The organism is Kitasatospora saccharophila, from assembly GCF_039529925.1.
Taxonomy (GTDB): Bacteria; Actinomycetota; Actinomycetes; order Streptomycetales; family Streptomycetaceae; genus Kitasatospora; species Kitasatospora saccharophila.
Map to the genome: position 1 here is coordinate 1 of NZ_BAAANS010000038.1, position 54,881 is coordinate 54,881.

Consider the following 54,881-nt stretch of genomic DNA (forward strand, 5'->3'; position numbering starts at 1 on the left):
CAGCGCGCGGTTGGCAACCTCCACGGCCACACTCTCCCCCCAGTCGACGGAGCAGTCTCCCATGGCGAGGCAAACGTTGTCTGATGCAGCACTAGGCCCCGTTCGGATCCGCACTGGGCCCCGTTCGGATCCGGGCGGCCCGACCGTCCGCTGGGCGAGACGCGCTGTCCAGCCGTGCCGCCGGAACGTCCGGAAACGCCCGCTCGCCCGCTCCCCGCACGGGGACCGGGCCGGACGGCGCGGAAGCGAAAACCGGTAAATCCCACCATGCGGATGATCCGGTCTCAGCATTCGACACGATGATGACAGCGCCCCCACCGGTTCCCTAGCATCGTGGTCATGAAGCGACAGGCGGACCTCACGAAGCGGCGGGCGGTAGACCACTGCCGCGTGTCGAGCTGCCTGTGTCGAATGCGCTGACCGGCGGTCGCGCCCCGCAGTCCCGGCACGTCCGCCCTCGTTCCGACGCCGCTTGACCGGTAGCCACGGGCACCGGTGCGTCCGGAGCGACGAACACACCCCTTGAACCACCCCGGCCGAAGCCGCGCCCAGCGCCGTCCCAGCATGCGGACAGGTGTGCGGACGCGTGCGGTCCGGAGCACTCCCAGCAGCCCTTCCGCCAACCGCCCCCGGATGGAGAACCCGCATGAGCCGCAGTGACGTCCTGGTCGACGCCGACTGGGTCCAGGCCCACCTGGACGACCCGAAGGTCGTCATCGTCGAGGTCGACGAAGACACCGCCGCCTACGACAAGAACCACATCCGCAACGCGGTCCGGATCGACTGGAAGAAGGACCTCCAGGACCCGGTCCGCCGCGACTTCATCGACCAGGCCGGCTTCGAGGCGCTGCTGTCCGCCAAGGGCATCGCCAACGACGACACCGTGGTGCTCTACGGCGGCAACAACAACTGGTTCGCGTCCTACGCCTACTGGTACTTCAAGCTGTACGGCCACGGCGACGTCCGCCTGCTGGACGGCGGCCGCAAGAAGTGGGAGCTCGACTCCCGCGAGCTGGTCGTCGAGCAGCCCGAGCGGGCCGCCACCCAGTACACCGCGCAGCCGGCCGACTCCTCGATCCGCGCCTTCCGCGACGACGTGGTCAACGCGATCGGCACCCTGAACCTGGTCGACGTCCGCTCGCCCGACGAGTTCTCCGGCAAGCTGCTCGCCCCGGCCCACCTCCCGCAGGAGCAGTCGCAGCGTCCGGGCCACGTCCCGTCCGCCAAGAACGTCCCGTGGGCGAAGAACGCCAACGACGACGGCACCTTCAAGAGCGACGACGAGCTCAAGGCCCTCTACGAGGCCGAGGGCGTCGACCTGGCGACCGACACCATCGCGTACTGCCGGATCGGCGAGCGCTCCGCGCTCACCTGGTTCGTGCTGCACGAGCTGCTCGGCCAGGAGAACGTCAAGAACTACGACGGTTCGTGGACCGAGTACGGCAGCCTGGTCGGCGTGCCGATCGAGCTCGGCAACTGAGCTCCGGCTCGCGCGACAGCAAGGAAGAGGGAGACAGATCATGTGCGGTGCGAAGGCCGGCGGTCCGGACCTGGCAGGAGTTGACGTGGCCAACGAGACGATCATCCAGGGTTCGGTGACCCGCAACGACGAGCCGGTCAACGGCTACGTGCGGCTCCTCGACGAGAACGGCGAGTTCACGGCCGAGGTCCCGACCTCGGCGACCGGGCAGTTCCGGTTCTTCGCCCGCCCGGGCAAGTGGACGCTGCGGGCCCTGGTGCCCGGCGCCACCGTGGACCGCCAGGTGGTCGCCACCCAGGGCGAGTTCACCGAGGTCGCGATCGCGGTCTGAGGACCGCGCGACGGCGTGACAGCGTGACGAGGGGCCCGGACGCCTGACGGCGGCCGGGCCCCTCGGCCTACCCTGGAGGGGTGCAGGCACACCGACGGCACGTGCGCTACTTCGTGATGATGGGCGTCTGCCTGGCGCTGTTCGTCCTCGCCTGGGGCGTGGTGCGCTTCTGGTCGGTCGGCGCCGCCATCGGCATGTGCGTGGTCGCGATGGTGATCCCGCCGGTGGCCGCCGTCCTGGCCAACAAGCGCGACCGGGACGACGACTGGTGGAACGACCCGCGCTGGGACGACCCGCACTGGGAGCGGCGCGGCCACGACCGGGACGCGCCGGACCGCGAGCCGCCGGACGACGGCCCCCGGCGTCAGTAGACGAGCGCCCTGGCGCCGTCCGCCATCACCTCGGACAGGAACACCTGCGCCCCGGCGATCCGCACGCCCTCGATCACGTCGGCCTGCGCGATGTCCCGGCGGGCCGCGCACTGGGTGCACAGCGTGACGCTCCCGCCCGCCAGGACCGCCTCCAGCAGGTCCGGCAGCGGCGCGGAGTGCGGCAGCTCGAACTCGGCGGCCTTCCCCGGTAGGGCGAACCAGGCGGACTCCCCGGTCAGCCAGAGCGAGACCGGCACGCCGCTGGCGACGGCGACCGAGGCGACCGTGAAGGCCTGCGAGCAGCGTTCCGGCGCGTCCGCACCGGCGGTGACCTTGATGACCAGCTTCTTCGACATGCCCCAGAGACTACGGGCGCGGGAGCCGCCGGATAGACTCGCGCCGTACCACAGCCCGTCGACCCGCCCCTGGAGCGCACCGTGTCCGGTCTTGAGATCTTCTTCGACAGCCTGCTGGCTCTGATGGCCGTGCTGATCACCTGGTTCGCCATCTTCTCCGTCATGAAGCTCTACCAGGGCCAGCGCTGACGACTGCCGTACGGTTGACCCGGTAACCGTCCGACGACACCAGCCAGGACCATGATCGAGATTCCTTCCGACCTCCACCGCGACGTCGTCCCGCTCGCCTTCCTCCTCGGCACCTGGGAGGGCGCGGGCGTCCACGCCCCCCTTCCCGGACAAGAGGGCCCGGGCAGCGAGAAGTGCAACTTCGGCCAGGAGCTCGTCTTCCGGCACGACGGCCGCCCCTTCCTGGAGTTCCGCTCCCGCACCTGGGTGCTGGACGAGCAGGGGGAGAAGGTCCGCCCGCTGGAGACCGAGCACTCCTTCTGGCGGGTCACCAGCAACCAGCACGGCACCAGCGGCGAGCGCGAGATCGAGGTCTCCTCGGTCCGCGACGACGGCACCGTGGAGATCTGGTACGGCAAGCTGCACGACGGCAAGCCGCAGATCGACCTGGCCACCGACGCGGTCGCCCGGATCGAGGGCGCGGCCCCCTACAGCGGCGGCAAGCGGCTGTACGGCCTGGTCAAGGACGAGCTGCTGTGGGTCGGCGAGAAGGCCGCCCCCGAGGTGCCGCTGCGGCCGTACATGTCGGCGCAGCTGAAGAAGGTGCTCAACCCGGCGCAGCTGATCCACGACATCAACGACCTGCCGGACGACGGGATCGCGTTCTTCCGCTGACCCGATCGCACGCGCACGGGTAGGGGCCGGCCGGTCGGCCGGTCCCTACACTTGTCGCACGACCTCTCACCGGGCAGGGACACACGTGGCGAACAGCGAGACCACCGACTGGAAGGCCGACCTGCGCGAGCGCGGCTACCGGCTCACCCCGCAGCGCCAGCTGGTGCTGGAGGCCGTCGACGTCCTCGACCACGCGACCCCGGACGAGATCCTGGTCCAGGTCCGCAGGACCGCCAGCGGCGTCAACATCTCCACCGTCTACCGGACGCTGGAGCTGCTGGAGGAGCTCGGCCTGGTCTCGCACGCGCACCTCGGCCACGGCGCCCCCACCTACCACCTGGCGGGCCGGCACACCCACCTGCACCTGGTCTGCCGGGACTGCGACAAGGTCACCGAGACCGACACCGAGATCGCCGCCCCGCTGATCGACAGCCTGCGCGCCGAGCACGGCTTCGACACCGACCTCAAGCACTTCGCCATCTTCGGCCGCTGCGCCGACTGCACCGCCAAGCTGGAGAACGGGCAGCCGTAAGCTGAGGGGTATGAAGAGCCCGCTGCTTGCCCTGCCCGGCGCCGTCCCGGCCGAAGGTCCCGACGAGGGGGTCGCCGCCCACTACGGCGACCTGTTCCGCGAGCAGCGCGCGCTGGCCGCCGGCCGCGGCTTCGTCGACCTGTCGCACCGCGGCGTGATCACCGTGACCGGCCCGGACCGGCTGAGCTGGCTGCACCTGCTGCTCACCCAGCACGTCAGCGAACTGCCGCCGCAGCGGGCCACCGAGGCGCTGGTGCTGTCCCCGAACGGGCACGTGGAGCACGCGCTCTACCTGGTCGACGACGGGGAGACCACCTGGATCCACGTCGAGCCGGGCGGCGTCCCCGCGCTGCTGAAGTACCTGGAGTCGATGAAGTTCTGGAACCGGGTCGAGGTCGCCGACGCCACCGAGCAGTACGCCGTGGTGTTCCTGCCCGCCGGCTCCACCGCCCCGGTCGGGAGGGCCGCCGCGGTGCGCGAACTCCCCTGGGGCCGCGACCTGTTCCTGCCGCGCGCCGAACTCGCCGCGGCCGCCGAGGAGTTCGGCCCGGCGGCGGGCGTCTGGGCGTACGAGGCGCTGCGGGTCGAGGGGCACCGGCCGCGGCTCGGCTTCGAGACCGACCACCGCACCATCCCGCACGAGGTGGACTGGCTGGGCAGTGCCGTGCACCTGCAGAAGGGCTGCTACCGCGGCCAGGAGACGGTCGCCCGGGTGCACAACCTGGGCCGCCCGCCGCGCCGGCTGGTCTTCCTGCACCTGGACGGCACCGAGGAGAAGCTGCCCGCGCACGGCACCGAGGTCCGGGTCGAGGGCCAGGAGCGCCCGGTCGGCTTCGTCACCTCCTCGGCCCGGCACCACGAGCTGGGCCCGATCGCGCTGGCCCTGGTCAAGCGCAACACCCCGGTGGACGCGGTGCTGCTGGCCGACGGCGTCCCCGGCACCCAGGACGTCATCGTCTGATTGTCCTCGCTCGCCTCCGGGCGCTCTGACCCGGCGCCGACACTCCTCGCTCCAGCACTCCCTCCTCCGTCGGTCACTTGTCGCTCGTCGCTTTCGGCACCGGCGCGCCCTTCGGCTCGCAGGGGGGCGAGGCCGGACCTACACCTCCAGCAGCACGGTGAACGGCCCGTCGTTCACCAGCGAGACCCGCATGTCGGCGCCGAACCGCCCGGTCTCCACCTTCGCGCCCAGCGCCCGCAGTTCGGCCACCACCGCGTCCACCAGTGGCTCGGCGACCGGGCCGGGCGCGGCGGCGTTCCAGGTGGGGCGGCGGCCCTTGCGGGCGTCGCCGTAGAGGGTGAACTGGCTGATCACCAGCAGCGGGGCGCCGAGCTCCGAGCAGGAGAGCTCGGGGCTGCCCGGGAACAGCCGCAGCGTCCAGAGCTTGCGGGCCAGTTGGGCGGCCTGCGCCGGGGTGTCCTCGTGGGTGGCGCCGACCAGGACGCACAGGCCCGGCCCCTCGATCGCGCCGACCGTCTCGCCGTCCACCGTCACGGCCGCCCCGGCGACCCGCTGCACCACTGCTCGCATGCCGCCCATTGTGCCGGGGCGGGTCCACCGGGGGCGCACGGCACCCGGTTGCGCGCCGGGGTCGCACGTGGTGCGCCCCGATTCGTGCAGGTGAACCCGTGGCGCGGATTCTTCGTACTAGCCAGGGGTGTTCGCCAGGGGGCCGTTCGGGTACTCGGGCGTGCGGCGCCGGGGCCCGGGGTGGCACGCTGTCCGACGCCCGGGGCCACCCGGGCCCCGCGGGGGCGTCCGCCGTCCCGGCGAACCGCGTCACCCGCACGAGTGGCACCGCCCGCCGGGGGGAACCCTGGGAGGCGGGCGGCCCGTGCTACCGGCGGGCACTGGTACTACGGCAGGTGGTCGGATTGATGGACGTGAGCGCGGTCGACGGGCTGGCCGGCCTGGCCCTGGAGGAACTGCGGGTGCTCCGCAGGGACGCCCTGGAGCAGGAGGCCGACCTGTCCTACCTGCGCCGCCTGCTGCACGGCCGGATGGACATCCTGCGGGCCGAGCTCCAGCGCCGGGAGATCATCCCGCAGCAGGCCGCCGGCGAGGCCCCCTGCGCCCTGCTGGACCGGCTCCCGGCCATCCTGGCCGACGCCCCGTCCGCGACCCGCCGCCCGGCCCGGCACGTCACCCTCGGCCCGCCGCGCGGCGAGCGCTACCGGCTGGAGGCCGACGCCCTGATGGGCGACGTCCAGCTGGCCGACCTGGCCGCGCACCCCACCGCCGACCTGCTGGCCGCCGTCGAACGGCTGGACGAGCACCAGCGCGAGGTCTCCGGCCGCCGCCAGGCGCTCCAGCGCACCGCGGACGACTGCGGGGCGGAGATCACCCGCAGGTACCGTGAAGGGGAGGCCCGGGTCGACGACCTGCTCAGCGAGCGCTGAGCGGGGCGGACGCGGCCGGGCCCACCCCACCCTCGCCCGCACCGCCCCTGGAGACCCACCCGTGTCGCAGTCCGCCCTGCCCGCCCTCGCCGAGGTCATACGCTCCGGCTTCACCGAGGGCCGCCACCGCGGTTCGCTGGTCCTGCTCGACGCCGACGGCGCCGTCGAGTTCTCGCTCGGCACCCCCGAACTGCCGGTCTACCCGCGCTCCACCGCCAAGCCCTTCCAGGCCGTGGCCACCCTGCGGGCCGGCCTCGACCTGGGCGGCGAACAGCTCGCGCTGGCCGCCTCCAGCCACTCCGCCGAGCCCTTCCACCGCGCCGCCGTGCGCAAGCTCCTCGCCGACGCCGGGCTCACCGAGGCCGCCCTGCGGCTGCCCGCCGACCTGCCGCTGGACGGGGTCGAGGCCGAGGAACTGCTGCGCTCCGGCGGGGAGCGGGCCCCGATCCTGATGGACTGCTCCGGCAAGCACGCCGCCTGGCTGGCCGCCTCCGCCGCCAACGGCTGGGACCTGGAGACCTACCTCGACCCGGCCCACCCGATCCAGCGGCTGGCCCGCACCGCCCTGGAGGAGGCCGCCGGCGAGCGCGCCGCCCACCTGGGCACCGACGGCTGCGGCGCCCCGCTGCTGGCCGTCTCGCTCACCGGCCTGGCCCGCGGCTACCGGGCCCTGCTGCTCGCCGACCCGGGCACCGAGCAGCGCCGGGTCGCCGACGCGATGCGCGCCCACCCCGAGTACGTGGCCGGCACCCGCCGGGCCGACACCTGGCTGATGCGGGCGGTGCCCGGCGCGCTGTCCAAGATGGGCGCCGAGGCCGTCCAGGTGGTGGCGCTGCCCGACGGCCGGGCCCTCGCCTTCAAGGTCGAGGACGGCGCGGAGCGGGCCCGCGGCCCGGTGCTGGCCGCCGCGCTGCGCCGGCTGGGCGTCCAGGACCCGGTGCTGGAGCGGATCGCCGCCGCCCCGCTGCACGGCGGCGGCAACGTGGTGGGCGAGGTCCGCGCCGCCTTCTGAGCCCGGACCACCGTCGGCGGACGCCGGGATGCCCGCGGCGGCACTTCGGTGCACGGTGGACGGCGGGGGAGCCACCCGCCGCCGCACAGGGAGAGACGCCATGACCGACCACACCTACCGGGTCACCGAGATCGTCGGAACCTCGCACGAAGGGGTGGACGCCGCGATCCGCAACGGCATCGCCCGGGCGAACCGGACGCTGCGCAACCTGGACTGGTTCGAGGTGGTGCAGGTCCGCGGCCACATCGAGGACGGCGCGATCGAGCACTACCAGGTCGGCCTCAAGGTCGGCTTCCGGCTCGACGACAACGACGGCGCCGACGCCTGACGACCGGCCGGGGCAGCCCGGCGACGCGCGAGGGGCGGGAGTCCGGACCGGACTCCCGCCCCTCGCACGGGTGCTGCGGGGTGCCCCTGGGGGCGGTACGGCTCAGTGGCCGCCCTGCTCCTGCAGGCGCTTGATCGAAGCCTCGATCTCGGCCTCGGCCTCGGCCCGGCCGACCCAGTCGGCACCCTGGACCGACTTGCCCGGCTCCAGGTCCTTGTAGACCTCGAAGAAGTGCTGGATCTCCAGGCGGTCGAACTCCGACACGTCCTGCAGGTCCTGCAGGTGCGACCAGCGCGGGTCGGTCGCCGGGACGCAGAGCAGCTTGTCGTCGCCGCCGGCCTCGTCCGTCATGTGGAACATGCCGATGGCGCGGCACTTGATCAGGCAGCCGGGGAAGGTCGGCTCCTCCAGGATGACCAGTGCGTCCAGCGGGTCGCCGTCGTCCGCGAGGGTGCCCTCGACGTAGCCGTAGTCGGCCGGGTAACGGGTCGAGGTGAAGAGCATGCGGTCCAGACGGAGCCGGCCCGTTTCATGGTCGACCTCGTACTTGTTGCGCGAGCCCTTCGGGATCTCGATCAGGACGTCGAACTCCAACGGTTCCTCCAAGGGTTGGGACTGACAGAATCCAAGTGTCTCCTACGGCGGGGTGTGCTCAGGAAAGGGGCCGGTCGGTGAGATCAGGGACAGGGGCGGGACGGGGTCGCAGGGCGGCGCTGGCGGCCGCGCTGGGAGTGGTGCTGGCGACCGGCACGACGCTCGCGGACCCGGCCGCGGCCCAGCCCTCGCCGGACCCGGCGCACAGCCGGCACGCCGACGACGGCCGGCACCAGGGACCGGACCAGGACCGGGACCAGGACCGGGACCGCCGGGACGGTGGCGACGACGACGGCGGGAAGGACGGGAAGGCCGGCGGCCGCGGCGACGGCGGGCAGCAGCGCCGGGACGACCGGCACCGGTCGGTGCCGGTCAGGGGCCCGGTGCTGGCCGCCGGGGACGCCGCCGACAGCAAGGCGCCGACCGGCGGCGGGCTGCGCACCGCGCTCGGCGACACCGTCCAGGACCGGGCGCTGGGCACGCTGAACTTCGCCGTCGCCGACGCCGCCACCGGCGAGTTCCTGTTCGGCTCCCAGGAGAACGTCCCGGCCACGCCCGCCTCCACCACCAAGCTCGCCACCGCCGTCGCCGCGCTCGCCCTGCTGCCCGCCGAGCACCGGATCGCCACCACCGTCGTCCGGGGCGCCGCCCCCGGCGAGATCACCCTGGTCGGCGGCGGCGACCCCACCCTGACCGCGCTGCCCGCCGACCAGGTCCGGATCGGCGGCGCCCCCGTCGACCGGGACAGCGCCCCCGCCTCGATGGCCGAACTGGCCCGCCGCACCGCCGCCGCGCTGAAGGCCGCCGGCGGCACCGAGGTGAAGCTCTCCTACGACACCTCGCTGTACAGCGGCCCGCTGCTGCACCACGACCACGACGCGATGAACATCGCCGCGGTCACCCCGCTGATGGTCGACGAGGGCCGGATCGACCCGCGCTCGCCCGACGAGGCCCCGGCCCGGGTGTTCGACCCCGCCGGGCAGGCCGCCGACTCCTTCGCGGCCCTGCTGGCGGCCGAGGGGATCACCGTCCGGGGCAAGCCCGCCCAGGCCACCGCGGCCGCCGGCGCCACCGAACTGGCCCGGGTCGAGTCGCCGACGATCGGACGGCTGGTGGAGCGGATGCTGACCACCTCCGACAACACGCTGGCCGAGGCGGTCGCCCGGCAGGCCGCGATCGCCGCGAAGCAGCCCGCCAGCTTCGAGGGCGCGGCGAAGGCCGTGACCGGTGAACTGGCCGCGCTCGGCGTGCCGTTGGACGGCGTGCTGCTCACCGACGGCAGCGGCCTGGCCAAGGCCAACCTGATCCCGCCGGTCACCCTGGTGAAGCTCCTCGCCGCGGCCGCCGCCCCGGACCACCCCGAGCTGCGCCCGGTGATCACCGGTCTCCCGGTCGCGGGCTTCTCCGGCACCCTGGTGAACCGTTTCAGCGCCAAGTCTGGGGCGGGCGAGGCCGCGGGCATCGTCCGCGCCAAGACCGGCACCCTCCAGGGCGTCAACACCCTGGCCGGCACCGTGGTGGACGCCGACGGCCGGGTCCTGGCCTTCGCCCTGATGACCCGCACCGACGCCGACCCGGCCACCGCCCGCGCCGCCGTCGACCGCATCGTCGCCAAGATCGCCGCCTGCGGCTGCTGAAGCCCTGCGGGCGGCTCGGTGCTGCCCGAGGGGGACGGCCCTGCGGGTGGCGCGGGGGCGGGTGGGAGACGTCCCGCGGCTGCTGAAGCCCGTCGGGGGCCGGTCGGGTGCCCGTTCTCCGTCCCTCCGGCTTCTCCTGCTCGTCCCGCTCGCGTGCCGGCCGCGGGCCCGCGCTCCGCCCGTCCGGCGGCTCCCGCCGTTCGCGGGTCCCTCCCCCGGGAGGGGGCGAGCACGTACGGTGAGGGCATGACGAGCGCGAGCGGCGGTGCGGAGATGGTCGACTGGGATCTCGCGGTGGCGACCGCGACGCGGCTCGCCCGGCCGGGGCCGCGGATCGGCCGGGAGGAGGCCCGGGCCGCCGTCGCCGAGCTGCGGCGGCACGCGGCGCAGGCCGAGCGGCACGTGCGCGAGTACACCGGGATGGGGTCGACCGCGGTGGCGGGGACGCCGGTGCTGGTGGTGGACCGGCCGGGCTGGGTGCGGGCGAACGTGGCGGGCTTCCGGACGGTGGTGCGCCCGTTGACGGAGAAGCTGGCGGCCCGCCGGCAGGGCGGCGGCCGGGGCGCGGCGGTGGCCGGTTCGGCGGGGGCGAAGGCGACCGGGGTGGAGGTCGGCGTGGTGCTGGCCTTCCTGTCGGCGAAGGTGCTGGGCCAGTACGAGACCTTCGCCCCGGCGGAGCTGCCGAGCGCCCCGGACAGCCCGGAGGGCCTGTTCGACCAGCCCCGGCGCGGGCTGGCGGTGCCGCCCGGGCGGCTGCTGCTGGTGGCGCCGAACATCGTCCAGGTGGAGCGCGAACTCGACGTCGACCCGCACGACTTCCGGCTCTGGGTGTGCCTGCACGAGGAGACCCACCGGACCCAGTTCACCGCGGTGCCGTGGCTGCGCGACCACATCCAGTCCGAGGTGCAGGACTTCCTGGCGCAGACCGACGTCGACCCGGCGGCCTTCCTGGAGCGGCTGCGCGAGGCGCTGGGCGGCCTGCCGCTGCCGGGCCTGGGCGGCCGCCGGGAGGGCCGGGAGGGTGCGGCCAGCGTGACGGACCTGGTGCAGACGCCCGCGCAGCGGGAGATCCTGGCCCGGTTGACGGCGGTGATGTCGCTGCTGGAGGGCCACGCGGACGTGGTGATGGACGGGGTGGGGCCCGCGGTGGTGCCCTCGGTGGCGGAGATCCGGGAGAAGTTCCAGCGCCGCCGCGACCGGGGCAGCGGCCGGCTCGACCTGGCGCTGCGCCGGCTGCTCGGGATGGACGCCAAGCTGCGGCAGTACCAGGACGGCGCGGTGTTCGTCCGGGGCGTGGTGGAGCGGGTCGGGATGGAGGGCTTCAACCGGGTGTGGACCTCGCCGAACACGCTGCCGACCAAGGAGGAGGTCCACGACCCGGCGTCCTGGGTGTCCCGGGTGATCGGTTGAGCGCGCTTCCCGGGCCGTTCCCGGACCGCTCCGGGTCCGGTCGCGACCGGTCCGTCAACCTGGCGAGTCGTACACCTGGCGGCAGCCGTAACGTTTCTCCATTCACCCGTACGTGGGACGGTGGATCCGCCGTTGGCGCGGGTGGCGTGGGCGGTGGCCGGATTCTGCGACCATCTGTGAGCGCCTGGTGACCGAGAGCTGACAGGCGGCCGACGTACCCCCCTCCGCCAAGGAGTGCCAACCATGGGCCCACACCCCGCTGTCGCGGCGATACGCCTCGCCGTCCGCCGTACCCTCGCCGAGCTCGCCGCCGAGGCGGGCGTCGTCCCCGGCGGCCAGGTCCGCCCGCGCACGCCCGCGCCGGTGCCGGTGCCCGTGCTGGCCGGCACCGCGACGGTGCCCGGCACGCTGATCGGCAACGCCCGCCGGCACCCCTCCGGTCTGCCCCGCACGCCCGCCGCGCCCGGCTCCCCGCTGGTGCTGGTGGCGGTCTCCGGGGGCGCCGACTCGATGGCGCTGGCCACCGCCACCGCCTTCGAGGCCCCCAAGCTCGGCCTGCGGGTCGGCGCGGTGACCGTCGACCACGGCCTGCAGGACGGTTCGGACGAGCGGGCCGAGCAGGTCGCCGTCCGGCTGCGCGAGCTCGGCCTCGACCCGGTGGAGGCGGTCGCCGTCCGGGTGGGCCGCGGGGGCGGTCCGGAGAACGCCGCCCGGGACGCCCGCTACGCGGCCCTCGACCTGGCCGCCGAGCGGCACGGCGCGCTGGCGGTGCTGCTCGGGCACACCCGCGACGACCAGGCGGAGACGGTGCTGCTGGGCCTGGCCCGCGGCTCCGGGTCCCGCTCGCTGGCCGGGATGCCCGCCCAGAAGGGCCGCTACCGCCGTCCGCTGCTGGAGCTGGACCGGGCCGCCACCCGGCAGGCGTGCAGCGCGCAGTCCATCCCGGTCTGGGACGACCCGCACAACACCGACCCGGCCTACACCCGCTCCCGGGTCCGGCACGAGGTGCTGCCGGTGCTGGAGAAGCACCTGGGCGGCGGCGTGGTCGAGGCGCTGGCCCGCACCGCCCGCCTGTTCCGCGACGACGCCGACGCCCTCGACCAGTGGGCCGCCCTGGCCGAGCGCGACCTGCGCACCCCCGACGGCGCCCTGGACGTCGGCAAGCTCGCCGAACTGCCCCCCGCGGTGCGCCGCCGGGTGCTGCGCCGGGCGGCGCTGCGCGCGGGCTGCCCGGCCGGCGACCTGTTCGCCCGGCACCTGGAGACCGTGGACCTGCTGGTCACCGGCTGGCGCGGCCAGGGCCCGCTGCACCTACCCGGGGGCGTCGAAGCCGTGCGGCGGTGTGGCACGCTGGTGTTTCGGCGACAGGGCGACTGAGCACGAACCAGTCGGACCGGCGCCGCCGAACCCAGACCCCGAACGTTTGAGGACGTATCCCCGGTGGACCAGAACGACATGGGCGCAGACCTCGCGAAGGTGCTCATCAGCAAGGACGAGATCGACGCCAAGCTGGTGGAGCTGGCCGCGCGGATCGACCAGGACTACGCGGGGAAGGACCTCCTGCTGGTCGGCGTCCTCAAGGGCGCCGTCATGGTGATGGCGGACCTGGCCCGGGCCCTGCACAGCCAGGTGACCATGGACTGGATGGCGGTCTCCTCGTACGGGATGGGCACCAAGTCCTCCGGCGTGGTCCGGATCCTCAAGGACCTGGACACCGACATCGCGGGCAAGGACGTGCTGATCGTCGAGGACATCATCGACTCCGGCCTGACGCTGTCCTGGCTGCTGGGCAACCTGGGCTCGCGCGGCCCGGCCTCGCTGAAGGTGTGCACCCTGCTGCGCAAGCCGGACGCCGCCAAGGTGGAGATCGACGTCGAGTACGTCGGCTTCGACATCCCGAACGAGTTCGTGGTCGGCTACGGCCTGGACTACGCGGAGAAGCTGCGCAACCTGCCGTTCATCGGCACGCTCGCGCCGCACGTGTACGGCGGCTGAACCGTTCGGGCGACGGGCGGGAACAGGGCACCGTTCCCGCCCGTTGAGCGGGGGTAGGAAAATAGGCCGCACCGTGGTGCGATCCCGCCGGGACCGGGGGTCGCTGCGGTACGGTCCAATCAAACGCTCGTCTTACGAGCACATATCGGATGCGCCGAGGCCCCACAGCCGAGCAGCGCCCGTTGAACTGGCAGGAGGGACGGGGCGGTGACGCCCCGCATGGATGGACGTCAAGCGATACTTCCGTGCGCCGATCATGTGGGTCGTGCTGGCCGCCCTCGCCGTGTTCGCGTTGATGGAGCTCGTCTCGGATTCGAGCGGCTACAAGACTGCGGACACCGGGCAGGTCGTCAGTGCCATCGACAACAACCAGGTGAAGTCGGCGCAGCTCACCACCGGTGACTCGAACCTCATCAAGATCCAGCTGCAGGACGGCCAGAAGCTGAAGGCGGGCTCGAACAACAAGTCGCCGTCCGGCACCCGCTTCCAGGCGTCCTACACCGGCGACCAGCAGGCCGCCGACCTGGCCAAGAAGCTCCAGGACAAGTACGCCGACGGCCAGATCGCCGACGGCTACACGGTCAGCCCCGAGAAGCAGTCGACCTTCGTCAGCCTGCTCTTCTCGATGCTGCCGATCGTGATCATCGTGCTGGTCTTCCTGTTCCTGATGAACCAGATGCAGGGCGGCGGCTCCCGGGTCATGCAGTTCGGCAAGTCCAAGGCCAAGCTGCTCACCAAGGACACCCCCAAGACGACCTTCGCGGACGTCGCGGGCGCCGACGAGGCGGTCGAGGAGCTCCACGAGATCAAGGAGTTCCTGCAGGAACCGGCCAAGTTCCAGGCGGTCGGCGCCAAGATCCCCAAGGGCGTGCTGCTGTACGGCCCGCCCGGCACCGGCAAGACCCTGCTGGCCCGCGCCGTCGCGGGCGAGGCGGGGGTGCCGTTCTACTCGATCTCCGGCTCCGACTTCGTCGAGATGTTCGTGGGCGTCGGCGCCAGCCGCGTCCGCGACCTGTTCGAGCAGGCCAAGGCGAACGCCCCGGCGATCATCTTCGTCGACGAGATCGACGCCGTCGGCCGGCACCGCGGCGCGGGCCTCGGCGGCGGCCACGACGAGCGCGAGCAGACCCTCAACCAGCTGCTGGTCGAGATGGACGGCTTCGACGTCAAGGGCGGCGTCATCCTGATCGCCGCCACCAACCGCCCCGACATCCTGGACCCGGCGCTGCTGCGCCCCGGCCGCTTCGACCGGCAGATCGCCGTCGACCGCCCGGACCTCCAGGGCCGGCTGGACATCCTCAAGGTGCACCAGAAGGGCAAGCCGATCGCGCCGGACGTCGACCTGTCGGCCGTCGCCAAGCGCACCCCCGGCTTCACCGGCGCCGACCTGTCGAACGTGCTGAACGAGGCGGCGCTGCTCACCGCGCGCTCCGAGAAGAAGCTGATCGACAACCAGACGCTGGACGAGGCGATCGACCGCGTCGTGGCCGGTCCGCAGAAGCGCTCGCGGATCATGTCCGACAAGGAGAAGAAGATCACCGCGTACCACGAGGGCGGCCACGCCCTGGTCGCGGCGGCCTGCAACTACTCCGACCCGGTGCACAAGATCACCATCCTGTCCCGGGGCCGCGCCCTGGGCTACACGATGGTGCTGCCGGACGAGGACAAGTACTCGACCACCCGCAACGAGATGCTCGACCAGCTGTCGTACATGCTGGGCGGCCGGGCGGCGGAGGAACTGGTCTTCCACGACCCGACCACCGGCGCCTCGAACGACATCGAGAAGGCCACCGCCACCGCGCGGGCCATGGTCACCCAGTACGGCATGAGCGAGCGCCTGGGCGCGATCAAGTTCGGCTCCTCCGACTCCGAGCCGTTCCTCGGCCGCGAGATGGGCCACCAGCGCGACTACTCGGAAGAGGTCGCCGGGCTGGTGGACGAGGAGGTCAAGAAGCTGATCGAGACCGCGCACAACGACGCCTGGGAGATCCTGGTCGAGAACCGGGACGTGCTCGACAACCTGGTCCTCGAACTGCTGGAGAAGGAGACGCTGAACAAGGAGCAGATCGCCGAGATCTTCACTCCGGTGATCAAGCGTCCCCCGCGTCCGGCGTGGACCGGGTCGGCCCGCCGCACCCCGTCCACCCGGCCGCCGGTGCAGTCGCCGAAGGAGCTGGCGCTGACCAACGGCGCCGCGGCCGCCCCGGTCGACCCGGTGGACGTCGTGAAGCTCCCGCCGGTCGACGGCGGCCAGGTCGAGAGCTGACCCGATCGAATACCCGTTCGGAATGGATGCCGCGTTTCCGGGGTTTGTACCCTGGAGGCGCGGCATTCGTGCTGCACCGACCTTCTTTGCCGAGATTTTCCCGACTGACGAGCAGCGAGGCACGCATGATCGATCCGGTGACGCTCGACGGTGAGTCCCCCGTCCGCGAGTTCGACCAGAAGCGGGCCGAGAACGCCGTCCGCGAACTGCTGCTCGCCGTCGGTGAGGACCCGGACCGCGAGGGCCTGCTGGAGACCCCGGCCCGGGTCGCCCGCGCCTACCGGGAGATATTCGCGGGCCTGTGGCAGCAGCCGGAGGACGTGCTGACCACCACCTTCGACCTCGGCCACGACGAGATGGTGCTGGTCAAGGACATCGAGGTGTTCTCCACCTGCGAGCACCACCTGGTGCCGTTCCGCGGCGTCGCGCACGTCGGGTACATCCCGTCCGCGAGCGGCAAGATCACCGGCCTGTCCAAGCTGGCCCGGCTGGTCGACGTGTACGCCCGCCGCCCGCAGGTGCAGGAGCGCCTGACCAGCCAGGTCGCGGACTCGCTGATGCGGATCCTGGAGCCGCGCGGCGCCATCGTGGTGATCGAGTGCGAGCACATGTGCATGTCGATGCGCGGCATCCGCAAGCCCGGTGCCAAGACCATCACCTCCGCCGTCCGCGGCCAGCTGCGCGACCCGGCGACCCGGAACGAGGCGATGAGCCTCATCATCGGCCGCTGAGCCGCCTCCGGCCGGGGCGCCACCCCTCACCAGGGGTGGCGCCCCGGTCCGCGTTCAGGACCTCGGCTCGCGGTCCGGCGGGGGGTCGAGGTGGTCGCTGAGCCACTCCAGGGTGGCGGGCAGTTCGCGCCGCCAGGTCTCGAAGGAGTGGCCGCCGTCGGGCAGGAAGATCGAGTCCACCTGGAACCCGGGGTGGGCGGCCGCCACCTGCTGGGCCTCGGCCAGGAACTTCTGGGTGGCCGGGAAGTCGTCCTCGGCCCGGGTGGAGACCAGCAGCAGGTCGGCCCGCGGCGCGGGCAGGTTCTTCAGCCGCCAGTCCAGGTCGGACTGCCGAGCGGCGTCCTGGTCGCCGCGGAACAGGTCGCCGTCCGTCCAGTGGTCGTTCGGCACCGTGTAGTCGGCGTGCATCCCGGCCGCGTTCCGGTACGTGTCGGGGTGCCGCATCGCCAGCCGCAGCGCGCAGGAGCCGCCGGTGGAGTAGCCGAACACGCCCCAGGAGCCCGCCGAACGGCTGACCCGGTACGCGGAGCGCAGCGCCGCCGGGACGTCCTCGGCGAACCAGGTCTCCGCCTGCGGCCCGCCGGGGACGTTCACGCACTCGGTGTTGCGCGGCGGGGCGACGGTCGGGCGGGCCATCACGATCACGGTCGGCGCCATCCGCCCGTCGTGCTGCAGCCCGGCGGCGGTCTGCGGCAGCCGCAGCCCCTCGACCAGGTGCAGCGAGGACCCGGGGTAGCCGGCCAGGGCGAGCAGCACCGGGAAGCGCTCGCGGGCGTAGCGCGGGTTGAAGTACTCGGGCGGCAGGTAGACGAAGACCTGGTCGGACAGGCCGGAGGCGGTGCCGGTGACCCGCACCGAGTCGACCCGGCCGACCTCCTCCGCAGTGCCCTCGGGCAGCACGTCCTTGACGGTCTCCAGCCCGCCCTCGTCGGTGGGCCGCACCAGCTCGTCCCCCTTCGGGGCGGCGGCGGGGCCCTTCGCGGCGGTCAGCACGAGCGGGGTGCCGCCGGGGCGCAGCAGGTCGTTCCAGGAGCTGTAGAAGCCGTACGCGTTGTTCACCGACAGCAGCAGCACGGCCAGCACCGACACCTGGGTGACGGCCAGCAGCCCGAGCCGGCCGAGCACCGGCAGCAGCCGCTGCCGGGACAGCCGCGGCCACAGCCACAGGGTGGCGAGCAGGGTGGCGGCGGCCACCGAGCTCAGCGCGTACACCAGTGTCCGGCTGGTCAGCTCCATGGCTCCCGGTCCTTCCTCGACTTCCGCCACGCCATCGTCATCTGACGATCCGTCGGCAGCGAGTGGAGGTAGTCTGACCGGGCGTCGGAAGCACGTACGAATGGCGTGCCCCGTCCGGGGGAACCGTCGCAGTGGAACGCGGCGTCCACCGGGGGGAGACGCGCCGAACCGCCTGCCGGGCGGAGACGGGTGCGGGCGCGGCGACACACCGCCGCGTCCCCCGAACCGACGAGCGCAACCGTTCGACCCGGGCCCGGGCCGGGCGGTCCACACCGTCCCGTGGACCGCACTTGACGTGCGGATTGCCAGAAAAAGGAACTGTCATGAAGGTCCATCACCCCCCTGGTCCCGGAGCGCGCGCCCAGCGTCCCGGTGCCTCTAGGCTGAGTTCTCATGAGCGCTCCCGTGTCCGCTGAGACCACCTCCGACGCGCCCCGGCCGCGGGGCCTGCAGGCGCTCCGCAGCCAGGCCGCCGCGGTGCCGCGGCCCTGGCTCCCGGGAGCGGTCGGGTACGCCTGCCTGGCCATCGGACTGATCGACATCGCCTGCGCGGTCTCGCCCCGGCTGCGGCTCACCCGGGTGCACACCGTGGTCGGTCAACTGCCGGGCGGCACCACCTCGTTGGCCGCCGCCGGCACCCTGATGGTCGGCATGCTGCTGGTGCTGCTCGCGCACGCGCTGCGCCGCCGCAAGGCGCGCGCCTGGCGGGCGGTGTGCGTGCTGCTGCCGGTCGGCGCGACGCTGCACCTGATGCGCTGGCACCAGTTCGGGCAGGCCGCGATCTCGCTGGCGCTGCTCGCCGTGATGCTGGTGCACCGGCGCGAGTTCTACGCCAAGGCCGACCCGCGCACCCGCTGGCGCGCGGTGGCCGCCTTCGTGCTGCTCGGCGCGGTCTCGGTGCTGCTCGGCCTGGTCGTGGTCTCGGTCCGCTGGAAGGCCGAGGTGGGCGACCCGTCGCTGTTCCAGCGGCTGGAGCAGGTCGGCTACGGCCTGTTCGGCTTCGAGGGGCCGGTCCACTACACCTCCGACCGGATCGGCGACCTGGTCGGCTACTCGCTCGGCGGGCTCGGCCTGGTCACCGCCCTCGCCACCGCGTACCTGGCGCTGCGCCCGGAGAAGCCCGAGCCCGAGCTGACCCCCGAGGACGAGCTGAAGGTCCGCGAGCTGCTCGCCCGGCACGGCCGGCGCGACTCGCTCGGCTACTTCGCGCTGCGCCGCGACAAGAGCGTGCTGTTCTCGCCCACCGGCAAGGCCGCGATCTCCTACCGGGTGGTCTCCGGCGTGATGCTCGCCTCCGGCGACCCGGTCGGCGACGTCGAGGCCTGGCCCGGCGCGATCAAGGTCTTCATGGCCACCGCCCGCGAGCACGCCTGGGCGCCCGCCGTGATGGGCTGCTCCGAGGTCGGCGGCGAGGTGTGGACCCGGGAGGCCGAGCTGGACGCGCTCGAACTCGGCGACGAGGCCATCGTCGACACCGCGACCTTCTCGCTCTCCGGCCGCGCGATGCGCAACGTCCGCCAGATGGTCAAGCGGATCGAGCGCAACGGCTACTCCTGCAAGGTCCGCCGGGTCGGCGACCTCGACCTGGAGGAGAAGCGCCGGATCGGCGACGCCGCGGCCCGCTGGCGCGGCACCGACACCGAGCGCGGCTTCTCGATGGCGCTGGGCCGCTTCGGCGACGCCGGCGACGACGAGTGCATCGTGGTCACCGCCCACAAGGCCCCCGAGGAGGGGGAGGGCGGCGACGACCTGAAGGCGGTGCTGCACTTCGTCCCCTGGGGCGAGGACGGCATCTCGCTGGAGCTCATGCGCCGCGACCGGGAGGCCGACCCCGGCCTGAACGAGCTGCTGATCGTCGCCGCCCTCCAGGAGGTCGGGGCGATGGGCGTGCGCCGGGTCTCGCTGAACTTCGCGATGTTCCGCTCGGCGCTGGCCCGCGGCGAGCGGATCGGCGCGGGGCCGGTGCTGCGGGCCTGGCGCGGGCTGCTGGTGTTCCTGTCGCGCTGGTTCCAGATCGAGTCGCTGTACAAGTTCAACGCGAAGTTCCAGCCCGTCTGGGAGCCGCGCTTCCTGGTCTACCAGCACACCCGCGACCTCCCGCGGATCGGCTTCGCCGCGATGCAGGCGGAGGCGTTCATCACCCTGGGCATGCCGCGGTTCGGCCGCAAGCGGCAGCGGCAGGGGCTGATGCAGGAGCCGGCGGCGCGCCTGGACAAGGCGGCGTAGCGCGGGACGGCGGGGCCGCGGCGTGCGGCCCCCGCCGACCGGTGCGCCGATAATGGGACGCATGAGCGAGAACGTCCCCGGCCTGCCCGTCCTTGAGCGCTGCGCTGTGATGGGGGTGGTCAACGTCACGCCGGACTCGTTCTCGGACGGCGGGATGTGGCTGGACCCGGCGAAGGCGGTGGCGCACGGGCTGGACCTGGTGGCGCGCGGGGCGGACCTGGTGGACGTCGGCGGGGAGTCGACCCGGCCGGGGGCGGTGCGGGTCACCGAGGCGGAGGAGCTGCGCCGGGTGGTCCCGGTGGTCACCGAGCTGGCCCGGGCCGGCGCGGTGGTCTCGGTGGACACCATGCGGGCGGCCGTCGCCGCGGCGGCCGTCGCGGCGGGCGCCCGGGTGGTCAACGACGTCTCCGGCGGCCTCGCCGACCCGGACATGGCGCGGGTGGTCGCGGAGACCGGCGCGCCGTTCGTGGTGATGCACTGGCGCGGCCAGTCCGCGGACATGGACGCCCTGGCGGTCTACGACGACGTGGTCGCCGACGTGGTGCGGGAACTGACCGCCCGGGTGGAGGAACTGCTGGCCGCCGGGGTGAAGGAGGAGCAGCTGATCCTCGACCCCGGCCTGGGGTTCGCCAAGACCGGCGCCCACAACTGGGCGCTGCTGGGCCGACTGGACGCGCTGACGGCACTGGGACGCCCGGTGCTGGTGGCGGCTTCGCGCAAGCGCTTCCTGGGTACGCTGCTGGCCAACCCGGAAACCGGGGAGCTGCGCCCGGCGCGGCAGCGGGACGACGCCACGGCGGCGGTCTCGGTGCTGTCGGCGAAGGCGGGTGCCTGGGCGGTACGGGTGCATGACGTGTCCGGCACGGCTGACGCCGTACGAGTCGTCGCGGCCTGGGAGCAGGCGGCGCAGAGGGGGTAGACGTGGCGGAGGCAGTGAGCGGCGGCAACGACCGGGCGGCGGCGCTGGAGCCGGACGAGGAAGCCGTCCTGGCGGTCAACCAGGCCCTGTACGAGGCGCTGGAGAACGGCGACCTGGAGGCCGTCGAGTCGATCTGGCTCGGGCCGGGCGAGGCGGACGACAAGCGCGGGGTGTTCTGCGTGCACCCGGGCTGGCCCGCGCTGATCGGCCGGGCCCAGGTGACCCGCTCCTACATGCTGATCATGGCGAACACCGAGTACATCCAGTTCTTCCTGACCGACGTCGAGGTCGACGTGCAGGGCGACGTGGCCCTGGTCACCTGCACCGAGAACATCCTGTCCGGCGGCGAGCCGGAGGAGGAGGGCGAGCTCGGGCCGCTGGTCGGCGGCAAGGTGGTCTCGACGAACCTGTTCCGGCGCACCGCGGGCGGCTGGAAGCTGTGGTCGCACCACGGCTCGCCGGTGCTCACCAGCGGGGACGACGAGGACGACGAAGAGGACGAGTAGCGCCGCCCGGCCGGTGGCGTCAAGGGCCGCGGCGGCCGGTCCGATCGGGTGGGCGGCCGGGGAGGCGGTCATGGGCCGTCGGTGCTCGAAGGTAGATTCGAGGGGCGGCGGGCGACGGTGCCCGCCGTTCCCCGCCCCACCGCGGGGCCGTCAGCTGGGAGCAGTGATTCTTTTGCTGGACCGCGTCACCCTGCGTGGGCTCCGCGCCCGCGGCCACCACGGCGTCTTCGAGCGCGAGCGCATCGAGGGGCAGACCTTCGTGGTCGACCTGGTGCTGTTCCTCGACACCCGGCCGGCCGCCGCGGGGGACGACCTGACCCGCACCGCGCACTACGGCGTGATCGCGGAGGAGGTCACCGCGGTGATCGCGGGCGACCCGGTCGACCTGATCGAGACGCTGGCCCAGCGGATCGCCGACCAGTGCCTGCGACACGAGGTGGTCGAGGAGGTCGAGGTCACCGTGCACAAGCCGGACGCCCCGATCACCGTCCCGTTCGACGACGTCACCATCACGATCCGCCGGGGCCGCGCCTGACCGCCCCCGGTGGAGCCCGAACAGAGGGAACTCCATTGGCCACGACCGACCCGACCGCCACGCCGACCACGTTCGACCTGCAGGGCAAGGTGGACCGCGCGGAGTCCACCCTGCACAGCCCCCGCACCGCCGCCGTCGCCCTCGGCAGCAACCTGGGCAACCGCCTGGAGACCCTCCAGGGCGCCGTGGACGCGCTGGAGGACACCCCGGGGGTGCGGGTGACCGCGCTGTCCGCCGTCTACGAGACCGACGCCGTCGGCGGCCCCGAGAACCAGCCGAGCTACTTCAACGCCGTCGCGGTGCTGCGCACCTCGCTGCCCCCGCAGGACCTGCTGGAGCGGGCCAACGCGGTGGAGGACGCGTTCGGCCGGGTCCGCGAGGTCCGCTGGGGGCCGCGCACCCTGGACGTCGACGTGCTCGCCTACGAGGGCGTCACCAGCGACGACCCGCAGCTGACGCTGCCCCACCCGCGCGCCCACGAGCGGGCGTTCGTGCTGGCTCCCTGGCAGGACGCCGACCCGGCGGCCGAGGTGCCGGGCCACGGGCCGGTCGCCGACCTGCTGGCGGGCCTCGGCGGCGCCGCGGCGCAGGGCGTGCGGCTCCGGGCCGACCTGCAGCTGCGGCTGCCCGAGTAGGCCCGGACCGGGAGCGGGAACTTCCGGGCGCACGCGGGCGTAGCTCCCTGGGGGCGCGGCCGGGCCGGTACGGTGGCCTGGTCGCGACGCCCCGCCGTCGAAGCCACTGGAAGGAAGCCCGCCCGCGTGAAGCCGCTCCGTCTCCGCCTGCTGCTCGGCATCACCGCGATCACGGGGCTGCTGTCCTGGGGCGGCGCCCGGCTGTGGGACTCGCTGGGCACCCTGCCCGGGGTGCCCACTTACGCGCCGTACGTGCTGGCGGCGATCGCCGTGGTGCTGCTGGCCGCGGCGATCTCGCTGCGCTCCCGGCTGAAGGCGGTGCGCGAGCGGCAGCCCGGCGCCAAGGGCGTCGACCCGCTGCACGCGGCCCGGGCGCTGGTGCTGGGGCAGGCCAGCGCGCTGGTGTCCGCGGTGGTGACCGGGATCTACGCGGGCGTCGGGGTGTTCCTGCTCGGCTCGCTGGAGGTCGCGGCCCGCCGCACGCAGGCGGCCACCGCGCTGTTCGCGGTGATCGCGGGCGCGGCGGTGATCGCGGTGGCGCTCTGGCTCCAGCACATCTGCAGGCTCCCCGAGGACCACGACGACCCCGAGCACCCGCGCGGGACGGCCGCCCCCTCGCGCTGACCCCCCGTCACCCGGCCGTCGCCTCCGGTGGCCGACACGGACTGTCAAGGCCCGAAAGGGGGGCGAGGCTGACAGCGCCGCGATTCGCACGCTAGTTTCTAGCCATGTCTCGCGGACGCCACCGTCATTCCTCCCTCCTCGGCCGGCTGCTGCCCCCGGCCGCCTCCGGCGTGCTCGTGGTCGCTGCGGTGGCCGCCCTGGTGGCCAGCCCGGACCAGGTCGTGGCCCGCTCGGTCGGGGTCGCCGCCGTGGTCGCCGTGGTCGGCCTGGCCCTGGTGCTGCGCCAGCGCGACCGGGCCGCCCGGACCGCCGCCGAACTCGCGGTGGTGCGCCGGCTGCGCGCCGAGGAGCGCTACGAGGAGCAGATCGCCGAGGCCGAGTACGCGGCCGAGGTCGCCGAGGAGCGCGCCACCCGGTTCGGGCGGCGGCTGACCGCGGAGAAGTCCCGGCTGGCGAAGGCCGAGACGGAGATCGCCCGGCTGCTGCGCGAGCGCGCCGTGATGGTCGCCGAGCAGGCCATGAAGGAGGCCGAGGCGACCCGCCGGGCCCTGGAGGCCGCCCGCCCCAAGCACCCGGTCACGCCCGCCTCCTACGTCCGCGCGCAGGCCGCGGTGCGGCACCTGGAGCGGCAGGCGGCGGCCGCCGAGGCGCGCCGAGAGGTGGACGAGCGGGCCCAGGTCGAGCTGCGCCCGAAGATGCCCGACCCGGTGCCGGCCGGCGGCTCGGCCGCGCTGCGCCCGGTCGGCCCGGCCCTGCCCGCGCCGGAGGCCGCCCGCCCGCAGGTGCCCGCGCCGCAGCGGCCGCGGGCCACCGCGTTCAGCTTCTTCGGCCGCCCCGGCACGGCCCGGGCCGCGCTGCGGGCCGGTGCCCCGGCGCCCGCCGTCGGCGACCTGGCGGACGTGGTGGGCGACGAGGCGCTGGCCGACAGCGAGCGCTACGCGGTGCTGGACGGCGCCCCGGTGGACGCCGCGCAGCCGCCCGCGCACCAGGCCGTGGAGCAGCCGCCCAGCCACCGGCACGCCGAGTCGGACACCGAGCCCGAGGTGGTCGACCTGACCGCGCACGACGAGACCGAACTGCTGGAGCTGCCCGAGCTGCGGGCCGGCCGCTCCTGACGCGCCGCCCACGCGCGACGGCCCCCCGGAGCCTTCCGGGGGGCCGTCGCGCGTGCGGTGCGGGTCAGACGTTCACGCCGAAGTCCTGGGCGATGCCGACCAGGCCGGAGGCGTAGCCCTGGCCGATGGCGCGGAACTTCCACTCGTCGCCGTTGCGGTACAGCTCGCCGAAGATCATCGCGGTCTCGGTGGCAGCGTCCTCGGAGAGGTCGTACCGGGCGATCTCGGCGCCGCCGGCCTGGTTGACCACCCGGATGTAGGCGTTGCGGACCTGGCCGAAGCTCTGGCCGCGGTTGAGGCCGTCGTAGATGGTCACCGGGAAGACGATCTTGGTGACGTCGGCGGGCAGCGCGGCCAGGTTGACGTTGATCGACTCGTCGTCGCCCGCGCCCTCGCCGGTGCGGTTGTCACCGGTGTGCACCACGGTGCCGTCCGGGGCGCTGGTGTTGTTGAAGAAGACGAAGTGCCGGTCCGAGTAGACCTTGCCCTCGGCGTTCAGGACGATCGCGCTGGCGTCGAGGTCGAACTCGGCACCGGTGGTGGTGCGCACGTCCCAGCCGAGGCCGACGGCGACCGCGGCCAGGCCGGGGGCCTCCTTGGTCAGCGAGACGTTGCCACCCTTGGTGAGGCTCACGGGCATGGTCTGTGGTGTCCCTTCGGTCGGTTTTGCCCAGAGAACGCGGGACGGGCGGCAGTTGGTTCCACCGCTCGGCGAACGGACGGATTCCTTCCGCGCGGACGCCCGCCGCGCCTCAGATTCTCGGGTAGCGGCCCTGCACGGTCCAGACGTTCGGGTTGTCGGCGAGTCCCTCGTGCAGCTCGGTCAGGTCGGCCAGCACGTCCTGCAGGAAGTCCCGGGCCTCCCGGCGCAGTTCGGCGTGCCGCACCACCAGGGGCTCGTCGTCCGGGCGCCAGGTGGCGGTGATCTCCACCCAGCCGAACCGGCGGGCGAAGCGCAGCAGCTCGGTGTTCTGGGTGAAGTCCAGGTCCTCGGTGCGCACCCGGGCCTCCCGGCTGCCGCGCGGGTCCTCGTCGAGCCGCTCGACGACGTCGCACACCGCCCAGGCGAAGTCCAGCACCGGGACCCAGTGCCAGCGGGTCTCCAGCCCGGCCCCCTCGTCCGTCTCCAGGTACACGTCCCCCGCGAACAGGTCGTGCCGCAGCGAACGGACCGACGCGGTGCGGTAGTCGGTCTGCGGGGGGTCGGGGAAGCGGGTGGAGAGGGAGTAGCCGAGCTCGATCACGCCGCCATTGTGCCCGCTCGGCCGGGGCGGCCGCGCCCGGCCGGGGCGGCTTAACCAGGTGACGGGGGCCGGGGCGGACGGGATGATGGGCGCATGACTGAGCCCGTGCGCGTACGGGGTTCGGTGGTCGTCCCCGACGCCGAGCTCGTCTGGCGCTTCTCCCGATCCTCCGGCCCCGGCGGGCAGCACGTGAACACCTCGGACTCGAAGGTCGAGCTGCGGTGGGACCTGGCGGCCTCCGAGGCGCTGCCGCCGGTGTGGAAGGAGCGCGCCCTGGAGCGGCTGGCCTCCCGGCTGGTGGACGGCGTGCTGGTGGTCCGGGCCTCCGAGCACCGCTCGCAGTGGCGCAACCGCGAGGTGGCCGCCGCCCGGCTGGCCGCGCTGCTGGGGGAGGCCACCGCGCCGCCGCCGAAGACCCGGCGGGCCACCAAGCCGAGCCGCGGCATGGTCGAGCGGCGGCTGGAGAACAAGCGGCACCGCTCCGGGCTCAAGCAGGGCCGCGGCCGGATCCGCCCGGAGTGACGGCCGGTCAGCCCAGCTGCCGGTAGCCGCCGCGCAGGTACAGCAGCGGCCGCCCGGCCGGGGCGGGCACCCCGGCGGCCAGCACCCGGCCGAGCACCAGGACGTGGTCGCCGGCCGCGATCCGCTGCTCGGTGCGGCACTCCACGGTGGCCAGTGCGCCGTCGATCAGCGGGGCACCGCTGTGCGGGCCGCGCCGCCAGGCGGCGTCGGCGAACAGCAGCCGGTCGCTGAGCCGGCCCTTCATCGCGAACCGGGAGGCGAGCGTGCGGTGCTCCTCGGCGAGCAGCGACACCGCCCAGGTCTCGGCCCGGGCCAGCAGTTCGTCCATCCGCGAGTCCGTGCGCACCGAGACCAGCACCAGCGGCGGCTCCAGCGACACCGACAGGAACGAGGTGGCGGTCATCCCCGCGTCCTCGCCGTCCTCGGGGTCGTGCACGGTCAGCAGCGAGACGCCCGCGGCGAGTTGGCCGAGGGCGGCCCGGAACTCCTCGGGGGTGGCGCCGGCCGCCGCCGCGGGGGCGGGGGCCGCGGGGGCGGCGGGGGACTGCTGGGAGCTGTACACGTACCGCACGGTAGTCGCCGGTCGGGTGCGCCGGTATCGGGCCCTGGTCGTAGTCCGGTCGTAGGTCCGGTCGGGCCTCGGTCGCAAACCGCTTGATCATTATGTGATTTGAGTCACAGTCACCGGCTATTGCTGACCGAGCGTGCCTATCGCAGTGCTCGCTGTGATTCAGTTCTTCTGGCAATCGGACGACAACCTTTCAAGAACCATCCGAAGCAGCCGGGGAGCCCCCGCATGGAAGCCGAGTCGGAGCCCTACGTCCGCCTCGCGACCCTCCGCACCTTGCACCGGGTCGTGGCGGACCTCAACGCTGCCCGGAGCCTGGCGGGAACCCTCCAGGCGGTCGTCGAGGGCGCGGTCCACGGGCTCGGGTTCGACGCCGCCGCGGTCAGCCTGGTGCGCCCCGACGGCGACCTGGTGGTCGCCGCCGTCTGGGAGATCGAGGAGAGCGCCTTCGGCGGCCCCGCCGTCCTGCTCGGCCAGGTCGGCTCCCGCGAGTCCTGGGAGCGGATGCTCCAGGTCGCCGACCACTGGGGCACCCTGCGCTTCCTGCCGCACGACCGCGGCTGGGCCATCGCCACCGACGTCCCCACCTGGACCGGGAACGGCCCGATGCCGGTCTACGGCAACGACTGGCACCCCTCCGACGTCCTGCTCGCGCCGATGTACAGCGCCGGCGGCGACCTGCTCGGCATCCTCTCGGTCGACCGCCCGCGCAGCGGCAAGCGCCCCGGCGCGTGGACCCGCGAGGCCCTGGAGATGTTCTCCCTGCAGGCCTCCATAGCCATCGGCAACGCCCGGCTGCGCGCCGAGATGCAGCGCGCCCTGGCCCGGCTGGAGAAGGAGCAGCAGGCCCTGCGGGCCAGCGAGGAGTCCTTCCGGCAGGCCTTCGAGTACGCCCCCAGCGGGATGGCCATCACCGAACTGCACGGCGACACCACCGGCCAGCTCAGCCGGGTCAACGACGCCCTGTGCCGGCTGCTGGGCCGCCCCCGGGCCGCGCTGCGCCAGCAGCGCTTCGTCGACCTGGTCCACCCCGACGACCTGGAACTGCTGCTGCGCACCAGCGCCGAGGGCGGCCGGGCCGAACTGCGGCTGTCCCGCCGGGACGGCGGCTACCAGTGGGTCTGCCTGCGCAACTCGGTGGTCGCCGACGCCGCCGAGGGCCCCAGCTTCCTGCTCACCCACGTCGAGGACATCGAGGACCGCAAGCGGCACGAGCTCCAGCTCGCCCACCGGGCCAGCCACGACGCGCTCACCGGCCTGCCCAACGGCGCCGAGCTGCGGGCCCGGCTGGCCCGCCGACTCTGTCCGGCCGCCCTGCCGCCCGCCGGGATACCCGGCCAGGGCCCGCCCCCCGGAGCGCCCCACCAGGGCGCCCACGCCGCCCAGGACGGCCGCCAGGCCGCCGGGGCGCCCGCACCCCACGCGCACGGCTACGCGGCCCCCGACGGGGCCCTGGAGCGCGACCGGGCCGCCTTCGCGGCCGACGGGGCGCCGCACCACGGCGGCGCCCCCGCCCACCACGTGCACGCCGTGGTCCCCGCCGAGCAGCCCCCCGCCGAGCGCGACCTGTGGCACGGCCACCGCCGCGGCTCCGCCCCGGCCGGCGAGCGCGGCCTGGCCGTCCTCTACTGCGACCTGGACGGCTTCAAGCTGGTCAACGACCGGCACGGCCACAACACCGGCGACGCCGTCCTGATCGAGATCGCCCGCCGCCTCCAGCAGGTCGTCCGGGAGGGCGACACGGTGGCCCGGATGAGCGGCGACGAGTTCGTCGTCCTCGCCGACAACATCGGCCGCGAGGAGGCCAAGGAACTGGCCGGCCGGCTGCGCAGCGCGATCCTGCCGCCGATGCGGATCGACAACCGGGCGGTCCGGGTCGGCGTCAGCCTCGGCATCGGCTGGGCCGGCTGCGGGATGAGCATCGACGAGGTGCTGCACTCCGCGGACGAGCGGATGTACGACGAGAAGCGCACCCGGGGCGGCGCCGCCCGCGGCTCCCGGGGCGAGCGCTCGCACCGCCGGGCGGGCTGAGGACCGGGCGGCGCGGGCGCGGGACGCGCTCGCCGGGCCGGCCGACCGCTTGGCCCCCGCTCATCGAGGGCGGGTAGGGTGCCCTGGGTACGGAGCAGACCAGTCCAGGGGAGTCGAACGTGACCACGCCCGGCAACAGCGGCGCAGCGCCCGAGGGCGCGGGCGAGGAAGACCCCTTCGCGTACCTGTACCGCCCGGCCGAGGGCGAGCAGCCCGCCGCCGAGCGCCCCCGCAGCGGCTACCAGCGTCCGATGGAGGTCGGCCGGGCCAGCTACGGCGAGCGGCCGACCTACCCGCAGGCCCCGCCGCCGCCCGGCTACGGCCAGGGCCCGGCCGCCCCGCACGAGCCCACCACGGCGCTGCCCCAGCAGCCCCGGTACGCCGAGCGCTCCCGTCCGCGGCCCGGCGAGGAGCGGCCCGCGGGCCGCGGCAAGGCCGCGATCATCGGCGCCGTCGCGGTGGTCGCCGCGATCGCGATCGGCGCGGGCGTCGCGCTCTCCACCGGCGACCCGGGCGGCAAGCCCAGCGCCGCCGACGCGACCGGCAAGGCCCCGGCCACCGCGGCCGCCGACACCGCCGCGCCCAGCCCGAGCACCGCGGAGAGCAGCGCCGCGCCCAGCCCGAGCGCCGCGAACGAGCCGTTCGGCGACGCGTCCAAGCTCCAGGCGACGGGCGCGGCCACCGACAGCACGGTCAAGGGCGCGATCTCCGCCGACGGCAGCTACCTGGTCCTGCAGGCCGGCTCGTCCTTCACCTGGACGGTCAACTCGGACACCGGCGGGCAGACCAAGTTCTGGCTGCACTTCAACAACACCGGCGCCGACCAGCCGGCCCAGGTCACCGTCAACGGCAAGGACCACCCGAACGGCGTGACCTTCAAGAACTACTCCAAGAACCCGGCCGCCGACCCGGCCCAGTCGTGGTTCAGCACCAACATATGGCCGGTGCTGCAGGCCGGGTCGAACACCATCACGCTGACCGTCCCGGCCGGGGCGAGCAACCCGGTGCTGCTGGACCAGGTCGCGCTGACGCCGATGAGCGTCAACGACTACCCGAAGTAACCGGCCGCGGGGCCCGCGGCGGTTCGGGCCGCCGCGGACACCACCCGGGCCAGCTGCTCGACGGTGGCCGCCATCGCGTCCCGGGCCGCCGACAGGTAGCCGCGCGGGTCGGTGGCGGCGGGGTGGGCGGCCAGCCGGGCCCGGATCGCCGGGGTGCAGGCGAGGTTGAGCGCCGTCCCGATGTTGACCTTCACCATGCCGGCGGCGACCGCCTCGGCGAGCGCGTCGTCCGGGACGCCGGAACTGCCGTGCAGGACCAGCGGGACCGGGACGGCGGCGGCCAGCGCGCGGATCAGCGCGTGGTCCAGCGCGGCGGTCCGGGTGGTCATCGCGTGCGAGGAGCCGACCGCGACGGCCAGCGCGTCGACGCCGGTCTCGGCGACGTAGCGGGCGGCCTCGGCCGGGTCGGTGCGGGCGCCGGGGGCGTGCGCGCCGAGCGGGGGCGCGCCGTCCTTGCCGCCGACCCGGCCGAGTTCGGCCTCCAGGTGCAGGCCGTGGCGGTGGGCCCAGGCGGTGGCCTCCGCGGTGGCCTTGACGTTCTCGTCGTGCGGCAGCGCGGAGGCGTCGAACATCGCCGAGGAGAACCCGGCACCGGGCGCGGCGCGCAGCAGGTCGGGGTCCTCGACGTGGTCCAGGTGCAGCGAGAGCGGGACGCGGGCGGCGGCGGCCACCTCGGCGCAGGCGCGGGCGATCGGCAGCAGCCGGCCGCCCCGGTAGGCGATCGCGTTCTGGCTGAGCTGGAGGACGGCCGGCGTGCCGGCGGCCTCGGCGCCGGCCGCGACGGCCTCGGCGTGCTCCAGGGTGATCACGTTGAACGCGGGCAGGCCGCGCCGTTCGGCGACGGCGGCGGCGAGCAGGTCACGGGTACGGGCGAGCGGCAAGGCGGGAGCTCCCGGTGGGGTGAGTAGCGAGGCGCAGGATCCGCTACCCACCCGACCGCGGCGCGTGTCGGGCGGACCCGGCCGCCCCGGTCGGGGCGGCGGCGGGTCAGGCCGGGTTGCCGGCCCTGGCGAAGCGGTCCGCGCCGACGATCCACTCGCCGCGGCGCATCACCGCGACGAGTTCGTAGCTGTCGGAGTCGAGGACGACCAGGTCGGCGTTCTTTCCGGCCTCCAGGGTGCCGATGGTGTCGCCCAGGCCCATCAGGCGGGCGGGGACGGTGGACAGCGAGGTGACGGCCTGGTTCAGGGACAGGCCGAGGACGGTGACGGCGCGCTGGAAGGAGACGTCCAGGGTGAGGGTGGAGCCGGCGATCGAGCCGCCCTCGACCAGCCGGGCCACGCCGTCCTCGACCCGGACCTGCAGCGGGCCGAGCGGGTACAGGCCGTCGCCCATGCCGGCCGCGCCCATCGCGTCGGTGATCAGCGCGACGCGCTCGGCGCCGGCCGTGCCGTAGGCCAGCTCGACCACCGAGGGGTGCAGGTGGATGCCGTCGTTGACCAGCTCGACGGTGACCCGCTCGTCCTCCAGCAGGGCGACGATCGGGCCGGGCGCGCGGTGCTGGATGCCCGGCATCGCGTTGAACAGGTGGGTGGCCACCGTGGCGCCGGCGTCGATCGCCCGCAGGGTGACCTCGTAGTCGGAGTCGGTGTGGCCGACGGCGGCGATGATGCCGAGGTCGGACAGCATCCGCACCGACTCCAGGCCGCCGGGCAACTCCGGGGCCAGGGTGAACATCCTGGTGTGGCCGCGGCCCGCGTCGGCGAGCTTGCGCACCAGCGCCGGGTCCGGGTCGCGCAGCAGGTCGGGGCGGTGGGCGCCGCACCGGTTGTGCGAGATGAACGGGCCCTCGAAGTGGATGCCGGCCAGGACGCCGTCCTCGACGAGCTCGGAGAGCACCGCCGCCTGGCGGCAGACCTCGTCGATCTCGCCGGTGACGGTGGAGGCCATCGTCGTGGTGGTGCCGTGCTCCAGGTGCGTGCGGGCGGCGGTGAGCGCCTCCTCGGCGATCCCGGAGGCGTACGAGGCGCCGCCGCCGCCGTGCACGTGCAGGTCGACGAAGCCGGGGACGACGGTGTACCCGGTCAGGTCGAGGTCGCTCGGCTCGGCCTCGCCGCCGAGGCCCGCGATGCGGGTGCCCTCCACGGAGAGCCGGCCGGCGTCGATCACCCCGCCGGGCAGCACCAGTCGGGCTCCGGCCAGTGCAGTACGGTCCGCGGTCACGCGGTCACCTCCATCGAGAGCAGGTCCCAGGCGAGCAAGCCGGCGCCCAGGGACGCGGCGGTGTCTTTGAGCATGGCCGGAACGACCTTCGGGGGCATCTGGAAGGTCAGCCGCTCGGTCACCGCCGCGCGCAGCGGCGTGAAGAGCGTGTCACCGGCCTCGGCCAGCCCGCCGCCGACGATCACCGTGGACGGGTCGAGCAGGCTCTGCGCCAGCACGATGCCGTCGGCGAGCGCGTCCACCGCGTCCTGCCAGACCGCGAGGGCCCGCGGGTCGCCGGCGTCGACGGCGCTCGCGCAGGCGGCGGCGTCGGCCTCCGGGTCGCCGCTGGCGCCGGCCCAGGCCCGGGAGACCGCGGAGGCCGAGGCCAGGGTCTCCAGGCAGCCGCGGGCGCCGCAGCCGCACTGCGGGCCGCCGGGGCGGACCACCACGTGGCCGATCTCGCCGCCGTAGCCGTGGGCGCCCGCCTCGATGGTGCCCTCGATGCCGATCGCACCCGCGATGCCGGTGCCCAGCGCGATGAACAGGAAGCGCTCGACCCCCTGCCCGGCGCCGACCCGGCCCTCGGCGAGGCCGCCGGAGCGGACGTCGTGGCCGAGGGCGACCGGGATGCCGCCGAGGCGCTCGCCGAGCAGCTTGCGCATCGGCAGGTCCCGCCAGCCGAGGTTGGCCGAGAAGACCGCGATCCCGTTCTTCTCGTCGATCGTCCCCGGCACGGCGACGCCCGCCGCGAGGGGGGCGGCACCGAACCGGGTGCGGCCCTCCTGCGCCAGGTCGGCGGCGAAGTCGAGGATGGTGGCGACGACGGCGTCGGGGCCGTGCTCCCGCCCGGTCGGTCGGCGTGCCTCGAAGAGCACGGAGCCGTCCTGGGCGACCAGCGCGGCCTTCATGCCGGTGCCGCCTACATCGAGTGCGATGACGTACTTCACGTAGGACAGTTTTCCTTGGCCGGGTCTAAGAGGTCTAGTCCAGTTGCTCGATTGGTCTGGTCCTGAGAGGTGAGGTTTATCGCTCTTTGCCGTCTCCTGGGCGGTTTGGGTGGCGAAGCCGTTACAGGCCGTACGGTCGGGCGGGGCTCAGCCGAGCACGATCGAGCGGGTCAGGTTGCGCGGCCGGTCCGGATCCAGGCCGCGGTGCGCGGCCAGCGCGACGGCCAGCCGGTGCACCCGGACCAGGTCGGCCAGCGGGTCCAGCCCGCCCGCCCCCGAGTCGGCCACCAGCCGGCCGCCGACCGCGGCGACCTCGCCGGCCAGGCCCGCGGGCAGCTCGCCGAACATCCAGGCCGCCCGGCCCGGGGCGGTGATCGAGACCGGGCCGTGCCGGTACTCCATCGCCGGGTACGCCTCGGTCCAGGCGAGCGCGGCCTCGCGCATCTTCAGCCCGGCCTCCTGGGCCAGGCCGTTGGTCCAGCCCGCGCCCAGGAAGGACACCTGCTCCAGCGCCACCAGCTCCCGGGGCACCTGCCAGGCGACCGCCCGCTCGGCGTCCGCGGCGGCCTCGGCGACCGTGCGCACCCCGGCCGGGAGGGCCTCCTCCAGCTCCAGGTGGGCGCGCAGCAGGGCCAGCACGGTGGTGGCGAAGCGGGTCTGCACCACCGAGCGCTCGTCGGCGAAGCCCAGGTCGACCAGCTGCCCGGCGGCCGCGGCCACCGGCTGGTCGGGGCAGGCGGTGATCGCGGTGGTCGGCAGGTCGGTGCCGGCCAGCAGGCGCAGCACCTCGGTGGTGGTGCCGGAGCGGGTGATCGCCAGCACCCGGTCGTAGCGGCGGGCGGGCGGGAACTCGGAGGCGGCGAAGGCGTCGGTCTCGCCGTGGCCGCCGGCCTCGCGCAGCGCGGCGTACGCCTGGGCCATGAACCAGGAGGTGCCGCAGCCGACCACCGCCACCCGCTCGCCGCGCCGAGGCAGCCCGGCCGGGCCGCTCGCGGCCAGTGCGGCGGCGGTGCGCCAGTTCCCGGGCTGGGTGGCGATCTCCTGGGCGGTGAGGGACGGCTGCGGCATGGGCGAGGGCTCCTTCGGCTTCCCCGGGGACTGCGCACGGGCGAGGGTGAGCACCGTGCGCAAAGCTGATTGATTTATAGCCGTTTCGCGCACGTGTGCGCAATGAGGGGGGTGGAGGTCGGGTGTGCGAAGCTGTCCCGGCCGGGCGCGGGGCCGCCCGGGGCGAGCGCGGGAGGAGCGGGGACGGTGTCCAGGTACGAGCGGTGGAACGCGCTGCTGGAGCTGCTGGCCGAGCACGGGAAGCTGGACGTCGAGGAGGCGGCCGGCGCGCTGGACGTCTCGGCCGCGACCATCCGCCGCGACCTCGACCAGCTGGCCCGCCAGCAGATGCTCACCCGCACCCGCGGCGGCGCGGTGGCGCACAGCGTCTCCTACGACCTGCCGCTGCGGTACAAGACCGCCCGCAACGCCGACGCCAAGCAGCGGATCGGCGCCCTGGTGGCCGGCCTGGTCGCCCCCGGCGAGGTGGTCGGCCTGAACGGCGGCACCACCACCACCGAGGTGGCCCGGGCGCTGGCCGTCCGCCCCGACCTGGTCGAGCACCCCGAGGGCGGCCAGCGCCTCACCGTGGTCACCAACGCGCTCAACATCGCCAACGAGTTGACGGTCCGTCCGCAGGTGAAGATCGTGGTCACCGGCGGCGTCGCCCGCCCCCAGTCGTACGAGCTGATCGGCCCGCTGGCCGCCCAGGTGCTCGGTGAACTCGCCCTGGACACCGCGGTGTTGGGCGTGGACGGGTTCGACGCCGAGCACGGCGCGACCGCGCACCACGAGGGCGAGGCGGCGGTCAACCGGCTGCTCGCCGAGCGGGCCCGGCGGGTGGTGGTGGCCGCCGACTCCTCCAAGCTGGGCCACCGGGCCTTCGCCCGGATCTGCGGCCCGGAGACCGTCGACACCCTGGTCACCGACGACCAGGTGCCGGACGCGGTGGCGGCCGCCTTCGCCGCCGCCGGGGTCACCGTCCTGACCGCGTGAGGGTTCGCATAGCGGACAGTTGTGCAGTCCACGTTGCGCGTGGCGCAACCTGATCTGACACTTCGATAACTTCCTTGCCTATTCGCCCCCAGAGGTCTGGACCACCGCGAGCGGTAGCTGTCAGGGTCGCGCCTGAAACCCTCCCGAAGGCGGTCCCCCCTTGAAGCGATCAGCGCTGATCCCCGTCCCCCTCGTCGGATGCCTGCTGCTGTCCGGCTGCGGCGTCCTGTCCGGCGGGGGAGGGGTGACGCTGAGCCTGGTCGCGGCCGACTACGGCACCAACGACTCCAACAGCAGCAGCAACTACTGGAACAAGCTGGCCAAGGACTTCGAGGCCGCCAACTCCGGCATCAAGGTGCACGTCGACGTGGTGCCCTGGAGCGACATCGACAAGCACGTCGCCGACCTGATCGCCAAGGGCGACACCCCCGACGTCGTGCAGACCGGCGGCTTCGCCGACCAGGTCGCCGCCGACCGCCTCTACCCCGTCGGCGACGTGCTCTCCATGGAGGCGCAGGCCAACCTGCTGGACTCCTTCAACAAGGCCGGCCAGGTCCTCGGCAGCCAGTACGGCATCCCGTTCATCTCCTCCAGCCGGGTCTTCGTCTACAACAAGGCGATCTTCCAGAAGGCCGGGATCAGCGCCCCGCCCACCACCTGGGAGGAACTGCGCAAGGACGCCGAACTGATCAAGACCAAGGTCCCGAACGTCATCCCGTACGCGCTGCCGCTCGGCCCCGAGGAGGCCCAGGCCGAGTCGATGATCTGGACGATGAGCGGCGGCGGCGCGCTCTCCGACAGCGTCGGCAACTACACCATCGACAGCCAGCAGAACCGCGACACCTTCAAGTGGCTGCGCACCAACCTGGTCGACAAGGGCCTGACCTACCCCGACCCCGGCGAGGTCGACCGCAAGACCGCCTTCACCGCCTTCACCAAGGGCGAGGTCGCCATGCTCAACGGCCACCCCGCCCTGCTCAAGGACGCGGCCGCGGCCGGCATCGAGTACGGCACCGCCGCCGTCCCGCGCAAGAGCGCCGACGTCAAGGACGTCTCCTTCGGCGTCGCCGACTGGCTGATGGCCTTCAAGGCCAACGGGCACCGGGCGGAGATCAAGAAGTTCCTCAACTTCACCCTCTCCAAGCAGAACACCCTGGAGTTCGACGAGGAGTACAACATGCTCCCCGTCACCCAGGACACGCTGGAGGACATGTCGGAGAACCCCCAGCACCAGGACCTCACCCAGTTCCTGCAGAACCTGCCCAACGCCAACTTCTACCCCTACGGCGCCCCCTCCTGGGACAAGGTCAGCAGCCTGATCAAGAAGCAGATGGGCGGCGCGGTGAAGAGCGGCGGCGACCAGGTGCTCAGCGACCTGCAGGCGACCGCCGCGTCCGAGGCGTCCAAGAGCCGCCAGGGCTGACGGACCGGGTGCTTAACCTGGAGACATGGCCGAACTGACCGAACGCGACCGGGCGGTACTCGAACTGGAAGCCCGCGGGTGGCGGACCGCCGGCGCCAAGGAACAGGCGATCCGGCAGGAGCTCGGCATCTCCGCCACCCGCTACTACCAGCTGCTCAACGCCCTGCTCGACCGCGCCGAGGCGCTCGCCCACGACCCGGTCCTGGTCAACCGGCTGCGCCGGGTCCGGCAGGCGCGGCGGGACGCCCGGCAGTGAGCCGGGCCGGTCGCCGCCCGCCGACGCCCGCCGACCGGTAGCGTCGGGGGCATGGGAATCGCCGAACAGATCACGACCCAGGCGGGGCGGACCGGACTGGCGGGCCTGCTCGCCGACCCGAAGTCCGCAGTCGTGGGGCTCGACTTCGACGGCACGCTCGCCCCGATCGTCGCCGACCCGGAACGGGCCCGCGCCCACCCCGGCGTCGTACCCGCCCTCTCCGCGCTCGCCCCGCTGATCGGCGCGGTCGTGGTGGTCACCGGGCGGCCCGCCGCCACCGCCGCCTCCTACGGCGGCTTCGCCGCCGCCCCCGGCCTCGAACACCTCACCGTCCTCGGCCACTACGGCGCCGAGCGCTGGGACGCGAGCAGCAACGCCGTCACCGCCGCCCCGCCCCCGCCCGGGGTGACCGCCGTCCGGGACGAACTCCCCTCGCTGCTCCGCGAACTGGGCGCCCCCGAGGGCACCTTCGTGGAGGACAAGGAACGCGCCCTGGCCGTCCACACCCGGCGGGCCCCCGACCCGGACGCGCTGCTGGAGCAACTGCGCGGACCGCTCGGCGAGTTGGCCCACCGCCGGGGCCTGGTCGTGGAGCCCGGCCGGATGGTCCTCGAACTGCGGCCGCCGGGCGTCGACAAGGGCGTCGCCCTCCGGGAGTTCCTGGCGGAACGGGACGCCGGCCCGGTGCTCTTCGCCGGCGACGACCTCGGCGACCTCGCCGCCTACGCGGAGGTCGCCGCCCGCCGCGGAGCCGGCCACCCCGGCCTCCTGGTCTGCAGCGGCCCCGTCACCGGCGAACCCCCGGTCGCGGAGCTGGCCGAACGCGCGGACCTGGTGGTGGCGGGGCCGGCGGGGGTGGTCGACCTGCTGAACGGGCTGACGGAACTGCTGCGCTGAGGAAGGGCGTCCGCCGGGGAGCGCGACGGGGCCCGCACCGGTAGGACGGGCACCGACAGGGGCGCGGGGAACCGCGCGCGGCGGGAGCGGCACGACGGCGCGGCCGGCTGTCCCGCTTCGCGGTCCGGCCGCGCGTGCCCGGTCGGCCGCGCGGTTCCCCGCGCCCCTGGTCCCGCTTCGGTCGGGGGCGGTTCAGAGGGCGTGGAGCTGGTCCAGGAACCACTGTTGGGGCGGGAGGGCGGTGGCCGCGGCGGCGAGGCGCTTGGTGCGGTCGGTGCGTTCGGCGGCGGGCATGGCGAGGGCCTCGGCGAGGGCTTCGGCGGTGGCGATGACGTCGTAGGGGTTGACGTTGATCGCGTCGTCGGCGAGTTCGGCGTGGGCGCCGGCCTCGCGGGACAGGACGAGGGCGCAGCCCCGGTCGGAGACGACGGGGACCTCCTTGGCGACCAGGTTCATGCCGTCGCGGATCGGGTTGACCAGGGCGACGTCGGCGAGCCGGTACGCGGCGAGGGAGCGCGGGAAGTCGTCGTTGACGTGCAGGATGAGCGGCTGCCAGTCGTCGGTGCCGAACTCGGTGTTGATCTCCTCGGCGAGGCGCCGCACCTCGGCGGTGTAGTCGCGGTACTCGGCGAGGTCGGTCCGGGAGGGGTAGGCGAAGGCGATGTGGACGACGTTGCCGAGCCACTCGGGGCGGGTGCGCAGCAGGTGCCGGTAGGCGAGCAGGCCGCGGACGATGTTCTTGCTGAGTTCGGTGCGGTCGACCCGGACGATGGTGCGCCGGTCGCCGACGGCCTCGCGCAGGGCGGCGAGGCGTTCGTCGACGTCGGGCCGGTGCGCGCGTTCGCGCAGGAACTCGGCGTCGGCGCCGAGGCCGTGCACGCCGAGCCGGGTGGTGCGGCCGCCGTGCGTGACGGTGAGGGCGTCCCGGTCGACCTGCGCGCCGAGGACGGCCTCGCAGCAGTCGGCGAAGGCGAGGGCCCAGCGGCGGGTGAGGAAGGCGGCCCGGTCGGCGCCGAGGATGCCTTCGAGGACGGCGGCGGCGACGTCGTCGGGCAGCAGCCGGTAGTAGTCCGGCGGGGCCCAGGGGGTGTGCGAGAAGTGGCCGATCCGCAGGTCCGGACGGAGTTCCCGGAGCAGCGCGGGGGCGAGCGAGAGGTGGTAGTCCTGCACCAGGACGGCCGCGCCGGGGGCGGCCTCGGCGGCGAGGGCCTCGGCGAAGGCGGCGTTGTACGCCCGGTAGGCGGCCCACTCGGTGCGGAAGCCGGCGTCGAAGGCGGGCTGCACGGGCGTCTGGTAGAGCAGGTGGTGGACGAACCAGAGGGTGGAGTTGGCGACGCCGTTGTAGGCGCGGGCGAAGGTCTCCGGGTCGATGTCCAGCATCCGGACGGCCTGCCCGCCGACGTCGTGCCCGGCCCGGTCGAGGCGCCCGTCGGGGGCCTGCCGGGCGGCGGTGCGGTCGGCGTCGGAGAGCGCGGCGCAGACCCAGACCGCGTTCGGGTCGTCGATCGCGGATAGCCCGGAGACCAGCCCGCCGCCGCCTCTGCGGAGGGTCAGCGAGCCGTCGTCCTCCGTGCGGAAGGACACCGGGCCGCGGTTGGAGGCCACCAGGATCGGGGCGGCTCCGGACTGCTGGGGGCGTTCGGACGCGTGATCGGCCATGTAGCCAACCTTGCCGCGCGATCAGCCGACCAAACCACTCGGCGCGGCCCGTCGTGGGTGAACTCTCGGTGCCGGCCGCCGCTCCCGGAGCCGTCCGGGGGCCGGAACCGCGGGCCGGAACCGGGGGCCGGAACCGCGGGCCGGAACCGCGGGCCGGGACGGGCGCGGGGCGGCGGCTCAGCGGTCGCGGTACTCGGGGAGGGTGGCCACCGGGGGCCGTTCGGTGGCCGGGACGGGGTGGGTGCGCGGGGTGAAGCCCGCCGCGGTGCGGCTGTACTGGGTGAGCAGCGGGCGGACCAGGTCCGGGTCGGCCTTGAGGCGGTGGGTGCGGTCCAGGCGTTCCAGCGCGGTGCGGTAGATGGTGGCGGCCATCCGGCCGAGGGCCTGGCCGTCCTGGTGCCGGTGGTGCCGCACGCCGACGTCGACCTGGGCCAGCGCGTCCAGGCCGGCCAGCTCCAGGGCGTCGACCAGCAGGCCCAGCTCGACGCCGTAGCCGGTCGGGAAGGGCAGCCGCTCCAGCAGCGCCCGGCGGGCCGCGTACTCGCCGCCGAGGGGCTGGACGAAGCCGGCGAGCTGCGGCCAGTGCAGGCTGAGCAGCGGGCGGGCGACCAGTTCGGTGACCCGGCCGCCGCCGGCCGGGACGACGGCGCCGTCGGCCTCGAAGGGGCGGTCGTACATGGCCTTGACCAGTTGCAGGGCCGGGTCGGTGAGCAGCGGGCCGATGATGCCGGAGACGAAGGCCGGGTCGAACTCGCGCAGGTCGGCGTCGACGAAGCAGACGATCGCGCCGCTGGTGGCGAGCAGCGAGCGCCACAGCACCTCGCCCTTGCCGGGCTCGGCGGGCAGCCGGGGCAGGATCTCGTCCCGGTGCACCACCCGGGCGCCGGCGGCGGCCGCGGCGGCGGCGGTGCCGTCCCGCGAGCCGGAGTCGACCACCACCAGCTCGTCCACCAGCGGGACGCGTTCGACCAGCTCGGTGCGGATCGCGGTGACGATCTCGCCGACGGTGGACTCCTCGTCCAGGGCGGGCAGCACCACGCTGACCGTGCCGGCCGGGCCGGCGGCCCGTTTGGCGGCCAGCAGCAGGTCGAGCGGCCGGTCGGCGGCCGTCCACGAACGGCGGCGCAGCCAGTCGGCCACCTCCGGCAGTACCCCGGGCTCGGGCTGCTCCGGCAAGTCTCGCTCCCTGTCTCGGTTCGTCTCGGGTGTCGGACGCGGGGGTGGGTCCGCCCGGGCCTTCGGATACAGTCTTCGTACTGCGACCGTGCCTTCGCACGCGGGGGTCGCTCGCAGCGTACGACCACAACTTCACAGAGCTCATCCAGAGGGACTGAGGGAACGGCCCGTTGAAGTCCCGGCAACCCTCCCGCACGGCCAGCAGGCCGGGCGGGACAGGTGCCAATTCCGTCCCGGACGCGACCGCGATCCGGGGAAGATGAGGAGAAAGGGCCTCGCCACCATGGCTGTTGACACCGCCGCATCCACCGCCGTTGACCTCGGTCCCGCGACCGCGCTGTCCTGTCGCGAGTGCGGTGCGCGCTCCCCGCTCGGTCCGGACTTCGCCTGTCTCGAGTGTTTCGGCCCGCTGGAGATCGCCTACGACTACGCGGGCTACGACGCGGAGGAGCTGCGCAAGCGGATCGAGGCCGGCCCGGCGTCGATCTGGCGCTACGCCCCGCTGCTGCCCGTCCCGGCCGACGTGGCCGACAAGCCGAACCTGAACCCGGGCTGGACCCCGCTGGTGAAGGCCGACAACCTGGGCCGCGAGCTGGGCTTCACCGGCCAGCTGTACGTCAAGGACGACTCGGGCAACCCGACCCACTCCTTCAAGGACCGGGTGGTGGCCTGCGCGATCGAGGCCGCCCGCGCCTTCGAGTTCACCACCCTCTCCTGCTCCTCCACCGGCAACCTGGCCGGCGCGGTGGGCGCCGCGGCCGCCCGGGCCGGCTTCAAGTCCTGCGTGTTCATCCCGCACGACCTGGAGCAGGGCAAGGTCGTGATGGCCGGGGTGTACGGCGGCGAGCTGGTCGGCATCGACGGCAACTACGACGACGTGAACCGCTTCTGCTCCGAGCTGATCGGCGACCCGGCCGGCGAGGGCTGGGGCTTCGTGAACGTCAACCTCCGCCCGTACTACGGCGAGGGCTCCAAGACCCTGGCCTTTGAGATCTGCGAGCAGCTCGGCTGGCGGCTGCCCGACCAGATCGTCATCCCGATCGCCTCCGGCTCCCAGCTCACCAAGATCGACAAGGGTCTGCAGGAGCTGATCAAGCTCGGCCTGGTCGAGGACAAGCCGTACAAGATCTTCGGCGCCCAGGCCGAGGGCTGCTCCCCGGTCTCCGTCGCCTTCAAGGCCGGCCGCGACGTGATCAAGCCGGTCAAGCCGGACACCATCGCCAAGTCGCTGGCGATCGGCAACCCGGCCGACGGCCCGTACGTGCTGGACATCGCCCGCCGCACCGGCGGCGCGGTCGAGGACGTCACCGACGCCGAGGTGGTCGAGGCGATCAAGCTGCTCGCCCGCACCGAGGGGATCTTCGCCGAGACCGCGGGCGGCGTCACCGTGGGCGTGCTGAAGAAGCTGGTCGAGACCGGCCAGCTGGACCCGTCCAAGGAGACCGTCGCGATCAACACCGGCGACGGCCTCAAGACCCTCGACGCGGTCTCCGACGCCGGCATGGCCGCCGTGATCCGCCCGACGCTGGAGTCCTTCCGCGCCGCCGGCCTCGCCACCGCCTGACACCCAGCCGCAGGACACCCCCCCACGCCCCGACCCCACGCCCGAGGAGCCCGCATGAGCGCCAACGTCCGCATCCCGACCATCCTGCGCACCTACACCGGCGGCGCCGCCGAGGTGACCGCCGAGGGCGCCACCCTGGCCGCCCTCATCGCGGACCTGGAGGCGAACCACGCCGGCATCGCCGCCCGCCTGCTGGACGACACCGGCAAGCTGCGCCGCTTCGTCAACGTGTACGTGAACGACGACGACGTGCGCTTCGCCGAGGGCCTGGAGACCGAGATCAAGGACGGCGCCTCGGTGTCGATCATTCCGGCGGTGGCCGGCGGCTGCTGACCGCCCCGCATTCCCGCGGCCGCCGTTTGGTTCGGAATTCAATTTTCCGGACCGGACGGCGGCTTCGTGTTCGGCCGGGCTCATTGCCCCGGTTACCTGCGGTTTTCCCGCCGGGCGGGGCGGCGGAATTCCGCCGGGGGTCGGGGAGTAGAGTTCCGGTCAGGTCCGTTACCCCCCACGGCCCGGTTCAATCCCCCTTTTTCTGCACCGCCCCGCGCCTCCCCGCCCCGCACCGCACCGCGCCCCGCCCGTGCAGGACCCCGCTCCGCCCCGCCCGTCGGGACCGGCGCCGGCCCGGCCCGCCGCCCTTTCTCGCCCGACGCGGCCCGGTGCCGCCCGTTCTGTCAGGCCGCCGTCAGAATTGTTCCGGCGTTTTGCGGTGCCGCGTCCGATATGTCCAGTGGCAATTGTCGGGCGGTGCGCCTTTCGCCCCGGCATATCCCCTGCGGGGCCCGGAGTTTCCCCGGAAATTGGGCCTGTTGCAGAGGGCGCATATCCGGATACATTCAGCCGCGACAGAGGCTGCGCCGTACGGGGGGGAGTCCCCAGGCCGGCCTTCCAGACCTCCGGGTCCGCGTCCCGCGGATCTCTGAAGGGCCAGCACAGCACAAGGGGAGTTCGGAATGGCTCAGGGCACCGTCAAGTGGTTCAACGCCGAGAAGGGCTACGGCTTCATCGCGGTCGACGGTGGAGCGGACGTGTTCGTCCACTACAGCGCGATCCAGATGGACGGCTACCGCACCCTGGAAGAGGGCCAGCGGGTCGAGTTCGAGATCTCGCAGGGTCAGAAGGGTCCGCAGGCCGACATGGTCCGCGCCGCCGGCGCCTGAGGCACCGGCTGACCGCACGGCCGCAGGCCGGGCACAGAACGCCACAGGCAGGCCCGCCCCGACGCGACGGCGTCCGGGGCGGGCCCGTCGGCTTTTCCGGGCGTTTCCCGGGCCCCGCAGCGCCCCCGCCGGGCCGCGCCGGGGCCCCGCCGGGGCCGTGGCAGGGCCCCAATGGGCTTGCACTCGCCACCCGAGAGTGCTAATCATTGGCGTTAGCACTCACCGTGTGAGAGTGACAAACGGACCGGGCCGGTGAGGCCCCGGAAGCGGTAGGGGAAGGGACCCCCGCTCTCCTGGGCCGTCCGTCGCGGGCACCCCTTGGTCCGAGCAGTCGACCGTGTCCCGGAGGACCACTTCTGATGGCCAAGATCATCGCCTTTGACGAGGAAGCCCGCCGCGGCCTTGAGCGTGGCATGAACCAGCTTGCCGACGCCGTGAAGGTCACGCTCGGCCCCAAGGGTCGCAACGTCGTCCTGGAGAAGAAGTGGGGCGCCCCCACGATCACCAACGACGGTGTCTCCATCGCCAAGGAGATCGAGCTCGAGGACCCGTACGAGAAGATCGGCGCCGAGCTGGTCAAGGAGGTCGCCAAGAAGACCGACGACGTCGCGGGTGACGGCACCACCACCGCCACCGTGCTCGCCCAGGCGCTCGTCCGCGAGGGTCTGCGCAACGTCGCCGCCGGCGCCAACCCGATGGCCCTCAAGCGCGGCATCGAGAAGGCCGTCGCCGCCGTCTCCGACCAGCTGCTGGCCCAGGCCAAGGACGTGGAGACCAAGGAGCAGATCGCCTCCACCGCCTCCATCTCGGCCGCCGACACCCAGATCGGCGAGCTCATCGCCGAGGCCATGGACAAGGTCGGCAAGGAAGGCGTCATCACCGTCGAGGAGAGCAACACCTTCGGCCTGGAGCTCGAGCTCACCGAGGGCATGCGCTTCGACAAGGGCTACATCTCCGCCTACTTCGCCACCGACCTGGAGCGCATGGAGGCGAGCTTCGAGGACCCGTACATCCTCATCGCCAACTCCAAGATCTCCTCGGTCAAGGACCTGCTCCCGCTGCTGGAGAAGGTCATGCAGAGCGGCAAGCCGCTCGTCATCATCGCCGAGGACGTCGAGGGCGAGGCCCTGTCGACCCTGGTCGTGAACAAGATCCGCGGCACCTTCAAGTCCGTCGCCGTCAAGGCCCCGGGCTTCGGCGACCGCCGCAAGGCCATGCTCGGCGACATCGCCATCCTGACCGGCGGCACCGTGATCTCCGAGGAGGTCGGCCTCAAGCTGGAGAACGCCGGCGTCGACCTGCTCGGCACCGCCCGCAAGGTCGTCATCACCAAGGACGAGACCACCATCGTCGACGGCGGCGGCGACAGCGACCAGGTCGCCGGCCGGGTCAACCAGATCCGCGCCGAGATCGAGAACTCCGACTCGGACTACGACCGCGAGAAGCTCCAGGAGCGCCTCGCCAAGCTGGCCGGCGGCGTGGCCGTCATCAAGGCCGGCGCGGCCACCGAGGTCGAGCTCAAGGAGCGCAAGCACCGCATCGAGGACGCGGTGCGCAACGCCAAGGCCGCCGTCGAGGAGGGCATCGTCGCCGGTGGCGGCGTCGCCCTGCTGCAGGCCGGTGTCGCGTTCGACAAGCTGGAGCTGGAGGGCGACGAGGCCACCGGTGCCAACATCGTCCGCGTGGCCCTGGAGGCCCCGATCAAGCAGATCGCGACCAACGCCGGCCTCGAGGGCGGCGTCGTGGTCGAGAAGGTCCGCAACCTGCCCGCCGGCCACGGCCTGAACGCCGCGACCAACGAGTACGTCGACCTGGTCGCCTCCGGCATCATCGACCCGGCCAAGGTCACCCGCTCCGCGCTGCAGAACGCCGCCTCCATCGCGGCGCTGTTCCTCACCACCGAGGCCGTCATCGCCGACAAGCCGGAGAAGGCCGCCGCGGCCGCCGGCGGCGGCATGCCGGGCGGTGACATGGACTTCTGATCCCCTTCGGGATCCGACGTTCCACGCGTTCGCTCGTGAGGGCGGCCTCCTTCGGGGGGCCGCCCTCGCGGCGTTCTCGCCGGGGTCACCCCTTCGTGGGACGCTGGGGCCATGGACGGTTTCGGCGGCTCCGGGTCGGACTACCTTGAGGGCGAACAGCGTCATGAGGAAGAGGGGAGGCCGACGATGGCGGTCATGGCGGTCGAGTCGGGCCAGCAGTGGTCCTATCTGCTGGACACCTGGCGGGAGCTGGACGCCCCCGAGGGCTGGCGCGCCGAGATCGAGGGAGGCCGGATTCAATTGGTGCCACCGCCGGGCAATCAGCACAACCGCATTGCCCAAAAGATCAGCCGGGTTCTAGGACGGCATCTGCCGGACGAGGTCGGCGTCTACCAGACGCTCGGAACACGGATCGCCAGGTTGGAAAAGCTGTACATTCCCGACCTGGTGGTGGTGGAGGAAGCACTCATCCCCGCAGAGGACAACGATCCGATCGACGCGTCGGACATCCTGATGGCCGTCGAGGTCACCTCGCGCAGCACGGCCCGGCAGGACCGGACGAAGAAGCTCTGGGGCTACGCGCACGCGCCCGTCCCGCTGTACCTGCTGGTCGACCGTTTCGACCAGCCGGGGCCGACGGTGACGCTCTACTCGGAGCCGTCTGACGGGGCGTACGGGCAGAGCGTGCGGGTGCCGTTCGGGAAGCCGGTCGAGCTGCCGGAGCCGTTCGGGATCACCCTGGACACCACGGGCTTCCCGCTGCCGTAGCCGGGTGCGGGACAATGGGCGGATGGCCAGTTCCGACATCGAAGCCGCCCTGCACAGCGCGCGGGCACTGATCCTCGCCGACCTGACCGCCCGCGACGTCGCCGAGGCGGCGATCGTGTCGTTGGTGGAGGACGCCGTGACGCACCGGCGGTGGTGGTTGGAGCAGTGGCCGGCGGGGTGCGAGTTCGTGCTGGGGCTGATCGCGCAGGACGTGCAGGACGCGCTGCTGGAGTCGTACGGGCGGTGGCCGCTGTGCACGGCCTGCGCCGAGGAGGACGATCCGCACGCCTTGGGGGTGGAGCCGGAGTTGGGGGCGGACCCGCACTGGGTGTGCGGGAAGCGCGGCGTGGCGGTGGCACCGGTCGGGGGACTGGTGTGATCCCGGCCGGCCCGCCGCGGTCCGCACCGGGCCGTCCGGGCCGGGCGGGTCAGCCTTCGAGGGTCGCCAGTTCGCGGTGCATGTTCGCGCGGGCCCGGGCGTCGTAGCGGGCGTGCGCCTCGGGGGTGCGGTAGAGGGAGGGCAGCGCGAGGAGCTGGCGCAGGACCGCGGCGCGGCCTTCGCGGAAGGCGTCCGGCGGGACGAAGGAGTACTCGTCGCGGACGGCGGCGGCGTAGGCGTCGTACGCCGCGGGCGGGCCGCCGAGGACGGCGAGGTCGGCGTCGCAGAGGACCTCGCCGTTGCGGTCGCCGGGGGCGGGGTGGTGGGTGACGGTGAGCCGGACCAGGCGGTCGACCTCGTGGACCAGGGGTTCGGGCAGGCCGGCCTCGCGCAGGGCGCGGCAGGCCAGGGCGGCGCTGCGCTCCTCGTTCTCGGAGCGCTCGGGGCGGTAGACGGCGTCGTGGAACCAGGCGGCGAGCCGGACGGCGTCGGGGTGGTCGGCGTGCGCGGCGAGTTCGTCGATCCGGTCGAGGACGGCTTCCAGGTGGGCGGTGGTGTGGTACCGGCGTTGCGGCTCGGCCCAGCGGGTGAGCAGGTCGCGGGCGTAGGGCTCGGGGTCGGCGGTGGCGCCGCAGCGGGTGAGCAGGTCGTGCCAACGGGCGGACAGCGGTGCGGTCATGACGCCCATTCTGCTCCCCGGGAACCGCTCGGCGGGTGTGATCCGTCCTATAGGTAGTTCACCGACTTATGTCGCACACTTGAGTAGTCGGCGTCCGGCGGCTATACATACTCGGTATGCAAGACGTTCCCCTGTTCCGAGGGGGAGCCATGACCGGACCGAACGCGCAGACCGTGCTGCGCCTGGAAGGGGTCGGCCGGGTGCACGGCCGGGGCGCGGCCGAGGTGCACGCGCTGCACCCGATCGACCTGGAGGTGCGGGCCGGGGAGTTCCTGGCCGTGATGGGCCCGTCCGGCTCCGGCAAGTCCACCCTGCTCGCGCTGGCCGGCGGCCTGGACCGGCCCTCCAGCGGCCGGGTGCTGGTGGAGGGCGCCCCGCTGGCGGGGCTGAGCCGGGCGAAGCTGGCCGACGTGCGCCGCCGCTCGGTGGGCTACGTGTTCCAGTCGTACAACCTGCTGCCGGCCCTGACCGCGGCCGAGAACATCTCCCTGCCACGGGAGTTGGAGGGGCTGTCGGCCCGCACCGCCCGCGCCGAGGCGCTCGCCGTGCTCGGCGAACTGGGCATCGGCGAACTCGCCGACCGCTTCCCGGAGGACATGTCCGGCGGCCAGCAGCAGCGCGTCGCGATCGGCCGGGCGCTGTCCGGGCAGCGCCGACTGGTGCTCGCCGACGAACCCACCGGGGCGCTCGACTCGGCCACCGGCGAGGCGGTGCTGGAGGTGCTGCGGGCCCGCTGCGACGCCGGGGCGGCCGTCATGATGGTCACCCACGACGCCGCCCACGCCTCCTGGGCGGACCGGGTGGTCTTCCTGCGCGACGGCCGGCTCGTCCACGAGAAGACCGCCGCCGGGGCGGTGCACCGGTGAGCGCCCTGCGGGCGGTGCTGCGGATCGCGCGCCGCGACGCCCGGCGGTCCGCGGGCCGCAGCGCCCTGGTCGCCGCGATGATCGCGCTCCCGGTGCTCGGCGCCACCGGCGTCGACGTGGTGCACCGCAGCGGACAACTCACCGCCGAGCAGCGCGCCGACCGGCTGATGGGCCGGGCCGACGCCCTGGTCGGCGCGTACGACCCGGGCCGGACGATCGAGCAGGCGGTCTTCCCCGCCGACGGCGTCCGCGTCCTGCCGCAGCGCCCCGACGCCGAACCCACCGCCGAGCAGCAGCGCGCCACCGACACCGAACCGACCGCCCTGCTCGGCGAGTTGCTGCCGCCCGGCAGCACCCTGACCCCGGCCCGCACCGGCCCGGTCGCCACCGTGCGCACCGCCGACGGACTGGCCCCCGCCGACACCTTCGAGGCCGACCTGACCGCGGGCCTCTGGCGGGGCCGGATCGACCTGGTCGCCGGCCGCGCCCCCGCCGCCCCGCACGAGGCCGCCGCCACCCGGGCCTTCCTGGACACCACCGGCCTGCGGATCGGCGACACCGTCACCGTCCGCGGCCTGGAGTCCACCCCGTTCACCCTGACCGGCACCGTCGAGCACCCCGGCGACCTGAACGCCGTCGAACTCCTCGCCCGCCCCGGCGAGTTGTACCGGCAGCTGGACGAGGCACAGGCCGCCGCCGGACTCGCCCCGCAGACCCCGTCCGCCGAACAGGCCGCCGCCCGCAAGGCCGCCTGGCTGGTCACCCTGCCCGCCGGGGCGGGACTCGACTGGCCCCGGGTGCGCGAACTCAACGCGCACGGCTACACCCTGGCCGCCCGTCAGGTCGCCGCCCACCCGCCCGCCGGGGCACTGGCCCGACAGGAGGCCGTCGGCGCCGCGGGCGAGCGCGAACGCACCCTGATGACCGCCGCCACCACCGCCGCGATGGCCCTGCTGGAGGTCGCCCTGCTGGCCGGACCGGCCTTCGCGGTCGGCGCCCGCCGCGCCCGCCGCCAACTCGCCCTGCTCGGCGCGGCCGGCGGCCGCCCCCGGCACGTGCGGGCCGTGGTGCTCGGCGGCGGCCTGGTGCTCGGCACCGTCGGCGCCGCCGCCGGAACCCTGCTCGGCACGGCCCTGGTCGCCGCCCTGCGCCCGTGGATCGAGGAGTGGGGCGGCAGCCGGTTCGCCAGCCTCGCGCTGCGCCCCGCCGACCTGCTCGCGATCGCCGCCGTCGGCGTCGCCACCGCCCTGCTCGCCGCCCTGCTGCCCGCCCTCCAGGCCGGCCGCCGCGAGGTGCTGGCCGGACTCACCGACCGCGACCCGGTACGCCGCCCCGCCCGCCGCACCCCGCTGCTCGGCCTGGCCGCCGTCCTCGGCGGCGCCGCGCTCGCCCTGTACGGGGCGGTCGCCGGACCGGTCGCCGGACCGCCGGTGCTCGCCGGGCTGAGCGTGCGCACCCTCTGCGTGCTCGGCGGCGCCGTGCTCGCCGAACTCGGCCTGCTGCTGTTCACCCCGCTGCTGCTCGCCCTGCTCGGCCGGCTCGCCCGCCGCCTGCCGGTCGGCCCCCGGCTGGCCCTGCGCGACGCCGCCCGGCACCGCTCGCGCACCGCGCCCGCCGTCGCCGCCGTCCTCGCCGCGGTGGCCGGCGCCGTCGCGGTCGGCGTGCACTCCACCGGCGCCGAGCTCCAGGACCGCGCCGCCTACCGGCTGGAACAGCCCGTCGGCGCCGTCCGCCTCACCCTGCACGGGGACGGCGACACCATGCCGCAACTGCGCGCCGCCCTCCCGCAGGACCTGCCCGACCTCGGCGAACGCGCCGACCTCTACCAGGCCCAGTACGTCTTCTGCGAAGGCTGCGCGGGCGTCGTGTACGCCGAGGGCGGCCGGCGCTACGGCGAGGACGTCGCCGCCCCCGCCGTGGTCGGCGGCCCCGCCGCACTGCACAACCTGCTCGCGCTGCGCGACCAGGACGCCGACCGCGCGCTGCTCGCCGGGAAGGCCGTCGTCACCGACCCCGCCTACCTGCACGACGGCCGGGCCGTGCTGCGGATGCAGGGCGCCGGCGGCGAGGTCAGGGAACTGCGGATCGACGCGCTGCTGGTCGAACGCCCCGCCGGGCAGCGCTACGCGCCGCTGGTGGTCGCCCCCGAGACGGTCCGCCGGCTCGGCCTGCGGCTCGCCCCGGCCGGCGCGGTCTGGCTGCCGACCGCGCCGGTCGGCGAACGGGCCGAGCAGCGCGCCGCCGCGACCGTCGCCCGGCTCGCCCCGCACGCCGAGTTCGGCGTCGAACGCGGCTACGCCCCGCCGGGCAGCACGGTCCGGATCGCGCTGGGCGGCTTCGCCGCGCTGGTGGTGCTCGGCGCCGCCGTGGTCTCCACCGCGCTCGCCGCCGCCGACGCCCGCCGCGAACGCGCCCTGCTCGCCGCGATCGGCGCCCGCCCGCGCACCCGGCGCACCGTCGCCGGACTCCAGGCCGGGCTGATCGCCCTGCTCGGCGCCCTGCTCGGCACCGTCAGCGGCTTCGTCCCCGCCCTCGCCCTGCTCCGCTCCCGGGCCTCCGGCGTCCTCGGCGGCCCCGCCGTCAGCCCCGCCGACGCCCCCTGGCCGACGATCGCCCTGCTCGCCCTGGGCCTGCCGCTGCTGGCCGGACTGCTCGGCGCGCTGCGGCGGGACGAACCGGCGGGGTGGCGGGGGCAGGAGGGGCTCCGGCCGTGAGACGGGGAGCGGGAAGGGGTGGCACCGATAGGACGGTCGGCGATATATGTAGTCGCATGACCGAACGCGCCCTGCAGGAACCCACCCTGCTGCTGCTCACCGCCCTCGCGGACGCCCCCCGGCACGGGTACGCGCTGATCCAGGAGGTCGACGCGATCTCCGGGGGGCGGGTGAAGATGCGCACCGGCACCCTGTACGGCGCGCTCGACCGGCTGCTCCAGCAGGGCCTGATCGAGGTCGCCGCCGAGGAGGTCGTCGACGGCCGGGCCCGCCGCACCTACGCCCTCACCGGCGGCGGGCGCGACCTGCTCGCCGCCGAGGCCGAACGCCTGCGCGCGGTCGCCGCCGAGGCCCAGCGCCGCCTCGGCGGCGCCACCGCGCCCCGGGGGGCCACCGCATGAGCGCGACCGTCCCCGGCGGACCCCGCACCGGCGCCGCGCTGCGCGCCGTCCTCGCGCTCTACCCCGCCCGCTACCGCCGCGACCGGGGCGCCGAACTCGCCGAGGTGTTCGCCGACTCCACCGCCGGGGCCGGGCGCCTGGCCACCGCCCGCGAGGCGCTCGACCTCGCCGGGTACGGGCTGCGGCTGCGCACCGGGCTCACCTCCACCGCGCTCGGCGGCCGCCTGCTGGCCACCGCCGCACCGCTGCTGGCCGGCGCCCTGGCCGGGCTGGTCGCGCTCCCCGGCGACACCCGCTCCTGGCGGGTCGCCGACGCGGCCCGCGCCGGGTTCGGCGTCCCCTGGCAGCGGCTGCCCGACAACCTGGCCCTGCTCGGCCTGACCGTCGTCCCCGTCCTGTTGGCCGTCGCCGCGGTGTTCGGCGCCTGGCGGGCGGCGCGGACGCTGGCCGGGACGGTCGTGCTGCTCGCCGCCGTCCGGCTCGGGGTCGTGGCGGTCACCGCCGCCGACGGCTGGCTGCTGCTGTGGCACGCCACCGCCCTGCTGCCCCACCTCGCCGCGGGCGCACTGCTCCTCGCCGCCCCCGCCGACCTGCTGGAACGGCCCGGCCGCCTGCTGGTCGCGGCCGGCGCGGGCACGGGCCTGCTGGTGGTGAAGGCCCAGGGCGGCTACGACAGCCGGCACCTGATGGACGGTTGGACGCCGCTGCTGCTCCTGCTCGTCCCGCTGCTGCTGATGCTGTGCGCCGCCCGGGAACGGCTGCTGCCCGCGGCGCTCGGCCTGGCCGTCCTGCCGCTGACCGCCTGGTACAGCCTGTTCTCGCTCTGGGAGCAGGTCGGCGGGGTGTGGCGGCTGGCGCCCGCGCTGGCCGCCGGTGCGGGAGTGCTGCTGCTGGCCGGGCGGGTGCTGGCGGGCCGTCAGGAGGGGCGGGCGAAGGTCTCCTAGCGGGACGAACGGGACACCAGGAGAACGCGAACGGAGGGCGAAGCGCGGCCGAACGGCGGAGGGGGCTCGCCCGGGGCCTGCCGATGTGGCAGGCTATCGGATATGTCTAGACCAATGTTCGAAGTCATCGCGCTGACCCCCCGGGACGCCCGGGCCGCAGAGTCGGGCGGCGCCGACCGCCTCGAACTGGTCACCGACATGGCAGCCGACGGACTCACCCCGTCCGTCGAGGACTTCGCCGCGATCCGCGCCGCCGTCGGCATCCCGCTGCGCGTCATGCTCCGCGTCCGCGACGGCTTCACCCCCGGCGACCTCGACGACCTGCTCGCCCGCGCCGCCGCGCTGCGGGCCGAGGGCGCCGAGGAGTTCGTCCTCGGCTTCCTCACCCCCGACGGCGCCGTCGACCTCACCGCCACCCGGGCCGTCGCCGAGGCCGTCTCCGGCTGCCGCTGGACCTTCCACCGGGCCATCGACCACAGCGCCGACCGCTCCGAGGTCCGCGCCGCCGTCGCCGACCTCCCCGGCCTCGACACCTTCCTCACCTCCGGCGCGGCCGCCGGCGTCGACGCGGGCCGCGAGGTCCTGACCGGCGAACTCGCCAAGTCCGGCGAGCCCGGCTACCGCCAGCGGATCCTGGTCGGCGGCGGCCTGCGCGCCGAACACGTCCCCGAGCTCCTCGCCGCCGGGTTCGACGCCTTCCACATCGGCGGCGCGGTCCGCGAGGGCGGCTGGGCGGGCGCGGTCGACCCGGCGAAGGTCGCGCACTGGCGCGAGCTCATCGGCACCTGAACCGACAGGGAGCCGCGCCCCCGGTTTCGCGTTCCCGCGGCTCGGCTCGGCTCGGCTCAGTCCAGCTCGGCCGGCAGCGGCTGCGCGTGGAGGACCGTCAGGCCGGAGACCGCGCGGGTCAGGGAGACGTAGAGGCGGCGCAGGCCGGTGCGGTGGTCGGGTTCGCCGGCCACGATCGCGGCGGGTTCGTCGAGGACCACGTGGTCGTACTCCAGGCCCTTGGCGAGGGAGGCCGGGACGAGGGTGAGGCGGGCCTCGGCGGTGGTCTCGGTGCCCGGGGCGAGGAAGGGCAGCCCCGCGGCTCCGAGCGCCGCGGCGAGGTCCGGGATCCGGGCGTCCGCGGCGATCAGGCCGACCGAGCCCTCGTGCCGGAGGGCGTCGTGGCAGGCGTCCAGGACGGCGGCGTCGAGCCCGTCCGGGACGTGCCGCAGGACGAGCGAGCCGGGCAGGTCGCGGACCGAGGTGGCGGGGGCCAGGCCGGGGGCGATCGCGGGGAGGAGCCGGGAGGCGTAGGCGATGACCTCGCCGGGGACGCGGAAGCCCTGGGTGAGCTCCTCGACGTGCGCGCCGTCCTTGCCGAGGTGGTGCAGGGCCTCCTGCCAGCTGCCGGTGGCCCACGGGGTGGTGCCCTGGGCGAGGTCGCCGAGGACGGTCGCGGAGCCGGTGGTGCAGCGGCGGCCGACGGCCCGGTACTGCATGGGGGAGAGGTCCTGGGCCTCGTCGACGACCACGTGGCCGAGCGAGGGGGTGCGGTGCACCAGGTCCGCGGCCTCGTCGATCAGGACGGCGTCGGCGGCGGACCAGGGCGCGGTGCGGGCGCTGCGCGGGGGCTTGGCCCAGAGCAGGGCGGCCTGCTCCTCGGCGTCGAGGAGGCCGTCGGCGGCGGTGGCGAGGAACTCCGGGTCGCTGAGCAGCCGGTGCACCAGCTTGACCGGGTCGACGGCGGGCCAGCACGCCTTGACGGTGGCCTTGACCGCGGCGTTGCGGGCGACGGCGTCCTGCACCCGGTCGTCGGGGGCCTCGCCGCCCTGCTCCATCTTGACCAGGACGGCGTGCGCGATGCGCTGCGGGAGGGCCTCCAGGGCGGCCCCGTAGCGGATCTCCCGGCCCGCCAACTCCCGGATGATCTCTTCGAGTTCGTACGCGGGGACGCGCCAGCGGCGGGAGCCGCGGACGACCACGCAGGGCTCGCCGGGCACGGTGATCCCGGCCCGGACGGCGTTGCGCAGGACCCGGGCCATCCGGGCGTCGCCCTTGATCCGGGCGGTGCCGGCGCTGTCGGTGCCGCGGACCTCGACGTGGCCGACGAGTTCCTGCACGGTGGCCTGGGCGACGTCCAGCTCGCCGAGGGCGGGCAGCACCTGCTCGATGTACTGCAGGAAGGAGCGGTTCGGGCCGACCACCAGGGTGCCGGTGCGGGCCAGGCGCTCGCGGTGCGCGTACAGCAGGTAGGCGACGCGGTGCAGGCCGACGGCGGTCTTCCCGGTGCCGGGGGCGCCCTGGACGCAGACGGTGCCGGTGACGTCGGCGCGGACGATCTCGTCCTGCTCGGGCTGGATGGTGGCGACGATGTCGCGCATCGGGCCGACGCGGGGCTTCTCGATCTCGGCGGCGAGCAGGGCCGAGCGGCTGTCGGCCTCGTCCGGGTCGGAGAGGTTCTCGTCCTCGTAGGCGGTCAGCTCGCCGCCGGTGTAGCCGAAGCGGCGGCGCTTGGCGACGTCCATCGGCTCGGTGCGGCTGGCCCGGTAGAACGGCTGGGAGACCGGGGCGCGCCAGTCGATCACCATCGGGTCGCCGCCGGCGTCGTGCACGTGGCGGCGGCCGATGTAGAAGCGCTCGCCGCCGCCGCCCTCGGACTCGGCCTCGCTGATCGCGTGCAGGTAGTCCAGGCGGCCGAAGAACAGCGGGGTGTGCGCGAGGTCGGCGAGGGCCCTGATCCGTTCGTCGACCTGCTTCTGCAGCACCTGGGCGGAGACCCAGGTGCCGGTGACGTCGCGCAGGTCGAGCGCCTCGACGTCCTCGCGCATCGCCTTCAGCGCGGCCCGGGAGGCGGCCAGGTGGGAGCGCTCGCGGTCGAGCGGGCCGGGGTCGGCGGCGGGCGCTTCGGTGGGTGCGTCGGTGGGGGCGGGGGAGTGCACGGCTGACCTTCCCGGCCGCCCGGCACGGGGGCGGCGGACTCGTCTGGGCTCACGGTGAAAGGACACCGGCCGGTTGCCGAACGGCCGGCACTCCCACGGCTGCCGGAGTCGGCGGCACCACGGTTCGGGAGGGGCAGACGGACGATCCTAGACCCGCCGCCGCCCGGGGGCGAATCCTTTTCCTCCGGGTTCCCCGGGTGCCGGGGTAGGGGGGCCGTACACCCGCAGGACGAGACGCGCCACCGCAGGCTCGGGTCTTTCGGCTGATGTGTACGCCCGGTTCGTGAACCTACCGTGGAGACATGACCACCGAACGAGTGAACCCGCAGGCCAAGGGCGCCCCCCGCGTCCACGGCGCGCACCCGGCCGAGGAGCGCCGCCGCCACCCCGTCGCCAACGCCGTCCGCAACGTCGGCATCGTGCTCGACACCGCCGCGCGC

The 54,881-nt window shown here is 74.2% G+C and carries 56 protein-coding genes and 1 riboswitch (1 of these 57 running past the window's edge); of the genes, 41 read left to right on the forward strand and 15 right to left on the reverse strand.

Annotated elements, in window-relative coordinates; all coding sequences use genetic code 11:
* Positions 1-646: 646 nt before the first annotated feature.
* The 3 genes from ABD345_RS25380 (at position 647) to ABD345_RS25390 (ending at position 2,182) form a co-directional block, all read left to right on the forward strand.
* Positions 647-1,480 (forward strand): sulfurtransferase, encoded by an 834-nt coding sequence (locus ABD345_RS25380; RefSeq protein ID WP_344554933.1) that lies wholly within the window; start codon positions 647-649, stop codon positions 1,478-1,480.
* 40 nt (positions 1,481-1,520) lie between these two features.
* Positions 1,521-1,811, forward strand: a complete 291-nt coding sequence (locus ABD345_RS25385) for a DUF1416 domain-containing protein (protein ID WP_014137449.1) — start codon at positions 1,521-1,523, stop codon at positions 1,809-1,811.
* An 80-nt stretch (positions 1,812-1,891) separates the two neighbouring features.
* The gene (locus ABD345_RS25390; RefSeq protein ID WP_344554935.1) at positions 1,892-2,182 is read left to right on the forward strand and encodes a DUF3099 domain-containing protein; all 291 of its coding nucleotides are present in this window, start codon (positions 1,892-1,894) and stop codon (positions 2,180-2,182) included.
* On the opposite strand, the gene ABD345_RS25395 is transcribed toward ABD345_RS25390, so the two are convergent.
* Positions 2,176-2,538, reverse strand: coding sequence for a DsrE family protein (locus tag ABD345_RS25395; RefSeq protein ID WP_344554937.1), 363 nt, complete (start codon positions 2,536-2,538; stop codon positions 2,176-2,178). The genes ABD345_RS25390 and ABD345_RS25395 overlap by 7 nt on opposite strands.
* Before the next feature lie 240 nt (positions 2,539-2,778).
* On the opposite strand from ABD345_RS25395, the gene ABD345_RS25400 reads away from it, so the two are divergent.
* From ABD345_RS25400 to ygfZ, 3 genes are all read left to right on the forward strand, one after another.
* A complete protein-coding gene (locus tag ABD345_RS25400) occupies positions 2,779-3,381 on the forward strand; it encodes a heme-binding beta-barrel domain-containing protein (protein WP_344554939.1) in 603 nt (200 codons plus the stop codon).
* A gap of 85 nt (positions 3,382-3,466) precedes the next feature.
* Positions 3,467-3,913 carry a Fur family transcriptional regulator gene (locus ABD345_RS25405; protein ID WP_344554941.1) on the forward strand — a complete coding sequence of 149 codons (447 nt, stop codon included), beginning with the start codon at positions 3,467-3,469 and terminating at the stop codon, positions 3,911-3,913.
* Between the two features lie 10 nt (positions 3,914-3,923).
* The gene (ygfZ, locus tag ABD345_RS25410) at positions 3,924-4,874 is read left to right on the forward strand and encodes a CAF17-like 4Fe-4S cluster assembly/insertion protein YgfZ (protein ID WP_344554943.1); all 951 of its coding nucleotides are present in this window, start codon (positions 3,924-3,926) and stop codon (positions 4,872-4,874) included.
* Between the two features lie 138 nt (positions 4,875-5,012).
* Here the strand turns inward: ygfZ and dtd are convergent, their stop codons facing one another.
* The gene (gene dtd / locus ABD345_RS25415) at positions 5,013-5,444 is read right to left on the reverse strand and encodes a D-aminoacyl-tRNA deacylase (RefSeq protein WP_344554944.1); all 432 of its coding nucleotides are present in this window, start codon (positions 5,442-5,444) and stop codon (positions 5,013-5,015) included.
* Between the two features lie 347 nt (positions 5,445-5,791).
* On the opposite strand from dtd, the gene ABD345_RS25420 reads away from it, so the two are divergent.
* The 3 genes from ABD345_RS25420 (at position 5,792) to ABD345_RS25430 (ending at position 7,653) form a co-directional block, all read left to right on the forward strand.
* The gene (locus ABD345_RS25420; RefSeq protein WP_344554945.1) at positions 5,792-6,313 is read left to right on the forward strand and encodes an RsiG family protein; all 522 of its coding nucleotides are present in this window, start codon (positions 5,792-5,794) and stop codon (positions 6,311-6,313) included.
* Between the two features lie 61 nt (positions 6,314-6,374).
* Positions 6,375-7,325, forward strand: coding sequence for an asparaginase (locus ABD345_RS25425; protein WP_344554947.1), 951 nt, complete (start codon positions 6,375-6,377; stop codon positions 7,323-7,325).
* Positions 7,326-7,425: 100 nt separating this feature from the next.
* A complete protein-coding gene (locus ABD345_RS25430) occupies positions 7,426-7,653 on the forward strand; it encodes a dodecin (protein ID WP_344554949.1) in 228 nt (75 codons plus the stop codon).
* Between the two features lie 102 nt (positions 7,654-7,755).
* On the opposite strand, the gene ABD345_RS25435 is transcribed toward ABD345_RS25430, so the two are convergent.
* Positions 7,756-8,247, reverse strand: a complete 492-nt coding sequence (locus ABD345_RS25435) for an inorganic diphosphatase (protein WP_033217614.1) — start codon at positions 8,245-8,247, stop codon at positions 7,756-7,758.
* Between the two features lie 77 nt (positions 8,248-8,324).
* Here ABD345_RS25435 and dacB point away from each other — a divergent pair, with 77 nt between their 5' ends.
* From dacB to folE, 6 genes are all read left to right on the forward strand, one after another.
* On the forward strand, positions 8,325-9,884 hold the full coding sequence (dacB, locus tag ABD345_RS25440) for a D-alanyl-D-alanine carboxypeptidase/D-alanyl-D-alanine endopeptidase (protein WP_344554951.1): 1,560 nt from the start codon (positions 8,325-8,327) through the stop codon (positions 9,882-9,884).
* 246 nt (positions 9,885-10,130) lie between these two features.
* Complete coding sequence (locus ABD345_RS25445; RefSeq protein ID WP_344554953.1) at positions 10,131-11,294, forward strand: zinc-dependent metalloprotease; 1,164 nt, start codon at positions 10,131-10,133, stop codon at positions 11,292-11,294.
* Positions 11,295-11,537: 243 nt separating this feature from the next.
* Entirely contained in the window at positions 11,538-12,671 is a 1,134-nt protein-coding gene (gene tilS, locus ABD345_RS25450) for a tRNA lysidine(34) synthetase TilS (RefSeq protein WP_344554955.1), read from the forward strand.
* 78 nt (positions 12,672-12,749) lie between these two features.
* Entirely contained in the window at positions 12,750-13,289 is a 540-nt protein-coding gene (gene hpt / locus ABD345_RS25455) for a hypoxanthine phosphoribosyltransferase (RefSeq protein ID WP_033217699.1), read from the forward strand.
* Between the two features lie 223 nt (positions 13,290-13,512).
* Complete coding sequence (gene ftsH / locus ABD345_RS25460) at positions 13,513-15,555, forward strand: ATP-dependent zinc metalloprotease FtsH (RefSeq protein ID WP_344554959.1); 2,043 nt, start codon at positions 13,513-13,515, stop codon at positions 15,553-15,555.
* A gap of 125 nt (positions 15,556-15,680) precedes the next feature.
* Positions 15,681-16,286: a GTP cyclohydrolase I FolE gene (folE, locus tag ABD345_RS25465; RefSeq protein WP_344554961.1), complete on the forward strand. Its 606-nt coding sequence runs from the start codon at positions 15,681-15,683 to the stop codon at positions 16,284-16,286.
* Positions 16,287-16,340: 54 nt separating this feature from the next.
* On the opposite strand, the gene ABD345_RS25470 is transcribed toward folE, so the two are convergent.
* Entirely contained in the window at positions 16,341-17,522 is a 1,182-nt protein-coding gene (locus ABD345_RS25470; protein ID WP_344554963.1) for an alpha/beta hydrolase, read from the reverse strand.
* Between the two features lie 393 nt (positions 17,523-17,915).
* Between ABD345_RS25470 and ABD345_RS25475 the strand changes: the two genes are divergently transcribed.
* The 7 genes from ABD345_RS25475 to ABD345_RS25505 all read left to right on the forward strand — a co-directional run bounded on the left by ABD345_RS25475 (position 17,916) and on the right by ABD345_RS25505 (position 24,082).
* Positions 17,916-19,748: a phosphatidylglycerol lysyltransferase domain-containing protein gene (locus ABD345_RS25475; RefSeq protein WP_344554965.1), complete on the forward strand. Its 1,833-nt coding sequence runs from the start codon at positions 17,916-17,918 to the stop codon at positions 19,746-19,748.
* A gap of 52 nt (positions 19,749-19,800) precedes the next feature.
* On the forward strand, positions 19,801-20,667 hold the full coding sequence (gene folP / locus ABD345_RS25480; protein ID WP_344554967.1) for a dihydropteroate synthase: 867 nt from the start codon (positions 19,801-19,803) through the stop codon (positions 20,665-20,667).
* 2 nt (positions 20,668-20,669) lie between these two features.
* Positions 20,670-21,173, forward strand: coding sequence for a nuclear transport factor 2 family protein (locus tag ABD345_RS25485; protein WP_344554969.1), 504 nt, complete (start codon positions 20,670-20,672; stop codon positions 21,171-21,173).
* Positions 21,174-21,348: 175 nt separating this feature from the next.
* Positions 21,349-21,708 carry a dihydroneopterin aldolase gene (gene folB, locus ABD345_RS25490; protein ID WP_033250583.1) on the forward strand — a complete coding sequence of 120 codons (360 nt, stop codon included), beginning with the start codon at positions 21,349-21,351 and terminating at the stop codon, positions 21,706-21,708.
* Between the two features lie 35 nt (positions 21,709-21,743).
* Positions 21,744-22,343 (forward strand): 2-amino-4-hydroxy-6-hydroxymethyldihydropteridine diphosphokinase, encoded by a 600-nt coding sequence (gene folK, locus ABD345_RS25495; RefSeq protein WP_344554970.1) that lies wholly within the window; start codon positions 21,744-21,746, stop codon positions 22,341-22,343.
* A gap of 126 nt (positions 22,344-22,469) precedes the next feature.
* On the forward strand, positions 22,470-22,967 hold the full coding sequence (locus ABD345_RS25500) for a DUF3180 domain-containing protein (protein ID WP_344554971.1): 498 nt from the start codon (positions 22,470-22,472) through the stop codon (positions 22,965-22,967).
* Positions 22,968-23,071: 104 nt separating this feature from the next.
* The gene (locus tag ABD345_RS25505; protein ID WP_344554973.1) at positions 23,072-24,082 is read left to right on the forward strand and encodes a hypothetical protein; all 1,011 of its coding nucleotides are present in this window, start codon (positions 23,072-23,074) and stop codon (positions 24,080-24,082) included.
* Between the two features lie 64 nt (positions 24,083-24,146).
* On the opposite strand, the gene ABD345_RS25510 is transcribed toward ABD345_RS25505, so the two are convergent.
* A complete protein-coding gene (locus ABD345_RS25510; protein ID WP_344554975.1) occupies positions 24,147-24,722 on the reverse strand; it encodes a TerD family protein in 576 nt (191 codons plus the stop codon).
* A gap of 112 nt (positions 24,723-24,834) precedes the next feature.
* Complete coding sequence (locus ABD345_RS25515; RefSeq protein WP_344554977.1) at positions 24,835-25,326, reverse strand: hypothetical protein; 492 nt, start codon at positions 25,324-25,326, stop codon at positions 24,835-24,837.
* A 93-nt stretch (positions 25,327-25,419) separates the two neighbouring features.
* On the opposite strand from ABD345_RS25515, the gene arfB reads away from it, so the two are divergent.
* Positions 25,420-25,848 carry an alternative ribosome rescue aminoacyl-tRNA hydrolase ArfB gene (gene arfB / locus ABD345_RS25520; RefSeq protein WP_344554979.1) on the forward strand — a complete coding sequence of 143 codons (429 nt, stop codon included), beginning with the start codon at positions 25,420-25,422 and terminating at the stop codon, positions 25,846-25,848.
* A gap of 7 nt (positions 25,849-25,855) precedes the next feature.
* On the opposite strand, the gene ABD345_RS25525 is transcribed toward arfB, so the two are convergent.
* Complete coding sequence (locus ABD345_RS25525) at positions 25,856-26,410, reverse strand: flavin reductase family protein (protein WP_344554981.1); 555 nt, start codon at positions 26,408-26,410, stop codon at positions 25,856-25,858.
* A gap of 234 nt (positions 26,411-26,644) precedes the next feature.
* On the opposite strand from ABD345_RS25525, the gene ABD345_RS25530 reads away from it, so the two are divergent.
* Both ABD345_RS25530 and ABD345_RS25535 read left to right on the forward strand, forming a co-directional pair.
* A complete protein-coding gene (locus tag ABD345_RS25530) occupies positions 26,645-28,447 on the forward strand; it encodes a GGDEF domain-containing protein (RefSeq protein ID WP_344554983.1) in 1,803 nt (600 codons plus the stop codon).
* Positions 28,448-28,566: 119 nt separating this feature from the next.
* Positions 28,567-29,508 (forward strand): carbohydrate-binding protein, encoded by a 942-nt coding sequence (locus ABD345_RS25535; RefSeq protein WP_344554985.1) that lies wholly within the window; start codon positions 28,567-28,569, stop codon positions 29,506-29,508.
* On the opposite strand, the gene ABD345_RS25540 is transcribed toward ABD345_RS25535, so the two are convergent.
* The 4 genes from ABD345_RS25540 to ABD345_RS25555 form a co-directional block, all read right to left on the reverse strand.
* The gene (locus ABD345_RS25540) at positions 29,496-30,389 is read right to left on the reverse strand and encodes a class II fructose-bisphosphate aldolase (protein ID WP_344554987.1); all 894 of its coding nucleotides are present in this window, start codon (positions 30,387-30,389) and stop codon (positions 29,496-29,498) included. The two genes, ABD345_RS25535 and ABD345_RS25540, sit on opposite strands and share 13 nt — an antisense overlap.
* A 106-nt stretch (positions 30,390-30,495) precedes the next feature.
* Entirely contained in the window at positions 30,496-31,671 is a 1,176-nt protein-coding gene (gene nagA / locus ABD345_RS25545) for an N-acetylglucosamine-6-phosphate deacetylase (protein WP_344554989.1), read from the reverse strand.
* On the reverse strand, positions 31,668-32,600 hold the full coding sequence (locus ABD345_RS25550; RefSeq protein ID WP_344554991.1) for an ROK family protein: 933 nt from the start codon (positions 32,598-32,600) through the stop codon (positions 31,668-31,670). Before ABD345_RS25550 ends, nagA begins: the two co-directional genes overlap by 4 nt.
* Before the next feature lie 147 nt (positions 32,601-32,747).
* Positions 32,748-33,668 (reverse strand): SIS domain-containing protein, encoded by a 921-nt coding sequence (locus tag ABD345_RS25555; protein WP_344554993.1) that lies wholly within the window; start codon positions 33,666-33,668, stop codon positions 32,748-32,750.
* Positions 33,669-33,854: 186 nt separating this feature from the next.
* On the opposite strand from ABD345_RS25555, the gene ABD345_RS25560 reads away from it, so the two are divergent.
* The 4 genes from ABD345_RS25560 (at position 33,855) to otsB (ending at position 37,219) form a co-directional block, all read left to right on the forward strand.
* On the forward strand, positions 33,855-34,643 hold the full coding sequence (locus ABD345_RS25560; protein WP_344554995.1) for a DeoR/GlpR family DNA-binding transcription regulator: 789 nt from the start codon (positions 33,855-33,857) through the stop codon (positions 34,641-34,643).
* 160 nt (positions 34,644-34,803) lie between these two features.
* On the forward strand, positions 34,804-36,066 hold the full coding sequence (locus ABD345_RS25565) for an extracellular solute-binding protein (RefSeq protein WP_344554997.1): 1,263 nt from the start codon (positions 34,804-34,806) through the stop codon (positions 36,064-36,066).
* A gap of 25 nt (positions 36,067-36,091) precedes the next feature.
* Complete coding sequence (locus tag ABD345_RS25570) at positions 36,092-36,322, forward strand: DUF3263 domain-containing protein (protein WP_344554999.1); 231 nt, start codon at positions 36,092-36,094, stop codon at positions 36,320-36,322.
* 51 nt (positions 36,323-36,373) lie between these two features.
* Entirely contained in the window at positions 36,374-37,219 is an 846-nt protein-coding gene (gene otsB, locus ABD345_RS25575) for a trehalose-phosphatase (protein ID WP_344555001.1), read from the forward strand.
* Positions 37,220-37,411: 192 nt separating this feature from the next.
* Here the strand turns inward: otsB and ABD345_RS25580 are convergent, their stop codons facing one another.
* Both ABD345_RS25580 and ABD345_RS25585 read right to left on the reverse strand, forming a co-directional pair.
* Complete coding sequence (locus ABD345_RS25580; RefSeq protein ID WP_344555003.1) at positions 37,412-38,878, reverse strand: alpha,alpha-trehalose-phosphate synthase (UDP-forming); 1,467 nt, start codon at positions 38,876-38,878, stop codon at positions 37,412-37,414.
* 177 nt (positions 38,879-39,055) lie between these two features.
* On the reverse strand, positions 39,056-40,054 hold the full coding sequence (locus tag ABD345_RS25585; protein WP_344555005.1) for a glucosyl-3-phosphoglycerate synthase: 999 nt from the start codon (positions 40,052-40,054) through the stop codon (positions 39,056-39,058).
* A gap of 138 nt (positions 40,055-40,192) precedes the next feature.
* Positions 40,193-40,320, forward strand: a riboswitch (SAM riboswitch).
* 17 nt (positions 40,321-40,337) lie between these two features.
* Between ABD345_RS25585 and thrC the strand changes: the two genes are divergently transcribed.
* From thrC to ABD345_RS25615, 6 genes are all read left to right on the forward strand, one after another.
* Positions 40,338-41,618, forward strand: coding sequence for a threonine synthase (gene thrC / locus ABD345_RS25590; RefSeq protein WP_344555007.1), 1,281 nt, complete (start codon positions 40,338-40,340; stop codon positions 41,616-41,618).
* A 54-nt stretch (positions 41,619-41,672) separates the two neighbouring features.
* Positions 41,673-41,951, forward strand: coding sequence for a MoaD/ThiS family protein (locus ABD345_RS25595; protein WP_344555009.1), 279 nt, complete (start codon positions 41,673-41,675; stop codon positions 41,949-41,951).
* 623 nt (positions 41,952-42,574) lie between these two features.
* Positions 42,575-42,781 (forward strand): cold-shock protein, encoded by a 207-nt coding sequence (locus ABD345_RS25600; protein ID WP_014137493.1) that lies wholly within the window; start codon positions 42,575-42,577, stop codon positions 42,779-42,781.
* Positions 42,782-43,140: 359 nt separating this feature from the next.
* Positions 43,141-44,763 (forward strand): chaperonin GroEL, encoded by a 1,623-nt coding sequence (gene groL / locus ABD345_RS25605; protein ID WP_123553427.1) that lies wholly within the window; start codon positions 43,141-43,143, stop codon positions 44,761-44,763.
* 111 nt (positions 44,764-44,874) lie between these two features.
* On the forward strand, positions 44,875-45,531 hold the full coding sequence (locus ABD345_RS25610) for a Uma2 family endonuclease (RefSeq protein ID WP_344555014.1): 657 nt from the start codon (positions 44,875-44,877) through the stop codon (positions 45,529-45,531).
* 22 nt (positions 45,532-45,553) lie between these two features.
* Complete coding sequence (locus ABD345_RS25615; RefSeq protein WP_344555016.1) at positions 45,554-45,910, forward strand: hypothetical protein; 357 nt, start codon at positions 45,554-45,556, stop codon at positions 45,908-45,910.
* Between the two features lie 49 nt (positions 45,911-45,959).
* On the opposite strand, the gene ABD345_RS25620 is transcribed toward ABD345_RS25615, so the two are convergent.
* The gene (locus ABD345_RS25620) at positions 45,960-46,589 is read right to left on the reverse strand and encodes an HD domain-containing protein (protein ID WP_344555018.1); all 630 of its coding nucleotides are present in this window, start codon (positions 46,587-46,589) and stop codon (positions 45,960-45,962) included.
* A 149-nt stretch (positions 46,590-46,738) separates the two neighbouring features.
* Between ABD345_RS25620 and ABD345_RS25625 the strand changes: the two genes are divergently transcribed.
* The 5 genes from ABD345_RS25625 (at position 46,739) to ABD345_RS25645 (ending at position 52,303) form a co-directional block, all read left to right on the forward strand.
* On the forward strand, positions 46,739-47,455 hold the full coding sequence (locus tag ABD345_RS25625; protein ID WP_344555020.1) for an ABC transporter ATP-binding protein: 717 nt from the start codon (positions 46,739-46,741) through the stop codon (positions 47,453-47,455).
* Positions 47,452-50,169: an FtsX-like permease family protein gene (locus ABD345_RS25630; RefSeq protein WP_344555022.1), complete on the forward strand. Its 2,718-nt coding sequence runs from the start codon at positions 47,452-47,454 to the stop codon at positions 50,167-50,169. The genes ABD345_RS25625 and ABD345_RS25630 overlap by 4 nt, the downstream gene beginning before the upstream one ends.
* Before the next feature lie 56 nt (positions 50,170-50,225).
* A complete protein-coding gene (locus ABD345_RS25635) occupies positions 50,226-50,570 on the forward strand; it encodes a PadR family transcriptional regulator (protein WP_344555024.1) in 345 nt (114 codons plus the stop codon).
* Positions 50,567-51,514, forward strand: a complete 948-nt coding sequence (locus tag ABD345_RS25640) for a hypothetical protein (protein WP_344555026.1) — start codon at positions 50,567-50,569, stop codon at positions 51,512-51,514. Before ABD345_RS25635 ends, ABD345_RS25640 begins: the two co-directional genes overlap by 4 nt.
* Positions 51,515-51,616: 102 nt before the next feature.
* A complete protein-coding gene (locus ABD345_RS25645) occupies positions 51,617-52,303 on the forward strand; it encodes a copper homeostasis protein CutC (protein ID WP_344555028.1) in 687 nt (228 codons plus the stop codon).
* Positions 52,304-52,359: 56 nt separating this feature from the next.
* On the opposite strand, the gene ABD345_RS25650 is transcribed toward ABD345_RS25645, so the two are convergent.
* Entirely contained in the window at positions 52,360-54,441 is a 2,082-nt protein-coding gene (locus ABD345_RS25650) for a HelD family protein (protein ID WP_344555030.1), read from the reverse strand.
* Between the two features lie 302 nt (positions 54,442-54,743).
* Between ABD345_RS25650 and ABD345_RS25655 the strand changes: the two genes are divergently transcribed.
* A protein-coding gene (locus ABD345_RS25655; protein WP_344555032.1) for a hypothetical protein crosses the window boundary here: on the forward strand, positions 54,744-54,881 show its 5' portion. It continues 36 nt past the right edge of the window; 138 of the gene's 174 nt are visible here — the first part of the coding sequence; its start codon is at positions 54,744-54,746; its stop codon lies off the right edge, out of view.

What these genes read in the sequence shown, in the direction of transcription:
- ABD345_RS25620 (WP_344555018.1), bottom strand. Translation starts at nt 46,589, where the DNA reads ATGACCGCACCGCTGTCCGCCCGTTGGCACGACCTGCTCACCCGCTGC.
- ABD345_RS25395 (WP_344554937.1), bottom strand. Translation starts at nt 2,538, where the DNA reads ATGTCGAAGAAGCTGGTCATCAAGGTCACCGCCGGTGCGGACGCGCCG.
- ABD345_RS25430 (WP_344554949.1), top strand. Translation starts at nt 7,426, where the DNA reads ATGACCGACCACACCTACCGGGTCACCGAGATCGTCGGAACCTCGCAC.
- ftsH (WP_344554959.1), top strand. Translation starts at nt 13,513, where the DNA reads ATGGACGTCAAGCGATACTTCCGTGCGCCGATCATGTGGGTCGTGCTG.
- ABD345_RS25510 (WP_344554975.1), bottom strand. Translation starts at nt 24,722, where the DNA reads ATGCCCGTGAGCCTCACCAAGGGTGGCAACGTCTCGCTGACCAAGGAG.
- ABD345_RS25645 (WP_344555028.1), top strand. Translation starts at nt 51,617, where the DNA reads ATGTCTAGACCAATGTTCGAAGTCATCGCGCTGACCCCCCGGGACGCC.
- ABD345_RS25640 (WP_344555026.1), top strand. Translation starts at nt 50,567, where the DNA reads ATGAGCGCGACCGTCCCCGGCGGACCCCGCACCGGCGCCGCGCTGCGC.
- ABD345_RS25505 (WP_344554973.1), top strand. Translation starts at nt 23,072, where the DNA reads ATGTCTCGCGGACGCCACCGTCATTCCTCCCTCCTCGGCCGGCTGCTG.
- groL (WP_123553427.1), top strand. Translation starts at nt 43,141, where the DNA reads ATGGCCAAGATCATCGCCTTTGACGAGGAAGCCCGCCGCGGCCTTGAG.
- ABD345_RS25610 (WP_344555014.1), top strand. Translation starts at nt 44,875, where the DNA reads ATGGACGGTTTCGGCGGCTCCGGGTCGGACTACCTTGAGGGCGAACAG.
- arfB (WP_344554979.1), top strand. Translation starts at nt 25,420, where the DNA reads ATGACTGAGCCCGTGCGCGTACGGGGTTCGGTGGTCGTCCCCGACGCC.
- ABD345_RS25625 (WP_344555020.1), top strand. Translation starts at nt 46,739, where the DNA reads ATGACCGGACCGAACGCGCAGACCGTGCTGCGCCTGGAAGGGGTCGGC.
- ABD345_RS25555 (WP_344554993.1), bottom strand. Translation starts at nt 33,668, where the DNA reads ATGCCGCAGCCGTCCCTCACCGCCCAGGAGATCGCCACCCAGCCCGGG.
- ygfZ (WP_344554943.1), top strand. Translation starts at nt 3,924, where the DNA reads ATGAAGAGCCCGCTGCTTGCCCTGCCCGGCGCCGTCCCGGCCGAAGGT.
- ABD345_RS25530 (WP_344554983.1), top strand. Translation starts at nt 26,645, where the DNA reads ATGGAAGCCGAGTCGGAGCCCTACGTCCGCCTCGCGACCCTCCGCACC.
- ABD345_RS25595 (WP_344555009.1), top strand. Translation starts at nt 41,673, where the DNA reads ATGAGCGCCAACGTCCGCATCCCGACCATCCTGCGCACCTACACCGGC.
- ABD345_RS25600 (WP_014137493.1), top strand. Translation starts at nt 42,575, where the DNA reads ATGGCTCAGGGCACCGTCAAGTGGTTCAACGCCGAGAAGGGCTACGGC.
- tilS (WP_344554955.1), top strand. Translation starts at nt 11,538, where the DNA reads ATGGGCCCACACCCCGCTGTCGCGGCGATACGCCTCGCCGTCCGCCGT.
- ABD345_RS25420 (WP_344554945.1), top strand. Translation starts at nt 5,792, where the DNA reads ATGGACGTGAGCGCGGTCGACGGGCTGGCCGGCCTGGCCCTGGAGGAA.
- thrC (WP_344555007.1), top strand. Translation starts at nt 40,338, where the DNA reads ATGGCTGTTGACACCGCCGCATCCACCGCCGTTGACCTCGGTCCCGCG.
- ABD345_RS25615 (WP_344555016.1), top strand. Translation starts at nt 45,554, where the DNA reads ATGGCCAGTTCCGACATCGAAGCCGCCCTGCACAGCGCGCGGGCACTG.
- ABD345_RS25580 (WP_344555003.1), bottom strand. Translation starts at nt 38,878, where the DNA reads ATGGCCGATCACGCGTCCGAACGCCCCCAGCAGTCCGGAGCCGCCCCG.
- dtd (WP_344554944.1), bottom strand. Translation starts at nt 5,444, where the DNA reads ATGCGAGCAGTGGTGCAGCGGGTCGCCGGGGCGGCCGTGACGGTGGAC.
- ABD345_RS25385 (WP_014137449.1), top strand. Translation starts at nt 1,521, where the DNA reads ATGTGCGGTGCGAAGGCCGGCGGTCCGGACCTGGCAGGAGTTGACGTG.
- otsB (WP_344555001.1), top strand. Translation starts at nt 36,374, where the DNA reads ATGGGAATCGCCGAACAGATCACGACCCAGGCGGGGCGGACCGGACTG.
- folE (WP_344554961.1), top strand. Translation starts at nt 15,681, where the DNA reads ATGATCGATCCGGTGACGCTCGACGGTGAGTCCCCCGTCCGCGAGTTC.
- hpt (WP_033217699.1), top strand. Translation starts at nt 12,750, where the DNA reads ATGGGCGCAGACCTCGCGAAGGTGCTCATCAGCAAGGACGAGATCGAC.
- ABD345_RS25470 (WP_344554963.1), bottom strand. Translation starts at nt 17,522, where the DNA reads ATGGAGCTGACCAGCCGGACACTGGTGTACGCGCTGAGCTCGGTGGCC.
- ABD345_RS25570 (WP_344554999.1), top strand. Translation starts at nt 36,092, where the DNA reads ATGGCCGAACTGACCGAACGCGACCGGGCGGTACTCGAACTGGAAGCC.
- ABD345_RS25380 (WP_344554933.1), top strand. Translation starts at nt 647, where the DNA reads ATGAGCCGCAGTGACGTCCTGGTCGACGCCGACTGGGTCCAGGCCCAC.
- ABD345_RS25635 (WP_344555024.1), top strand. Translation starts at nt 50,226, where the DNA reads ATGACCGAACGCGCCCTGCAGGAACCCACCCTGCTGCTGCTCACCGCC.
- ABD345_RS25400 (WP_344554939.1), top strand. Translation starts at nt 2,779, where the DNA reads ATGATCGAGATTCCTTCCGACCTCCACCGCGACGTCGTCCCGCTCGCC.
- ABD345_RS25475 (WP_344554965.1), top strand. Translation starts at nt 17,916, where the DNA reads ATGAGCGCTCCCGTGTCCGCTGAGACCACCTCCGACGCGCCCCGGCCG.
- folP (WP_344554967.1), top strand. Translation starts at nt 19,801, where the DNA reads ATGGGACGCATGAGCGAGAACGTCCCCGGCCTGCCCGTCCTTGAGCGC.
- ABD345_RS25445 (WP_344554953.1), top strand. Translation starts at nt 10,131, where the DNA reads ATGACGAGCGCGAGCGGCGGTGCGGAGATGGTCGACTGGGATCTCGCG.